This window comes from Pectobacterium sp. IFB5596, assembly GCF_021432585.1.
Lineage (GTDB): Bacteria > Pseudomonadota > Gammaproteobacteria > Enterobacterales > Enterobacteriaceae > Pectobacterium > Pectobacterium punjabense.
The window spans coordinates 57260-114930 of the sequence record NZ_LXFY01000005.1 but is presented as its reverse complement, the minus strand read 5'-3'; the positions used below and the strand labels follow the sequence as shown (position 1 = coordinate 114930).

At 52.7% G+C, this 57671-nt stretch carries 49 protein-coding genes and 1 pseudogene (1 of these 50 cut by a window edge); 30 read left to right on the top strand and 20 right to left on the bottom strand.

Annotation, left to right across the window (positions count from 1 at the left end; genetic code table 11):
• The first annotated feature begins 69 nt into the window (after positions 1–69).
• The 3 genes from A6301_RS06960 to A6301_RS06950 are packed head-to-tail and all read left to right on the top strand — an operon-like array spanning position 70 to position 2025.
• Entirely contained in the window at positions 70–951 is an 882-nt protein-coding gene (locus A6301_RS06960) for an SUMF1/EgtB/PvdO family nonheme iron enzyme (protein WP_107168921.1), read from the top strand.
• Positions 941–1474 (top strand): CpmJ protein, encoded by a 534-nt coding sequence (locus A6301_RS06955; RefSeq protein ID WP_234257417.1) that lies wholly within the window; start codon positions 941–943, stop codon positions 1472–1474. The genes A6301_RS06960 and A6301_RS06955 overlap by 11 nt, the downstream gene beginning before the upstream one ends.
• Before the next feature lie 8 nt (positions 1475–1482).
• Complete coding sequence (locus tag A6301_RS06950; RefSeq protein ID WP_234257416.1) at positions 1483–2025, top strand: carbapenem biosynthesis protein CpmH; 543 nt, start codon at positions 1483–1485, stop codon at positions 2023–2025.
• Between the two features lie 67 nt (positions 2026–2092).
• Here the strand turns inward: A6301_RS06950 and kduI are convergent, their stop codons facing one another.
• The 4 genes from kduI to A6301_RS06930 form a co-directional block, all read right to left on the bottom strand.
• The gene (gene kduI / locus A6301_RS06945) at positions 2093–2929 is read right to left on the bottom strand and encodes a 5-dehydro-4-deoxy-D-glucuronate isomerase (protein ID WP_234257415.1); all 837 of its coding nucleotides are present in this window, start codon (positions 2927–2929) and stop codon (positions 2093–2095) included.
• A 12-nt stretch (positions 2930–2941) separates the two neighbouring features.
• Entirely contained in the window at positions 2942–3898 is a 957-nt protein-coding gene (kdgT, locus tag A6301_RS06940; protein WP_215482670.1) for a 2-keto-3-deoxygluconate transporter, read from the bottom strand.
• A 457-nt stretch (positions 3899–4355) separates the two neighbouring features.
• Positions 4356–5144 carry an IclR family transcriptional regulator gene (locus A6301_RS06935; RefSeq protein WP_107168916.1) on the bottom strand — a complete coding sequence of 263 codons (789 nt, stop codon included), beginning with the start codon at positions 5142–5144 and terminating at the stop codon, positions 4356–4358.
• 233 nt (positions 5145–5377) lie between these two features.
• Entirely contained in the window at positions 5378–7711 is a 2334-nt protein-coding gene (locus A6301_RS06930) for a Tex family protein (protein WP_234257414.1), read from the bottom strand.
• 317 nt (positions 7712–8028) lie between these two features.
• On the opposite strand from A6301_RS06930, the gene A6301_RS06925 reads away from it, so the two are divergent.
• Positions 8029–9312, top strand: coding sequence for a citrate synthase (locus tag A6301_RS06925; RefSeq protein ID WP_234257413.1), 1284 nt, complete (start codon positions 8029–8031; stop codon positions 9310–9312).
• Positions 9313–9425: 113 nt separating this feature from the next.
• Here the strand turns inward: A6301_RS06925 and A6301_RS06920 are convergent, their stop codons facing one another.
• Entirely contained in the window at positions 9426–11093 is a 1668-nt protein-coding gene (locus A6301_RS06920) for a methyl-accepting chemotaxis protein (RefSeq protein ID WP_234257412.1), read from the bottom strand.
• Between the two features lie 332 nt (positions 11094–11425).
• Positions 11426–13141, bottom strand: coding sequence for a lysophospholipid acyltransferase family protein (locus tag A6301_RS06915; RefSeq protein ID WP_234257411.1), 1716 nt, complete (start codon positions 13139–13141; stop codon positions 11426–11428).
• A gap of 351 nt (positions 13142–13492) precedes the next feature.
• On the opposite strand from A6301_RS06915, the gene A6301_RS06910 reads away from it, so the two are divergent.
• The 3 genes from A6301_RS06910 to greB are packed head-to-tail and all read left to right on the top strand — an operon-like array spanning position 13493 to position 15592.
• Entirely contained in the window at positions 13493–13831 is a 339-nt protein-coding gene (locus tag A6301_RS06910; RefSeq protein WP_107168911.1) for a helix-turn-helix transcriptional regulator, read from the top strand.
• The gene (locus A6301_RS06905) at positions 13821–15116 is read left to right on the top strand and encodes a type II toxin-antitoxin system HipA family toxin (protein WP_234257431.1); all 1296 of its coding nucleotides are present in this window, start codon (positions 13821–13823) and stop codon (positions 15114–15116) included. Before A6301_RS06910 ends, A6301_RS06905 begins: the two co-directional genes overlap by 11 nt.
• Positions 15113–15592, top strand: coding sequence for a transcription elongation factor GreB (gene greB, locus A6301_RS06900; protein WP_107168910.1), 480 nt, complete (start codon positions 15113–15115; stop codon positions 15590–15592). Before A6301_RS06905 ends, greB begins: the two co-directional genes overlap by 4 nt.
• A 68-nt stretch (positions 15593–15660) precedes the next feature.
• Here the strand turns inward: greB and A6301_RS06895 are convergent, their stop codons facing one another.
• Positions 15661–16548: a CoA ester lyase gene (locus A6301_RS06895; protein WP_234257410.1), complete on the bottom strand. Its 888-nt coding sequence runs from the start codon at positions 16546–16548 to the stop codon at positions 15661–15663.
• A 250-nt stretch (positions 16549–16798) separates the two neighbouring features.
• Here A6301_RS06895 and A6301_RS06890 point away from each other — a divergent pair, with 250 nt between their 5' ends.
• The 10 genes and pseudogenes from A6301_RS06890 (at position 16799) to envZ (ending at position 29942) form a co-directional block, all read left to right on the top strand.
• Positions 16799–18700: an IucA/IucC family siderophore biosynthesis protein gene (locus A6301_RS06890; protein WP_234257409.1), complete on the top strand. Its 1902-nt coding sequence runs from the start codon at positions 16799–16801 to the stop codon at positions 18698–18700.
• 82 nt (positions 18701–18782) lie between these two features.
• Positions 18783–20978 carry a TonB-dependent siderophore receptor gene (locus tag A6301_RS06885; protein WP_234257408.1) on the top strand — a complete coding sequence of 732 codons (2196 nt, stop codon included), beginning with the start codon at positions 18783–18785 and terminating at the stop codon, positions 20976–20978.
• A gap of 39 nt (positions 20979–21017) precedes the next feature.
• A complete protein-coding gene (locus A6301_RS06880) occupies positions 21018–22421 on the top strand; it encodes a Y4yA family PLP-dependent enzyme (protein ID WP_234257407.1) in 1404 nt (467 codons plus the stop codon).
• A gap of 13 nt (positions 22422–22434) precedes the next feature.
• Complete coding sequence (locus tag A6301_RS06875) at positions 22435–23451, top strand: PLP-dependent cysteine synthase family protein (protein WP_107168905.1); 1017 nt, start codon at positions 22435–22437, stop codon at positions 23449–23451.
• Positions 23452–23461: 10 nt separating this feature from the next.
• Positions 23462–24620, top strand: a pseudogene (locus tag A6301_RS06870) (NAD/NADP octopine/nopaline dehydrogenase family protein).
• A 37-nt stretch (positions 24621–24657) separates the two neighbouring features.
• On the top strand, positions 24658–25908 hold the full coding sequence (locus A6301_RS06865; protein WP_234257406.1) for an MFS transporter: 1251 nt from the start codon (positions 24658–24660) through the stop codon (positions 25906–25908).
• Complete coding sequence (locus A6301_RS06860; protein WP_234257405.1) at positions 25901–27061, top strand: ABC transporter substrate-binding protein; 1161 nt, start codon at positions 25901–25903, stop codon at positions 27059–27061. Before A6301_RS06865 ends, A6301_RS06860 begins: the two co-directional genes overlap by 8 nt.
• Positions 27062–27123: 62 nt before the next feature.
• Positions 27124–27534, top strand: a complete 411-nt coding sequence (locus tag A6301_RS06855; protein ID WP_107168901.1) for a ParB N-terminal domain-containing protein — start codon at positions 27124–27126, stop codon at positions 27532–27534.
• Positions 27535–27864: 330 nt separating this feature from the next.
• Positions 27865–28584, top strand: a complete 720-nt coding sequence (gene ompR / locus A6301_RS06850; protein WP_005969424.1) for a two-component system response regulator OmpR — start codon at positions 27865–27867, stop codon at positions 28582–28584.
• Entirely contained in the window at positions 28581–29942 is a 1362-nt protein-coding gene (gene envZ / locus A6301_RS06845; RefSeq protein WP_107168900.1) for a two-component system sensor histidine kinase EnvZ, read from the top strand. The genes ompR and envZ overlap by 4 nt, the downstream gene beginning before the upstream one ends.
• 196 nt (positions 29943–30138) lie before the next feature.
• Here the strand turns inward: envZ and pckA are convergent, their stop codons facing one another.
• The 5 genes from pckA to A6301_RS06820 form a co-directional block, all read right to left on the bottom strand.
• On the bottom strand, positions 30139–31758 hold the full coding sequence (gene pckA, locus A6301_RS06840) for a phosphoenolpyruvate carboxykinase (ATP) (protein WP_215482658.1): 1620 nt from the start codon (positions 31756–31758) through the stop codon (positions 30139–30141).
• Between the two features lie 197 nt (positions 31759–31955).
• Entirely contained in the window at positions 31956–32825 is an 870-nt protein-coding gene (gene hslO, locus A6301_RS06835) for an Hsp33 family molecular chaperone HslO (RefSeq protein ID WP_234257404.1), read from the bottom strand.
• 114 nt (positions 32826–32939) lie between these two features.
• Positions 32940–33350, bottom strand: coding sequence for a ribosome-associated heat shock protein Hsp15 (gene hslR / locus A6301_RS06830; protein ID WP_234257403.1), 411 nt, complete (start codon positions 33348–33350; stop codon positions 32940–32942).
• Positions 33351–33362: 12 nt separating this feature from the next.
• Positions 33363–34049, bottom strand: a complete 687-nt coding sequence (gene yrfG / locus A6301_RS06825) for a GMP/IMP nucleotidase (protein WP_234257402.1) — start codon at positions 34047–34049, stop codon at positions 33363–33365.
• Between the two features lie 127 nt (positions 34050–34176).
• Complete coding sequence (locus tag A6301_RS06820; protein WP_234257401.1) at positions 34177–36324, bottom strand: intracellular growth attenuator family protein; 2148 nt, start codon at positions 36322–36324, stop codon at positions 34177–34179.
• Positions 36325–36760: 436 nt separating this feature from the next.
• Here A6301_RS06820 and nudE point away from each other — a divergent pair, with 436 nt between their 5' ends.
• Positions 36761–37318, top strand: a complete 558-nt coding sequence (nudE, locus tag A6301_RS06815; protein ID WP_107168893.1) for an ADP compounds hydrolase NudE — start codon at positions 36761–36763, stop codon at positions 37316–37318.
• Between the two features lie 80 nt (positions 37319–37398).
• On the opposite strand, the gene mrcA is transcribed toward nudE, so the two are convergent.
• Positions 37399–39954, bottom strand: coding sequence for a peptidoglycan glycosyltransferase/peptidoglycan DD-transpeptidase MrcA (gene mrcA, locus A6301_RS06810; RefSeq protein WP_205540410.1), 2556 nt, complete (start codon positions 39952–39954; stop codon positions 37399–37401).
• 111 nt (positions 39955–40065) lie between these two features.
• Between mrcA and pilM the strand changes: the two genes are divergently transcribed.
• The 12 genes from pilM (at position 40066) to trpS (ending at position 50353) form a co-directional block, all read left to right on the top strand.
• Positions 40066–40917 carry a type IV pilus biogenesis protein PilM gene (gene pilM / locus A6301_RS06805; RefSeq protein ID WP_234257400.1) on the top strand — a complete coding sequence of 284 codons (852 nt, stop codon included), beginning with the start codon at positions 40066–40068 and terminating at the stop codon, positions 40915–40917.
• 2 nt (positions 40918–40919) lie between these two features.
• Positions 40920–41489, top strand: a complete 570-nt coding sequence (locus tag A6301_RS06800; protein ID WP_234257399.1) for a PilN domain-containing protein — start codon at positions 40920–40922, stop codon at positions 41487–41489.
• Positions 41482–42069 (top strand): hypothetical protein, encoded by a 588-nt coding sequence (locus A6301_RS06795; protein WP_205540407.1) that lies wholly within the window; start codon positions 41482–41484, stop codon positions 42067–42069. Before A6301_RS06800 ends, A6301_RS06795 begins: the two co-directional genes overlap by 8 nt.
• The gene (locus tag A6301_RS06790) at positions 42066–42443 is read left to right on the top strand and encodes a HofP DNA utilization family protein (protein WP_234257398.1); all 378 of its coding nucleotides are present in this window, start codon (positions 42066–42068) and stop codon (positions 42441–42443) included. Before A6301_RS06795 ends, A6301_RS06790 begins: the two co-directional genes overlap by 4 nt.
• A 62-nt stretch (positions 42444–42505) precedes the next feature.
• Positions 42506–43780 carry a DNA uptake porin HofQ gene (hofQ, locus tag A6301_RS06785; protein WP_234257397.1) on the top strand — a complete coding sequence of 425 codons (1275 nt, stop codon included), beginning with the start codon at positions 42506–42508 and terminating at the stop codon, positions 43778–43780.
• Positions 43781–44131: 351 nt separating this feature from the next.
• Positions 44132–44653, top strand: coding sequence for a shikimate kinase AroK (aroK, locus tag A6301_RS06780; RefSeq protein ID WP_005969451.1), 522 nt, complete (start codon positions 44132–44134; stop codon positions 44651–44653).
• A 51-nt stretch (positions 44654–44704) separates the two neighbouring features.
• A complete protein-coding gene (aroB, locus tag A6301_RS06775; protein WP_107168887.1) occupies positions 44705–45790 on the top strand; it encodes a 3-dehydroquinate synthase in 1086 nt (361 codons plus the stop codon).
• A 166-nt stretch (positions 45791–45956) separates the two neighbouring features.
• Positions 45957–46973, top strand: a complete 1017-nt coding sequence (locus tag A6301_RS06770) for an SPOR domain-containing protein (RefSeq protein WP_234257396.1) — start codon at positions 45957–45959, stop codon at positions 46971–46973.
• 79 nt (positions 46974–47052) lie between these two features.
• Positions 47053–47865, top strand: a complete 813-nt coding sequence (dam, locus tag A6301_RS06765) for an adenine-specific DNA-methyltransferase (protein ID WP_107168885.1) — start codon at positions 47053–47055, stop codon at positions 47863–47865.
• A 112-nt stretch (positions 47866–47977) separates the two neighbouring features.
• The gene (gene rpe, locus A6301_RS06760; protein WP_107168884.1) at positions 47978–48655 is read left to right on the top strand and encodes a ribulose-phosphate 3-epimerase; all 678 of its coding nucleotides are present in this window, start codon (positions 47978–47980) and stop codon (positions 48653–48655) included.
• Positions 48648–49352, top strand: coding sequence for a phosphoglycolate phosphatase (locus tag A6301_RS06755; protein ID WP_205540403.1), 705 nt, complete (start codon positions 48648–48650; stop codon positions 49350–49352). Before rpe ends, A6301_RS06755 begins: the two co-directional genes overlap by 8 nt.
• Positions 49349–50353 (top strand): tryptophan--tRNA ligase, encoded by a 1005-nt coding sequence (gene trpS / locus A6301_RS06750; protein ID WP_205540402.1) that lies wholly within the window; start codon positions 49349–49351, stop codon positions 50351–50353. The genes A6301_RS06755 and trpS overlap by 4 nt, the downstream gene beginning before the upstream one ends.
• Positions 50354–50412: 59 nt before the next feature.
• Here the strand turns inward: trpS and A6301_RS06745 are convergent, their stop codons facing one another.
• From A6301_RS06745 to nirD, 7 genes are all read right to left on the bottom strand, one after another.
• Entirely contained in the window at positions 50413–51864 is a 1452-nt protein-coding gene (locus A6301_RS06745) for a M20 family metallopeptidase (RefSeq protein ID WP_234257395.1), read from the bottom strand.
• A 93-nt stretch (positions 51865–51957) separates the two neighbouring features.
• Complete coding sequence (locus A6301_RS06740) at positions 51958–52827, bottom strand: transporter substrate-binding domain-containing protein (protein ID WP_205540400.1); 870 nt, start codon at positions 52825–52827, stop codon at positions 51958–51960.
• Between the two features lie 372 nt (positions 52828–53199).
• The gene (locus A6301_RS06735) at positions 53200–53964 is read right to left on the bottom strand and encodes an ABC transporter ATP-binding protein (protein WP_095993023.1); all 765 of its coding nucleotides are present in this window, start codon (positions 53962–53964) and stop codon (positions 53200–53202) included.
• Positions 53961–54695, bottom strand: coding sequence for an ABC transporter permease (locus A6301_RS06730; RefSeq protein WP_205540398.1), 735 nt, complete (start codon positions 54693–54695; stop codon positions 53961–53963). Before A6301_RS06730 ends, A6301_RS06735 begins: the two co-directional genes overlap by 4 nt.
• Positions 54695–55411 carry an ABC transporter permease gene (locus A6301_RS06725; protein ID WP_107168878.1) on the bottom strand — a complete coding sequence of 239 codons (717 nt, stop codon included), beginning with the start codon at positions 55409–55411 and terminating at the stop codon, positions 54695–54697. Before A6301_RS06725 ends, A6301_RS06730 begins: the two co-directional genes overlap by 1 nt.
• 538 nt (positions 55412–55949) lie before the next feature.
• Positions 55950–57329: a siroheme synthase CysG gene (cysG, locus tag A6301_RS06720; protein WP_234257394.1), complete on the bottom strand. Its 1380-nt coding sequence runs from the start codon at positions 57327–57329 to the stop codon at positions 55950–55952.
• Positions 57330–57355: 26 nt separating this feature from the next.
• Positions 57356–57671, bottom strand: the 3' portion of a protein-coding gene (gene nirD, locus A6301_RS06715) for a nitrite reductase small subunit NirD (RefSeq protein ID WP_205540397.1). Its footprint extends 53 nt past the window's final position; only the last 316 of its 369 coding nucleotides appear in the window; its start codon lies off the right edge, out of view — the gene reads right to left on this strand; it ends in the stop codon at positions 57356–57358.

Here is a 57671-nt window from a genome sequence, read left to right as displayed (position 1 = left end):
AGAGGCATATACTTCGGCGGCGAATAAATAAATGATGTTCCCTCCTCAGTACGGTCAACACGGATTGTTATGTTAAAGAACGGTTTTATCTTTTCAGGGCTGTGCTTAGTGCTATCGCATGCCGCAGCGCTACCCGTCATGGAAGCTAAGGTGAACGGGATGGCGGAAATTAACGTCGACGGCGGCAATTTTTATGTGGGTTCTGTCTTTGGCCCAGAAGACTATGCGGCCCATGCCAACACGTCGATCACCTCTTTTTCCATGACGCAAACAGAAATCACCTATCAGCAGTACCATGCACTGCAAGATTGGGCGGACGCACACGGTTATCAGCTGAGTGGCGGCTGCAATGGCGCGACGTTTGAAGATTGTTTGCCACCTGAGCAGGATGGTGGGCAACACCCCGTGACCAATGTTTCATGGTGGGATGCGGTGATTTTTGCCAATGCACTCAGCGAGCGGCAGCAACTGCAACCTCGTTACCTCACTATTGACGGTAAGACGCTGAAGCGTGCTCCAGAAGACGATAACGACAAGTTGATGCGTGAGAATCCGCAGGCATCAGGTTACCGCTTGCCGACGTTGGCGGAATGGCAAATAGCGGCCAGAGGCGGTAAGAAGGGACTTGCGGATGCCACTTACGGCGCTCGCTATGCAGGCAGCGAACAGCCGGAGCGCGTGGCGCATTTTCCTTCGGAAAAGCCGTTGTTTGGAACGGTGCCAGTGGCATCGAAGCGCCCCAATTCACTGGGTCTTTACGACATGAGTGGCAATGTCTCTGAGTGGTTGAATGAGCCCTATGCGGTAGAAGGCGGCAAAACGATGTTCTACTTTTGCGGCGGAAGTTATCTGGAACAGGTGCATAGCCTGGCAAGCTGCGATCTGCATACGCCCGGTTTTTTCATGCCGGATATCGGTTTTCGATTGGTAAGGACGCGTGGTGATAAATAAATTCGTTGGTGGGTTGGTGATCTGCGCCATCAGCAGCGCTGCCGCTGCACTGTCTCCCGTGGTGCTGAAAGACGGCATCAACCGATTGGATCTGAATCAGGACGGTGGGCAAGACTATGTTGTCGTGGCGCAGTTTGACAACAATACCTCGCATCCTCATCTCGGGCTGACTTTCTTTATACAACGGCCGGATGGCGGACACAGTATTATGCCAGTTGCCAACAGTAATACATTTACCTGGTTTGATTATCGGCTGTCCGCCGCTGCTGATTTTCTGGTACAGGATAACCAACTGTTCCTGTCTGGAGGTCGCTACTTTCTGGTATCGGCGAGGAAGGAAGGGGAAAACGCCTTTGATCCTGCAAAAGTGATTTTGACGATTTACGGTTTCAACTCGTCGCAGGACGATCCGGGTGTACCGTTGTATGAATGGTCAGAACGCAAGCGTGTGGTAACGCAAAATGCCTACCAATCCGTCGATGAGGCCTACAAGGAAGTCGATGAGGCAATGCTAGCAAAATGAAAACGCCGATGTTAATCGCAGCAGGACTACTTTTGCCTTTCGGGGCGTTGGCACAGCTTAGCGAGCGGGATTATCAGCAGCAGGTACAGGATTTTTTTGATGCAGGATCGCCTTTGTGTCTGGGCGAGAAACAGTGGCCGGTGCATAGCCCTAAAGGTGACGCACCTTGGAACATTGGGCGTTTGCACGCGTTGGTCGATGCGGGTCTGGCCTATGCCACGCCGGAAGGAACCAGCACGGTATACCGTTTATCGCCCATAGGGGATAAAAACTGGCGTCAGTACGGTGACTTGTGTTACGGCAGGATGCAGGTGGAGCGCATTGAGAAAGTCGATCGCGTGACTCAGGAACTGGCGGTGGTGTATTTCACTTATCGTTTAACGCCACTGGAGAACTGGGCGCATAACCGGGCGCTACGTTTTGCCTTTAGCGAGCTGGATAATCTTGTTGGTGGCGTAGGAACCACGCGCTATTCGGCCACCCTTCGTGAAGCGTTAGGCGGAGCGGCGAAATTGCAGGATTACCCTGTGCCAGTAGAACTGGATTATTGATGCTAAAAAACAGGGTGAACGTGGTTCACCCTGTTTTTTTACTCTTGTGGCATCACGCCGGAAGGGATTAGCGTAAATCCAACATCGCGATATGATCCATATCGTCAAACGTCAGATTTTCGCCGATCATGCCCCAGATAAAGGCGTAGTTTTTGGTGCCGACACCGGTGTGAATCGACCAACTGGGGGAGATCACCGCCTGTTCGTTATGCATCACCAGATGACGCGTTTCATGCGGTTCACCCATCATATGGAAAATAATGGTGTCTTCCGCCATATCAAAATAGAAGTAAACCTCCATTCTGCGTTCATGGGTATGCGTTGGCATTGAATTCCAGTTGCTGCCTTCTGCCAGACGCGTTAATCCCATGCTCAGTTGACAGGTTTCTACCACTTCCGGCACCAGATATTTGCAAATCGTCCGTTTGTTGCAGGTCGTGACGTCTCCCAGCGGCGCTTTGATCGCGTCATCCTGTGTAATGATGCGTGTCGGAAAAATGGCATGCGCGGGGGCGCTGTTATAATACAGTTTTGCCGGTTTAGTCTTGTCGAGGCTACTAAAGGCTAAGGCCTTGGCTCCCTTGCCGACATAGAGCGCTTCCTCATTGCCAACCTGATAGCTTGTACCGTCGATAACGATTTTTGCCGGGCCGCCGATATTGATCAGCCCTAGTTCGCGCCGCTCAAGAAAATAGTTCACGCCAAATTGTTTGCCGATGCCGTCATCAAACGTTATCTCGCCATCCACTGGCATGATCCCGCCCACAACAATACGGTCGATGTGGCTGTAAGTCATGGTGTAGTGGTTTGGCGTAAATATCTTCTCAATGAGAAATTTCTTTCTCAGCTCGGTGGTATCAAGCGTTTTCGCATGCTCACTGTGTACACTTTGTCTTACGTCCATTTTGCTACCTTCTTATGCGTGTTTAGGTGAAAAGCGTTTTGCCCATAATGCCGTAATGATGGGCACCAATACTGACGTCACGATGACGCTGGTGGCGACTAACGCTGTTGCCTGTTGCGCGACCGGCGCGAACTCTGGTGCCATATTCGCGATCAGAAGGGGAGTGGCGACGGCGGCACCTGCGCTGCTGGATGCGGCCACGCCAGCGGTTCCATTACCGCCGCCGATAAATTTATCGGCGATAATCAATGGAATGCCGGTAACGATAATTACCAATACGCCGAGGAAGATCCCTGCGAAGCCCGTTTGGAGGATTACCGCTAAATTAATGGTGTTACCCAACGCAAAGGCGAAGAAAGGAATCAGAGTTTGTACTGAATTGCCGAATAGTTTTCTCAAGTCCGGGTCCAGGTTACCCAGCGTAAAGCCAATCAGGAAAGGCAGGACGGCACCGACAAATAGCTGAGGTTCAAAGGTCGCGATACCGCTGGCACCCAGAATAACCATAGTCATTAACGGGCCGGATTCCAGAGACATCAGCACAAACGCGCCCGCTTCTTCTTTCGAACCATATTGGTTCATCAATGCGGCATACAAACCACCGTTTGTCATGTCCATTGCCGCGACCAGTGCCAACACGGAGATCCCGGCCAGCAAGCCATTTTGGATGCCGTCCCCCGGCAGGAACGTGCCTGCGATCATCGCGACAACCCAGGCGGTGGCGAGTTTGGTTATCACCAGAACGCCTGACTTTTTCAACATCGTTCCCGTCGCTTTAAGTTCAATGGACGCGCCCATGCAGAAAAACCAGACTGCCAGAATCGGGATCGTGCCGGTAATCAGGCCGTTACTGAAAGACCCTAAATATTTCCCCGCACCGGGCGTAAAGGTATTACAGAGTGCGCCCAAAAAGAGCGGCACCAGCATTAATCCCCCTGGGATTTTATCAATGGCTTGTTTGATTTTCATAAAAGACCTCATTTAAAAATAAAAAGATATTCAGCCCGCTTTCAGTGAAAGCAGATGGAGTATTGGTATAAAATCATAAATAGGGTGAAATAAAACCCAAGGGGTTATTACCCGATTTCATTAATTAGTGAAGATGGTTGTCCTTATTATAAAATTGATAATGAATACTCTTCGTTATTTTGATATTGATGCTCTTGGCTATTATTTAGGGTATAGGTTGCCTTCCCGTAATGCGTAATTCACGCTTGCGGGTTTTTATGTCATGACGATTACTGAATGACGTTCAATACGTCACTCATTAAAATTAATTATACCCGTCATACTTAAAGTTGCATGTGCGTTGGCCGCGTTCAGTCACCCGAATCACTTACCTGAGTAAGCTCATCGGGATTCCTTCTCTTGCCGCCTTCCTGAAACTCGAATTATTTAGGGTATATGGCTGTTTTTGAGAAATAAATTATCTGATATCAATATTCCGGCTGTTAATATGAGCGGTAATTGCTTTGCTGGTTTTAATCAGGCTTGCCAGATGCTTCTCTTTTTTTCCATTCGCATATTGCGATTGCATGCCGTTAACGCCAATAGCCGCAATGACTTCGCCATCCTGATTAAAAATCGGCGCGGCCATACAGCAAATTTCTTCTATATCTTCACCGTCATCTATGGCCCAGCCCTGTTCTTTGACGATTTTCAGGTGCTGTAGGAAATCAGATTTATTGGTGATCGTCCGGGGCGTTAAATATTCAAAGGTGCAATTGGCAATTAGTGATTCAATTCTTTCCTGTGGTAGCCAGGCCACGAGTACTTTTCCCAGAGACATGCGGTTAAAAATAATTTTCTTACCTTCCCAAGATGTTTTTACAATAGCCTTGGGTGATTCCACTTTACTCAGGAAGAAACCATTGTCGCCGTCCAGAATACCAAGATGGCAGGTCAATTCCGTCTCTTTGACCAGCTCATGCATAAAGTTAATTGTATCTTTACGCAGGTCAATATTCTTTATTACCAGACCACCCAGCTCAAATAGTCTCAACCCCAGAACATAACGTCCGTCGGCGCGCTGACGTAATAGCTGTGTGACCACCAGCACTTCCAGTAGATGATGTACGCTGCTTTTGGGGATAGACAAATCCGTACAAATCTCAGTGAAGCTGGCTTCGTCGCGTTTGGCGATGTAGTCAAGAACCATCACTAAACGGACGGCTGCTGGCGCTTTACTGTGTTCGAGCTGTTGGAATATATTCATAGTTGTTCTATATATAAAACTTTGGTTTCCTATATAGAACAATAATAACGCAACGGTAATTTATTTACCTAGATACAGATCACAAATTAATCTCAAATAGGTTGAATATTTCAATATAAATGAAACGTAGTTTTATTAGGGAAACAAAATAGCGGTATTTTGGCGGGAAAGAGAAAAATCCCTGACCCTATTTTCACAAGGTCAGGGATTTTTAAATAGTAGAAGAACGGGGATTAACGCTTTTTAAAGGCGGCGGCCAGTGCATCACCCATCGCGCTATTACCTGTAGCAGGTGCACTTGCTGGACGGGGGCGTGATTTACCTGCTGGCTGACGCGGTGAGGTCGTGTTATCAGTGCGGGCATTGCCACCGCCACGGCGCGATGACGTCTCACCCGGCTGCTCATCAAGCCGCATCGTCAGTGCGATGCGCTTACGTTGCAGATCCACCTCCATCACTTTCACTTTCACGATATCGCCTGCTTTCACCACTTTGTGTGGATCGTCGACGAAATGGTCGGCCAGCGATGAAATATGTACCAAGCCGTCCTGATGGACGCCGATATCCACAAACGCGCCAAAGTTGGTGACGTTGGTGACTGCGCCTTCCAGAATCATGCCCGGTAGCAGATCGTTTAAGGTTTCTACACCGTCGGCGAAGCTGGCGGTTTTAAACTCAGGGCGCGGATCGCGACCTGGTTTTTCCAGCTCTTTAATGATGTCAGTCACCGTCGGCACGCCGAAACGTTCATCGGTGAAATCCGACGGTTTCAGGTTACGTAGCGCGTTTGGATTCCCCATTAGCGCCTGCAACACCTGCTCGGTTGCGGCCAGAATGCGTTCTACGACAGGATAGGCTTCCGGGTGAACGGTGGAGGCATCCAGTGGGTTATTGCCGTGATTGATACGCAGGAAGCCCGCGCATTGCTCAAAGGCTTTTGGCCCCAGACGGCTGACTTTCAGCAACTGCTCGCGGTTGTGGAATCGGCCATTCTCATCACGCCAGGTCACAATATTTTGCGCCATCATACGTGTCAGCCCTGCGACACGTGTCAGCAGTGCAACGGAGGCGGTATTGAGATCAACGCCGACGGCGTTTACGCAGTCTTCGACCACCGCATCCAGTTTTTTCGCGAGTTGGCTCTGGCTTACGTCATGCTGATACTGGCCTACACCGATGGATTTCGGGTCGATCTTCACCAGTTCTGCCAGCGGGTCCTGCAAACGACGAGCGATAGACACGGCACCGCGCAGCGACACATCCAGATCGGGGAATTCCAGCGCGGCCAGCTCGGACGCGGAGTACACCGACGCACCGGCTTCACTGACGATCACTTTCTGCGCGTTGATCTCTGGGAACTGTTTCTGCGTATCGAGGAAGAAACGCTCGGTTTCACGCGAGGCGGTGCCGTTGCCAATCGCTACCAGCTCAACCTGATGTTTACGGCACAGCGCGGCGATTATTGGAGCCGCTTTAGCCGCCTGACCGGTGTGCGGATAAATCGTATCGGTCGCGACCAGCTTGCCAGTGGCATCCACCACCGCGACTTTTACGCCAGTACGCAAGCCGGGATCGAGACCCATCGTGGCACGCATACCCGCCGGAGCGGCCATCAGCAGGTCGTGCATGTTGCGGGCGAAGACGTTGATGGCTTCGTCTTCCGCTTTCTCACGCACGCTGCCCATGAGCTCGGTCTCAAGATGTAGCAGCACTTTGATGCGCCACGTCCAGCTAATGACGGCGCGACGCCAGCTGTCTGCCGCTGCATTGCCTAGCCGCAGGTTCAGGTGGTCGATAATAATCTGTTCGCAGTAGCTCTCACGCGGCGCTTCTTCGTGCTGCGGATCGGCGTTCAGCGCCAGTTGCAGCACGCCTTCGTTACGGCCACGGAACATCGCCAGTGCGCGGTGTGAAGGCACCTGAGCGATCGGTTCGTGATGATCGAAATAGTCGCGGAACTTCGCGCCGTCTTCCTCTTTCCCTTCCACGACGCGGGAAACCAGATGGGCGTTTTTCCACAGATAGTGACGCACTTTCGCCAGTAGCGTCGCGTCTTCGGCAAAGCGCTCCATCAGGATGTAACGCGCGCCGTCCAATGCGGCTTTCACGTCCGCTACGCCTTTCTCGGCATCGACATAAGCCTGTGCCGTCAGCTCCGGCTCCTGGCTTGGGTCTTGCCATAGGCTATCGGCCAACGGTTCCAGACCGGCTTCAATCGCGATTTGTCCACGGGTGCGGCGCTTAGGTTTATACGGCAGGTAGAGATCTTCCAGCTCGGTTTTACTCAGCGTGCCGTTAATGGCGGTGGCGAGCTGCGCGGTTAACTTTCCCTGCTCATCGATGGATTTCAGAATAGTCTGGCGCCGGTCTTCCAGTTCACGCAGGTAACCGAGGCGTGTTTCGAGCTGGCGCAGTTGAGTGTCATCCAGTCCGCCGGTCACTTCTTTACGGTAACGGGCGATAAAAGGGACGGTATTTCCTTCGTCCAGCAGGCGGACTGCGGCGTCTACCTGCTCCGTGCGCGCCTGCAATTCGTTGGCGATAATGTGGCTTAATGAATCATTCATGGGTCTGATATCAGTCGTCATCAAATGAGTGGAATAAACAAGTGAGGACAGTTATACGGATTGAGCGTGCAAAATGCCAGCCGCTGCCATCTGGAAAGCGTGGGCGATCTCGCGCTGTTCAGCGCAACAATCTTTACCTAAATCAATATTCCGTCAGATTCTTGCAACCCACTCACGATTTTAGCGTATGAAATACGTTGGCTTGTTTCTTTGTAAATTGAGTGTTGTTTTGATCAGGGCGTGTAGCACGGGATGACCTATCCAAAGCCCGTGAGAGCTGAAGGAACAACATCATTATTCGGGCAGGAGAAAGGTTCATGACAGTCAGAACGTCCACGTTGACGGCAGAAGGGCAGGCGAGTATTGCGCTGGAAATGCGTTCCGGCGTACTGGGGAAAGAGGCGGTGGACATTCGCCCTCTCGGTGAACACGGGCTATGCAGTTATGATCCTGGCTTTGCCAATACGGCAGGATGCAAGTCGGCGATTACCTATATTGATGCAATGAATAGCGTATTGCTACATCGGGGCTTCCCTGTCGAACAGCTTGCCGAGCAGTGCGATTTTACGGAAGTCTGTTACATCCTGCTGCATGGCGACGCGCCTTCTGCGGAGGCCTATGCGGAATTTGCCAACAACATTACCCGGCATACGCTGGTTCATGAGCAAATTACCCGGATGTTCAGCGGTTTTCGCCGTGACTCTCATCCGATGGCGCTGATGTGTGCGGTGGTAGGGGCGTTGGCCGCGTTCTATCACGATGTACTCGATATTCATAACGAGGAGCACCGCGAGCTAGCGGCAGTGCGACTGCTGTCAAAAATGCCGACACTGGCGGCGATGTGCTACAAATACTCCATCGAGCAGCCTTCTGTTTATCCGCGAAATTCCCTCTCCTATACCGGCAACTTCCTGCACATGTTGTTTTCAGTGCCGGCGGAAAAATATGAAGTCAATCCGGTGTTGGAACGGGCGATGAACCGCATCCTGATTCTGCATGCTGACCACGGTCAATGCCCGTCTACGATGGCGGTTAGAGCGTCTGGCTCTTCCGGTGCGAATCCGTTTGCCTGCATTGCCGCCGGGCTGGCATCGATGTGGGGTCCGCTGCACGGCGGGGCGAATGAAGCCTGTATGCGCATGCTGGAAGAGATTAAAACGGTCGATCGCGTGCCTGAATTTGTACGGCGAGCGAAAGACCGCTGTGATTCATTCCGCCTGATGGGGTTCGGTAACTCGGTCTACCAGCATTTCGATCCGCGTGCGGCGATTCTGCGTAAAACCTGCTACGAAGTATTAGGTGAGTTAGGTACGGAAGACAGCCTGTTACAGGTGGCGATGGAGCTGGAACATATCGCTATGACCGATGCCTATTTTCTAGAGAATAAGCTCTATCCAAGCGTCGATTTCTATACGTCGGTCATTTTGAAAGCGATGGGTTTGCCGCCATCAATGTTTACGGTCATTTCTACCGTTGGCAGGACGATCGGTTGGATTGCGCATTGGGATGAAATGCACAAACAGAAGGACATCAGCATTTATCGCCCGCGGCAAATTTACACTGGGCAGCCGCGCCGGGACTATGTTTCTCAGAAAAAATAGTGTTTCTCAGAAGAAATAGCGTTTCTCAGAAGAAATAATGCTTCTCAAAGGAAGGGCTAGTACGATTGCCCCCAGATGCCGATGTTGTGGCATCTGGGGGCAGGAGAAAGACGCTAGAATTTTTCCCAGTTATCCTGCGTGTTACCGACTGGGGCTAGCGCTAAGCGAGCCGGTTGTGCTGTCTTTGCCACCGGTGTTGGACGGGCTGCTGACATGCCTCGCAGGTGGAAATGGTTCATGAGAGTCACCAGATGGGCAGACTGTTCGCGCAGGCTGGTTGCTGCATTGGCAGACTCTTCCACCAGCGTTGCGTTCTGCTGTGTGACCTGATCGAGTTGGTTAACCGCATCATGAATTTGCGCAATGCCGGATTCCTGCTCTTGCGTGGTTGTCCCAATCTCGCTGATTAACGTTGCGGCATTGCGTGCCTGATTGACCAGCTCATCAATGGTGCTACCCGTTTCTTCGACCAGACGGTTGCCTGCTTCGACTTTTTCGACGCTGGTATTGATCAGTACCGCAATCTCCTTAGCGGCAGAGGCGGAGCGCTGTGCCAGCGAACGGACTTCTCCGGCGACGACGGCAAAGCCGCGGCCCTGTTCGCCAGCGCGGGCGGCTTCAACGGCCGCATTCAACGCCAGAATATTGGTCTGGAAGGCGATACCGTCAATCACGCTGATAATATCGCGAATTTTATGCGAACTGGCGGAGATCTCTTTCATCGTCACAACGATATCGCTAATGGCCTCACCACCCTTCGTCGCCGTTTCGCTGGTTTGGCTGGCGAGGCGGGTGGCGTTACGCACGGTATCCGCATTCTGACGAATCGCCTGGCTCATTTGCTCCATCGAGGCGGCGGTTTGCTGCAAACTGGCAGCCTGCTCTTCTGTACGTTGGCTGAGGTTTTCACTGCCAGCAGCGATCTGGCTTGAGCCAGAAGCAATCGCTTCACTGCTTTGTCGTACCTGTTCGACGATATTTCCCAAGCTATTACTCATATGATGCATGGTGGCTAACAGGCTGCTGTGGTCACCCGGTTTTATATCGATGTCGACGGCCAGATCGCCCTCGGCTACATGCCGGGCAACGTGGGTTGCGTACAGCGGCTCGCCGCCCAGCTGTTTTTTCAATGTACGGGTAATCAGCCATGCCACGACAGCGGCCATCGCGGTGGCAGCAAGGGAGAGAATCAGCATGATAACGCTGCCGGATTGCGCATCATTCTGCGCACGGCTGACAATCTCATTGGTATCCTGCTGTTGTGAGGCTGTCATCGCATCCAGCACTTTGAATAGCGCATTTTGCGCGGTTTGCATCTCGTTAAGAATAATGGTGCTACCCCGCTGGCGCTGTTGTGGGTCGGTGGATTGCACCAGCTCCATGGCTTTTAAAAAAGCGGCAAGGTACGGTGGACGCGTGTCCTGAAACTGTTTCAACAGTGCGCTGGTGCCTTCGGTATCTAACTGTTGGCCGAGTTTTTTCAGATTGGCGGTGTTGCGGGCGATTTGTTCGTCAACAAACTGTTTTTCCTGCCGAATTTTCTCGGGGGCGGTGCTCAGTGCAATATTGCGGATAAGACGGGCATTGGCATCAAAACCGGCTTTAACCTCTTGAATGAGTAGCATGTTGGCTAACGTGGTGCCGGAAAGCCGGTTGATGTCGTTACCCAGCCCAACCAGCTGGAGTCGTCCGAAGAATGCGACCAGCAAACTGATGATGATAACCAGAGTAAATCCCATACCCAGCATGTTACCGAGTTTGATTCTGTTCAGCATATTCATAAACATCCTTAATTTTTTGACATGCTACGAAGGCACAAAGGAGGGGGCTTGCTATCGTAATTGATGCAAGTAATGACAGGGTTTTATTGCCATGTTTTTCATTTTCGGGATACATCGTCGACTCCCGTATTTAAAAACCTATAGATAAGAATATCTTTAATATCGGCAGTAAAAGCGTTCGGTTGATCACGTAAATTACGGCGAGAGGGATTTCGTATGAAATGTGTGATCTGAGAGACAAAATACGGGTTATTTTGATGTTGCCGAGTGGGGAATGCGGGAGGAACGGAGAAGTGGTGCGTTAGCCCTTCAGAGGCGAACGCACCGGTTAATCAAGAGGCTTTATCGCTGATAAAAGGGGCGATATAGCGCTGATAGCGTGATGTTTTCAGCTGTTGCAGGTCGACAAGCACCAGGCCGTCAATGCAGTTATTGAAGTCGGGATCGATGCCAAAGTCGATAAACCGCACGCCTCCCGGTTCACACAGCTCCGAATACTGCTTGTAGAGCGTTGGAATGGCGCACCCCATATTGCTGAGCATGCTTTTCAACCGTGTGAGATCCTGCTGATAGTCTGTTCCTTCAAACTGCTTCAGCACGTCAGGCAGCGATGCCGGATAAGGTCGGCGCGAGGTTGCCAGCGGCTGGTCAGGCGTGAAGTGCAGGCGGTAGAACGCAACCAGCAAATCGCGTGCATGAGGCGGCAACGTGCCAGAAAGTGACACCGGACCAAATAGATAGCGGTGTTCTGGATAGCGTGCCAGATAAGCACCAATACCCAGCCAGAGATAATCCAGTCCGCGTTTACCCCAATATTTGGGTTGAATAAAACTGCGCCCCAGTTCAATGCCTGACGCCAGTATTGGGTCCATTTCGTCGCCGTACTGGAACAGGCTGTGGCTATAGAGGCCGCTTTTCCCTTTTTCAGCGATCAGGTTTGCCGTTGAGACAAAGCGATAAGCACCGACAATCTCTAGCTCGCGATCGTCCCATAGGATCAGGTGCATATAGTCATCGTCATAGCTGTCCAGATCGCGGCGCTGGCCTGAGCCTTCGCCCACGGCGCGGAAAGCGATTTCACGCAGGCGTCCGAGTTCACGCAACAGCGGTACGTAATCCTCTTCACCGCGCCGATACAGATAGACCACTTTGCCATCCGGCGTGGTGCCCAGCGTTTCACACGCTGACAGCGCACGTTTCAGCAGCACACGATCTTCGGCCAGCGCGATGGGCTTCTCACCTGCAAAGCAGCCGGGTTTTCCTTGTCCCAATCGATAAACGTGTCGCCGGAAGCGGGCTGCCAGATCGTTGGCGTTCCATTCGCCCTGGCTCCAGGACGTATAGGGAATTCTGGCACCGATACGCAGCTTGAGTGTTTGTCCGCGTTGGCCGAACATTTCTCTGACCAGCAGGAGGGTGGACAGCGGGCGATAAACCATGGAAGAGAGATAGAACAGCGCACTGTTACGTCCTCCGATATGAATCGGAACCACGGGCGCACGGGCTTTGCTCGCCATGCGGATAAAGCCATTATGCCAGTGGCCGTCACGAATCCCTTTCAGGCTGGCGCGTGAAACCTCACCTGCCGGGAACACGATGATCGCGCCGTCACTTTCCAGATGCTGCTGGATGGCGCTGATTTGCTGGCGTTTGGTGCGGTTATTGAAGTTATCGACGGAAAAAAACAGATTTTTAAGTGGGGCGACATAAGAGAGGAGCTGGCTGGCGACGATGCGAACATCGGGCCTGACGCTGGCGACGGTGCGCAGTAGCGCCAGACCGTCCAGCGAACCAATCGGGTGGTTGGCAACCAGCACCACCGGCCCCTGACTGGGGATATTTTCTAAATCCCCTTCGACCATTTCACAATTGAAATTGAAGTAGTCAAGAATCTGTTCGACCAGATCCAATCCTTTCAAATGCGGGTAACGCCGGGCAAATTGCTGCATTTCATTTTCAAATAGCAGAGAACGCAAAACCGTTTTCTGCCAGGGTGGCGTATGGCGATGCGGGGCAAGATCTTGCAGAATGGCGTCTAAGCTAAACATAAATCGTTCTCCGTAGCTCTCCGTGGCTAAAAGTACGGGATAGAAATGACATATTTATGTCTGTTGATAGATTATTAGCCAAAATTGTAAATCTGTGTAATGAACGCGTGATTTTTGCGTGCTATTACCAACCCAGCCTGCCGATTAGCTGTGGAAAAAGCGCGCTAGGACAGGTTTTTGCCGCTGTTATTCAATGCAGGGGGAGGTGTGTTTCATTAATAAGGCATAGTTTAAAAATATGACCTATTAATAGAACAGTAGTCTTGTGTTTCCTTCATTATAGACGCATCATGTTCTATAAATAGGTGTTAGGTATATGTTATGCCCCATTAATGGAACAGGAATATAGCGATGGCGAAACCTTCTGCTCGAACATACTCTCGCTACAGCCGTGATGCCGCTCGTTTACTGGGGTTGATGCTTCGCAGCGCGAGGATTGAACGTAATATGACGGTAGAAGAATTAGCTGAACGAGCGGGCGTATCACGAGGTTTGGTCTATCGCGCGGAGGAAGGAGATATGGGATGCTCAATTGGTGCGGTTTTTGAGTTGGCGACCCTTGTTGGTGTGCCTCTTTTTACCGCAGATCAATCCGCAATGGCTCTTCATATTGCAAACACGGAGAAAACACTCTCTCTTCTACCGCGTGCTGTACATAATTCCAAAAAGATCGTGAATGATGACTTCTGATAACGCTGTCGGCAAAGCCTACGTGTGGATCTGGTTGCCTGATGCGACGAAGCCCGTTGTGGCTGGTTTATTGAGCCGGGACGGCGACCGACTTATTTTCAATTATGGTCGTCACTATCTGGAGCGAAAAGACGCGATCCCTATCTATGAACCTGAACTGCCGTTAATGCGTGGTGCTATCCCGCCAGCAGCGGGCCTATGGCAGGCGAGTGCATTACGCGATGCCGCACCTGACGCGTGGGGGCGACGGGTTATCCTTAATCGACTCATGGGGGCCAGAGGCAGGGGAGCGGATAGCGGTATGCTGGATGAACTGACATACCTGCTTGAGTCAGGCTCAGACAGAATTGGCGGGCTTGATTTTCAAGCATCGCCAACAGAGTATGTCCCGCGTTCAGCCCAAAATGCTTCTCTTGAAGAGTTGATGCTGGCTGCAACCATGGTGGAAAAGGGGGCTTTGCTGACGCCTGAGCTTGATCAAGCACTTTTCCATGGGAGTTCGTTAGGTGGCGCTCGGCCGAAAGCGATGATTGAAGATGAGAACCATAAGTTTATCGCAAAATTTTCATCCTCAACGGATACCTACAACGTCGTTAAGGCCGAATACATTGCGATGCGACTGGCTGCGAGTGTTGGTTTAAATGTGGCTCCGGTGCACTTTCGGCAGACGGCGGGGAAGGACGTGATTCTGATAGAACGTTTTGACCGTACGAAAGTAGAAGATGGCTGGAAACGTAGGCTGATGGTCTCTGCACTGACGCTTTTCGGCCTTGATGAAATGATGGCGAGATATGCGAGCTACGAAGAATTCTCGGATATCATTCGGCAACGCTTCGACGAACCGAAAGCGACGCTGCGCGAGCTGTTTGGCCGTCTAACCTTTAATATCATTTGCGGAAACACCGACGATCATGCCCGAAATCACGCGGCATTCTGGGATGGTCGCGCTCTAAAGCTGACACCAGCCTATGATATCTGTCCGCAGAATCGGGCGGGTAATGAGGCGACGCAGGCAATGTTGATCACTGGCGAAAACAGGATGAGTAATCTCTCCCTCTGTCTGGAGGCCGCTCCTAAATTTCTTCTGGGTGAAGCTGAAGCTATTGAGATCATCATGCATCAGATAGAAACGGTGCGTGCATGCTGGGAAGACATCTGTGATGAAGTCGTATTAAGTGAAGTGGACCGCAAGCTGTTTTGGGGCCGTATGTTTCTCAACCCTTTTATTTTTGAAGGTACGCCGGACGTTGTACGCACTAAAGCGCTAGCGGGGTTACTGACTTGAAAACCAATCTGATTACCCGCGAGGGATATGACAAACTGCGGGCTGAGCATGAACATCTCTGGAATGTAAAGCGTCCGGAAATTACCAAAATCGTTTCCTGGGCAGCAAGCTTGGGGGATCGCTCAGAAAATGCGGACTATACCTACAATAAGCGTTTGTTACGCCAGATCGATCGCCGTGTGCGCTACCTGAGAAAATGTCTGACGGAATTGAAAATTGTCGATTACTCACCGCAGCAGGACGGCAGTGTATTTTTTGGTGCCTGGGTCGAGATCGAAAATGAGCAGGGTGATGTGAAGCGCTTGCGGATTGTCGGCCCGGACGAGATCTACGGTGATAATAAAGACTATATCTCGATTGACTCCCCGATGGCGCGTGCGATGCTGAAAAAAGCGGTTGATGAGGAGTTCACCGTGAATACGCCAGAGGGGCCGCGCGAATGGTTCGTTAATTCGATTGATTACGTTAAGTCATAAGCGTAGCCCAGCTTACGCCGGGCGGATTTATCGCTGACCTGAAAAGTGCGACGTCGCCTGAAGCTGGTTTAGTCATCTGCATTTTGCGATCGCAATAGTTGCCTGGCCTGCTCAATGACGGGTAAGTCAACCATCTCGCCGTTTATCTGAAAAGCGTAGCTATGTTCGGCCGCTTTCAACACCTGTTTTGCCCAGTCTATTTTGCTGCGATCTGTCGCGAAAGCCTGCTGAACGGCATCGATCTGCGAGGGATGGATACACAGTTTGGCTGAGAACCCGAGCGAGCGTGCGTGCAATGCGTCAGTTAACACCCGCTCGTGATGCGTGAAGTCGGGATTGACGCAATCTATTGGCGGCGGCAAGTCGGCCAATCTGGAAGCTAATACAATACGGCTTCTGGCATACAGCAAAGCATATAGGGATTGATCGCAATGGATATCGAGTGAAAAATCCAGTGAACCGAATGCGACCCTTTCTATGCCTGCGGCGCAAATTTCCTCTACGTTATGCAACCCCCGTGCTGTTTCAATAATCGCAATAATATTCACATTTTCTAGTTTATTTTTATTGCGATTTATCATTTCCCTCGCGTCATTCAGCATTTCTGCGGACTCTATTTTAGGTAAGACAATTTCCCAATTGACTACTTTATTTCTTAATTTTTCGTTACGTCTTAATCCCTCTTTGTTATTGAGCTTATTCAGGAACTTGATGTCTTCACTAAACGCTATTGAGCCAAATTTATTTAAACGTATATATTTTTTGCAATTTACATCAGAGACGGCAGTATCTTTTTCATACCACTGAATAATATTTTCTCGGGCTTGGTTCTTTTCATCAGGATGAACAGCATCTTCTAAATCAAATATCACGGCATCGGCACCGCAGTTAACAGCATGCTGAAAGCGACGGGGTGCATTACCGGGTACGAAGAGATAGGTCTTAGCGTATTCCATGCTGCTCTCCTTCTGTTAATTAATTGATTTAAGATAATTTTATTAAAATGTAACTAATTAATTGCGAATAAGAATGATACCTATTTACATTGACGTTAATGGTATGCTAGCTTTCCGTTCATTATTTTTCAATCTATCTATCACGACATTTTTATTATGTTTCGGGATGTGTTAACCCGAGTCCTAATGACACCTTTTTATACGTTACTGCAATTAATTATTACTTGTTTTATCGGTATGAGGAGTGGTTATGAATATCAAGGTAGACGCAGTTAAGCACAAGGATATACATCAGATTCCAGGTGATTTTCTCTCTGATTATTCAAATAAAAATGCGTTGAGGCGATTGATTCGTTGCTTTTTTGCTGAAGGAATTCTGAATAGAAATGACCTTATTTTAAATGGGGTTAATTCCAGGTCAGCAACGCTTGTTTTACGAGATGGAAAAGGGGAGGTGAAATTTGATGATATTTATCTAGCCCCGGCAAATACCTATATTAATAATGGAAATATTTCTCTCATTCATTCAGATGGGACATCTTTTCCCGTCAACGGTCACGAGCGGTTGATTGATGTACTCCGCGATAGTTTTGATTTCCATCCTGAAGAAAGCGGCATTAATGGCTTGAAAAGAGATGTGGCTAACAGCATCCGTAATGATACGAATGCCCGGCGCTATCGGTGTCAATGGCGTGCTGAGGTGGCTGAGGCCATGCGACAGGATGGGCAAGAATATTTCACGCAATGGCTGCGTCGGCAGCGAAGTATTCGCGATGCCGCCATGTTTCTCGATCAGTGGGGATCGCTGGAAGGGCATCCCTACTACCCGACCTGGAAATCTCGTCCGGGCCTGAGTGACGAAGACGTCCAACTGCTGTCACCCGAATTCAATGCCCGTGTACCATTGCGTATTACCGCACTACGCCGTGATATGGCGTATGTGGAATGTATGCCACATGTCGATGATTTTCATCAGTGGTTTGCTCAAGCGTTCCCGGCGCTCTGGCAGGACTGGAAGCAGCGCCTGAATCAACAGGGGCTGGATGAGGCGCAATGGCTCCCGCTGCCCATCCACAGTTGGCATTTGGAAAACTGGGTGAAATCCCACTACGCGGACGAGATCGCCGAAGGGATTCTGCTTACCGACGGCCCCGATCTCATCACGCTTCCGGGCATGTCGTTTCGTACGGTTTTGCCTGTTGAACCGCCTTCTTCCCCCTTCATCAAACTGCCTGTCGCCATCTGGATGACCAGCGAAATGCGTAGCCTACAGGCGAAATCGATCCACATGGGGCCGCGCATCAGCGCCATTATCGAGGCGATTCTGGTGCAGGAAGGGGGATTCGAACAGCGATTGGAATTTTTCCGCGAAGAAGCCGCTTTCCACTACAAGCACGCGGTTCATCAGGATGACGCGCCGGGCAAACACCTCTCTGTCGTTTTCCGCGATGCGCACGCCTATGAACGCGCTGACGGCGCGCTGCCCGTGACCGTCGCCACACTGTTTACGGCGCTGCCTCACCGCGACCAGCCGCTGTTCACCGAGCTGGTTACGCTTTCCGGGCTCGGCGCAGAGGCCTGGTTCCGCCAATACGTGCGCGCCGTTACTCGTCCTGTTATCGCTATCTATCTGCTGTACGGCATCGGGCTGGAAGCGCATCAGCAGAACAGCCAGATCCTCTTTTCATCTGAAGGTGTCGCGCAAGGGCTATTAATCCGTGATTTCGGCGACGGGCGCACCTACGCACCGCTGCTGCGTCAGCGCGGCCATCATCTGCAACCCTACGTCTGGCCCGGCATTCTGCCCACGGTGTTTGAAGACGATATCGAACCCGTGCGGATGTTTGTCGTTGATGCCTGCTTTGTCAGCCACCTGCACGAACTGGCGCTGGCGCTCAGCGCGGAATACGGCTTTGCCGATGCCCGGCTGTGGCAGGTGATGAAGGAAGAAACTGCCGCGGCGTTTGACGCGGTGAAGTCGCGCGTTGATGGCGATCTGTGGCAGACCGAACGCGACATGTTTTTGACCCAGCCCTGGTATACGCGTTCGCTGCTGCGCATGCACATTCAGGAATACCGCGACTACCGAATTCAGCATGGTCTGAGCAATCCCTTCCTCACGGAAGGGGAAGAAACCCGCATCGGATCGTGATGTATGGCGATGCTCCTGCCCCACAGGCTGAAAAACGGGAGCATCTTTTTCACTCCTCATTTTGAGATGGATAACTTTGTTGATGAACGCTAGGAAGAACTTCACTCCACCTACCGGGAAGACTCGTTTTCCTATTCCCTCCGCGTTGGCCATCGCCGTAACGGCTGTGCTAAGCGGCATCGCGATACCCGTGCAGTCGGCAACGGGCGAGCGCGATGATTCCACTATCGTGGTCGAAGCCAAAGACGCTGAGGCTGCGCAGGGGCTGGTGGCGGGCGGCATGTCGGCGCGTGCGTCCAGCACCGGGCTGCTGGGCAAAAAGGACGTGATGGATACGCCATTTAATGTCAGCAACATGACCTCATCGTTTATTGAAAACAAGCAGGCGCAGACGCTGGGGCAGGTAGTCGCGCATGACGCCTCGGTGCGAGTCAGTAGTTCGCAGGGCGGTCTGCTGGATTCTTATTACATCCGCGGTTTCCCGCTCAACGAAGGTAATCTGAGCGATATCGCCATGAATGGTGTCTACGGCGTCGCGCCCAACTACCAACTGATGACCGACTACATCGAGCGGGTGGAAGTGCTGAAAGGGCCGTCGGCGCTGCTGTACGGGCTGTCACCTAACAGCAGCGTGGGCGGCGTGATTAACGCCGTCACCAAACGCCCGACTACCGTCGGCAATCTGACCCGCCTCACCACTAGCTGGCAGTCTGATTCTCAACTCACGCAGCATGCGGATATCTCCCGCGTTTATGCGCTGGACAACAACAACCTGCTCGGCGTGCGTTTTAACGGCAATTACGGTTACGGCGACACCGTGTGGGACGGCAGCGACAAGCGCACGCAGGTCGGCGCGCTCGGGCTGGATTTCTCATCGGAACGCTTCCGCGCCACGTTGGATCTCATCACGCAGCACCTGAAAACCCGTGCACCGTCCAGGCCCTATTCGTTTGCAGCGGGTGTGACCGTGCCTGACGCGCCGGATGGTAATACCAATATTTCCCAGCCGTGGGGGTTCTGGCATTCCAAAGACCAGTCGGTGCTGCTGCATACCGAATACGATTTGGCGGATAACGTCACTTGGTTTACCGATTTAGGTGGTTCCAGCGCACACGTGAGCCGACTCTCGGAGCAGGTGCCGCAGGTCACGAATAATAACGGCGATGTGAGTTCTGCTGTAGGGAATTATCGCTTTACTACCAGCCGCTACACGCTGGCGACTGGCGTTCGGGCAGATGTGGAAACGGGCTCGGTGACGCACAAACTGTCGGCACAGACCAGCTACTATCGCGATCGTCAGGCGACCGGTATTGGCAACGGAACAGCGATTAACTCGAATATTTATAATCCGGTTTCTTCACCCGTACAGAATGTCGCTGCGCCGCCAAGTGTGTATAAACGCTCTTCCACCGCGCTGTCAGGTATCGCATTGGCGGATACGCTCGGCTTCTGGAACGATGCGCTGCAAGTCACGGGTGGGCTGCGCTATCAGCAGATCAAGTCGGATAACTTTGTTCCCGGCAATAGCGCACCTTCATCGTCCTACGACAAAAATGCGATCACGCCGATGGTGGGTGTGGTAGTGAAGCCTTGGCAGCACGTCTCGCTCTATGCCAACTACATTGAGGGGCTGAGCAAAGGGGATATTGCGCCAGCAAATGCAAGTAATCCAGGTCAGGTGCTGTCGCCGTATAAGAGCAAACAGTACGAAGCTGGGGTGAAAGTAGACGCGCTGGGGACGATCTCCACGCTGAGCGTTTTCCAGATCACCAAACCGAGCGGCGCGTTAGCTAACGGACCGGGCAGTGAGTTTATTGAGGCTAACGAGCAGCGCAATCGGGGTATCGAACTGGATGTGGTCGGTTCACCGCTGGAGGATCTACGTCTGACGGGCGGCGTGATGCTGCTGGATGCTGAACTGACCAAAAGCGTGACGCCGGGTGCGCAGGGCAAGCGTGCACCGGGTACGTCGCGTTTTCAGGCGAACGCCGGCGTGGAATATGACCTGCCGTTCCTGCGCGATCTGACATTGAACGCCAACGTCACCCATAACGGGAAGCAGAACGTCAACACCATCAATACCCAGTCTATTCCTTCCTGGACCACCGTTGATTTCGGCGCCCGTTACAAGACGCGCATCTATAACGCACCGACCACGTTCCGAGCAGATGTCCTTAACGCTTTTGACCACAACTACTGGTCTGGCGTGACGTCGTTCAGCACGGTATCGCAAGGAACGCCGCGGACGCTGATGCTGTCCGTGGCGGTTGATTTCTAAGGGCATGCGTTTTCAGGAACCGAACGTTAGGAGATAGCAATGAGCAACCTGTTTAGCTTTGCCGCAGCGTCTTCCCACTCTGTTATGCAGGCACACTGGCCTGAAAGACTGACGCCTTATCTGGATAGTGAGATTGAGCAGTTCCTTTTCGACTCGACCCAGAGGTTGTCATGGCTGGTTGAACAGTATGGGTCTCCGCTGAATATTGTCTGGCCGCACACCGTGGCTAACAATATCGCGGCATTGCGAACCGTGTTGCAGCGTCACGACGTGGACTGCCGCCTGTACTACGGCGCGAAGGTGAACAAATCGCCGGGGCTGGTACAGGCGGCGGTTAATGCGGGTGTTGGCGTGGATGTTTCCAGCCTACAGGAACTGAACGATGCGCTGCGGGCAGGCGGCGATGGCGCACGACTGTGTGCCACCGGCCCGGCAAAAACGCGTGAGTTCCTGACGGCGCTGGTTCATCACCGTGCGCTTATCGTGCTGGATTCACCGGAAGAGTTCGACGAGGTGCTCGCGCTGGCGGATTTGCTGCGCGTGACGAAGCCGGTGCGCGTACTACTGCGCTATCGCCCATCGTTCGCACAGGCTAGCCGTTTTGGCATGTTGGCCGATGAGGTCGAACGTTGTCTGGAGGCGTTGAGCGTCAGGCAGGATGCGCTGCGTTTAGAAGGCTTCCATTTCCATCTCGGCGGCTATGAGCCCGATACCCGCGTGGCGGCATTCGCCGAGCTATTGCCATTACTGGAGCGGGCGCAGTCCCGGGGGTTGCAGCCGGTCATTATTGATATCGGCGGCGGATTGCCGATTCAATATCTTTCGGCTTCACGCTATCAGGATTATTTAGCGCAGCAGAATGCGGCGGATTACCGCCACGGTCAGGTGCCGACCTCGTTTTACCCGTACGGCGGCGAGCGTTCGGCAGCCGACTATCTTGAAGCATTCCTGCCCGGCTCAATCGGACAGAACCGCGTAGCGGACGTGCTCAAGCAGCACGGCCTGATTCTGGCGATTGAGCCGGGACGCAGCCTGGCTGACCAAAGTGCGATTACCGTGTTTCGCGTCACGCGCACGCGCCGCCAGCCGGATGGCAACCACGTCGTGTTTGTGGAAGGCAGCAGCTTTAGCGCGTGTGAAACCTGGTTTAACTCTGAGTTTTTGATTGATCCTCTGCATGTTTTTTCCGTCAAAAAAGACACGCCTCTGGTGCCGGGCAAATCCTGGATCGCCGGACACAGCTGTCTGGACGACGATGTCATTACGAACCGATTGATTCATTTTCGAACCGTGCCGCAGCCAGGCGATTTACTGATTTACGCGAATACGGCGGGATACCAAATGGACCTGCTGGAGAACGCGTTTCATCGGCATCCGCTGCCTGCGCGCCTGTGCGCTTTCAAAGGTAAGAAAGGTGAGCTGATTTTTTCCAGTGATAACTGAATGGAGCAGAACCATGATCCTGAGTAAAGTAACTGATTTGATTGGTAATACGCCCGTTATACACATTCCCGTTCCCTATGGGGACACGCGTTTGTTTTTAAAAGTGGAGAAGAACAACCCCGGTGGCAGCATGAAGGATCGCATGGCGAGAAATATGATTGTTGCCGGACTGAAGTCAGGGAAAATCCGCCCCGGTGGCACCATTGTCGAGTCGTCATCGGGTAATACCGGTATCGGACTGGCATTGGCGTCGATCGAATACGGTCTGCGCTTTATTGCCGTGGTCGATCATCATGCGGCACCGGACAAAATTGCCATCATGCGCGCGCTGGGGGCGGAAATTCGCTATGTCTCCGGTGATTATGGCGAAGATGAGGTGGCGGTAGTGGAACGTCAGCGTATGGCGGCGCAGCTGGCACAGGACATTCCCGGTGCGGTGTTTATGAATCAGTCGGACAATGCGGCGAATGCGGGCGGCTATGCCGATCTTGTCCGCGAGCTGTTCAGTCAGATTGGCAAGATCGACGCGTTTGTCGGTTGCGTGGGCACGGGGGGATCGATGACCGGTATTTCTCACGGCCTGAAGGTGCACAACCCGGATATTATGACCATTGCCGTTGAACCGGTGGGTTCCATCGTCTTCGGCCACCCCGGCAAACCCTACTATCAGTCCGGCACTGGTACGCCAGCGGGGGATACGGTGGGACTGGTGCTGGATTACAGCTGTATCGATTGCGGTGAGCAGGTTTCGGATTCGCAAGCATTTGAAACAGCACGCTATATCGCACGCCACTACGGTCTGCTGGTTGGCGGCTCGACCGGCGGGGTGATCTATAAAGCGTTGGAACTGATCTATCAGGATCGTATCGGTGGCAACGTTGTGTTGGCGATCGCCGACGGCGGTGAAAAATACCTGCATACGGTGTTTAACGAAGAGTGGCTGGCGGCACGTAATCTGACGGATAACAGCGTGTGGCACGATCTGGATCGCTGGCTGGGCAACGCGATTTCTCTGGAGCAGGCAAGTTAAGGAGCCAAGGATGAGCGAATCGCTAAGTGCACAGCCGCTTAACGTGGTGATTTGCGGGGCTGGCAAGACCGGCCATCTCGCCACGGTGCTGTTTAAGCAGTTACCGGACGTCGAGGTGACGCTGTTGGGCAGCCATCCCCGTCTGCTGGCAGCCTACCAACAGCACGGTAAACGGCTACACGCGCTGCTGCCGGATGGCGAGGTACTGACGGCTACGCCAGACTGCGTGACCTGCGATCCGGCGGAAGCCTGCCGTGATGCCGATGTGGTTATCATCACCGTTCCCGCTAACTTCCGCGCTGATATTCTGGCGCGGATCGTTCCCCATTTACCTGCCAACAAACCGGTTTACGTTGGCGCAATTCCCGGTTTTTTGTGGTTTTGACTGGCTGGCCGAACGCGAGCTGGCCGCTTGCCCAAATGCAGTGATTTGGGGAATGAAGGATGTGGCGCACATTGCGTTTGATTTGCTGCCGGGTCAGTCGATCAAGATGGGGGGTGAAAAATCCACGCTGTATGTTGCCACCCATCGGCGTGAAACCGCTGCGAGCCAGCAGGCGCTGATGGCGCTGCTGCAACGGCTCTATGCTGCGCCCGTTGTGCTCTTGCCGGATTATTTGGAGATCACGCTGACGCCGGGTAACCCAATTATGCACAGTGCGGTGATTTATGGTCTTATCGGCCCCTACGGACAGTGGCATGCCCGGCCTTTCCCGCAGCCGCTGTGCTGGTGGAATGATTGCCCGGAACTCGGAGCCTATTATCTGGAACGTATGGACGAGGAGAACCAGCGGCTGTGTGCGGCGCTGGAGGCGCGGCTTAGCGTGCAGTTGGGTTCGGTACTGCCGCTCAAGCAGGAGATTATCGATGCTTATGGCGAGCAGATTGCCGATGCGCACACGATGCTTTCCGTACTGCGCACCAATCAGGCTTATCACGGCATCGGTCTGCCGTTGCGAAAACATGATGCTGCTGGGTACGTGTTTGATACGCAGCATCGGGTGTTTCAGGAGGATATCGCCTACGGCCTGAGTCTGTTGGTGACCCTTGCAGAGAACTTGGCGGTTAGCGCCCCGTACATTGAGGAAGTCTACCGGTGGTGCAGCGATTACATGGGAACATCGACGCAGGATCGTCCCGACTATTTCCCGCTACAGTGGCTGAAATGAGACGGGGTGACGCTGTGAAAGCAGAAGGAGCTGGCGCATGCGCTTGAGCGGACAGGTCGCGTTCATCATCCACTTTATGTTTGTCGTACAGCTAGTGGCGATGGGGGCGATGGAGATGAGCGGGCCGTTTTGGCCGCTGCATCTGGAAAGTATGTCATCGGGTGCGGAACTGAGTCTCGCGGGGATTGCCGTATACGTCGGGCCGATGCTGGGCATTATGCTGACCAGCGCTTTCTGGGGACGGATGGGCGATCGGCTGGGCAATAAAGCCATGATGATCCGCGCGCTGTTCGGGCTGGCGTTGACCCAACTTGGGCTGGCGTGGGCCAATGATATCTGGACGATCGTCGCGCTGCGTTTTATTCAGGGTGCCTGTGCGGGCTATATTGCACCCGCGCAGGCGTACGGCGTTGCGGTGGTCAGTCCGTTACAGCGCACGCGGCTGTTTGCCTGGCTTCAGGTCTCCACCAACGTGGGATCGCTAGTGGGAGCGATTGTCGGTGGGCTGATTCTCGATTATCTGAACTTCTTCTGGATCAACCTGAGTGCCGCGATCCTCTGCGCGCTGTGTGGCATCACTGTGGCGCTGTTCCTGCCGCATGTCGTCCCGGCGGTGCCAACGACACCGTCTGCGGACGTGCAGGCGAAAACCATTTCCCGCAGGCGGCTCTGGGCGCTGTCGCCGATCCCCGGTCTGCTGCTGATTTCTGGCCTGCTGCTGGCTAGCCGCATGATTCCGCAAACGCCGTTTTCCCTCTACATGGACGGCTTCTTTCAGGTGGATAAGTGGGTTATCGGGCTGTGTTATGGCTTGCAGGCGACCGGCGTGATTGTCTCCGCGTCGCTGTGGGCGCGCTATTTTGAAAATCTCTCGCTGTCGCAGACGCTGAGCCGTCTGTGCGTGGTCATGCTGGCCTGCGCTATCGTGACATTGACGGCCGCTACGATCCTGAATATTGCGATTTTCATCCCGCTTTATTTCCTGTGGGGCGTGCTGTTGGGGGCAACGACGCCCGTTCTGATGGCGCTGATTTCCCGCGCGGCTGGTGCCGGGCAGCAGGGTTACATACTCGGCGTGGCGCAAAGCGTCAGCCAGTTTGCCTCGATTCTGGGCATTGCTTTGGGCGGATTGGTTCTCTATTCCCCCGGATTACGTTCGCTGTTCTTCTGCGTTGGTGCCGCGTATCTGGTGACTTTTCTCGTCTCGCTGATGCTACTACGACGCCTGCGGATACAGGTGGAAAAACATGACTCTCTCTCGACGAAGGGAAATATCGAAAATGTGTAATTGTTGGATGCGGCAACATTGCCGTCGGTTATTGCTGAGTGCGCTGTTGATGGTCGGTCTGTCGCCGCTGGTGGGGCTGGCTGAGCAAACTGCGCAAACCTCAACTGTCATCAAAGATGTGTTGGGGCGTGAGGTGAGAGTCAACACACCGGTGCAGCGCGTGATGTTGGGCGAGGGGCGTCAGCTTTATCTGGTCGCGATGCTCGACAGGGAAGATCCGGCAAAAAGAATTGTCGCCTGGCGGCGCGATCTGATTCAGTCCGATCCGGCAACGTGGCACCAGTATCGTGACCGCTTCCCTCAACTGGCAAAAATACCGACGTTTGACGGCACGGAAAAGGGCACGTTTGATGTGGAACAGGCGGTATCGCTCAAGCCAGACGTGATCATTATGAACATTGAGGCGCAGCGGGCGATTGTCGATGCGGGCTACGATCGGATATTGGACAGCGTTGGCATTCCTATTGTGTATGTCGACTTCCGCTATCACCCGCTGGAAAACACGGCGCCGACCTTGCGCCTGTTCGGCAAGCTGTTCCATCAGGAAGCGCGTGCCGACGCGTTTCTCGCATTCCGTGAGGCGCAGCTAAAACGCGTTTCCGATGTGCTAGCGGCGAAAAAACCGCGTTCCCCGCGCGTGTTTATTGAGCGACTGGGGGGGTACACCGATGAGTGCTGCCTGACGTTTGGTCGGGATAATTTTGGTAAATTTGTGCAGTTGGCGGGCGGCGACAATGTGGCAGCGAAAAATGCGCCGAATACCTTCATGCAGATGCATTCTGAACAGGTGATTGTGGAAAACCCGGAAGTCGTGGTGATCACCAGCGGCAACTTTGAAGCCTTCGTTCCTGGCGGGCGCTGGATTGGGTTAGGGCCGGGACAGGATATGACGGAAGGGCGCAAGCGGCTTGAATGGTTCATGGGGCGTCCGGCCTATACCAACAGCATTGCTAAACAGAAGCGCGCATTCCATGCCATCTGGCACCAGTTTTACAACGGCCCCTATGATTTCATTGCGATTCAGCAACTGGCAGAGTGGTTTCACCCAGATTTATTCCGCGATCTCAATGCAGACGACACCTTCCGCCAGCTTCATGAGCAGTTTTTACCGGTTGACTACCAGCCGGGCTACTTCGTCAGTCTTACGCCGTAAATGAGAGTCAGCTCCGGCGTTACGTCGGCGCTGCGCGTAACCGTTATGTTAGGAGGTGGAGAATGTTTGACAGTATGACCTACCACATTGCCCTTACGCCCGTGCAGTTCTTGTTGCCCTCGGAAAATGTCGATATGTCGAACGTGGAATGTCTGATGGAGGATATTTGCCGCTGTGGTTGCTGGACGACGCCTGTGCCGATAGAGAAAGAGACGGGGATTATCATGGACGGCAATCATCGGCTGCGTGCGGCCACCGAATTGGGGTTAAAGCATATCCCCTGTGCGCTGCTCGATTATGACGATCCTCGCGTGGCTGTTTACCATTGGAAAACCGGCCAGCCTTTTTGCAAAAATCTGATTATGCAGACGGTTGTGACGGAAAAGAGCCTATTTCCTTATAAAACCACGCGTCACCTTTTCCAGCCAGCGCTGCCGTCAGTGCGTGTTGTACTGGATGAGCTGATGCGCTAATCACGGTTAGGTGTTAACCGCTACGCCGCCGCCCTGAATCCGGGCGGTAACGCCTTCTCGCCTTTCTTTTCTCCAGCTTTTGCCGCCACAGTGCCTTTTTATTGGCTACGGCGTTACTATAATCTTCGTAAACGACAATCTTCGCTAACCACAACCTGCGTAAATCGCCGATGATTTCATGACTGACAGCACAGGAAATGATTGATTACACGAATTTTAATATGCTTTGTAACAATTTTGCCTAGAATGTATACCAGAAACGACTGTCAGTAATTCGTGTGTTTCTGAACAATAGCAGCGTCGGCGCTATTACGCCTTTGGAGAAAGAGAATGCAAGAAAACTATAAAATTCTGGTTGTAGATGACGACATGCGGTTGCGTGCGCTGTTAGAACGTTATTTGACCGAACAGGGTTTTCAGGTACGTAGCGTAGCCAATGCTGAACAGATGGACCGTTTACTGACTCGAGAATCCTTCCACCTCATGGTGCTGGATCTGATGCTGCCGGGCGAAGATGGGTTGTCCATCTGCCGTCGTTTACGCAGCCAGAGCAACCCGATGCCGATCATTATGGTGACGGCGAAGGGGGAAGAAGTGGACCGTATCGTCGGGCTAGAAATCGGCGCGGACGATTATATTCCTAAACCTTTTAACCCGCGTGAACTGCTGGCTCGCATCCGTGCGGTGCTGCGCCGTCAGGCAAATGAACTGCCGGGCGCGCCGTCGCAGGAAGAAGCGATTATCGCGTTTGGCAAATTCAAGCTGAATCTGGGCACGCGCGAAATGTTCCGTGATGACGAACCGATGCCGTTAACCAGCGGTGAATTTGCCGTGCTTAAAGCGCTGGTAAGCCACCCGCGTGAGCCGCTGTCTCGCGATAAGCTGATGAATCTGGCACGTGGCCGTGAATACAGTGCGATGGAGCGTTCCATCGACGTACAAATTTCTCGCCTGCGCCGCATGGTGGAAGAAGATCCGGCGCACCCGCGTTATATCCAGACCGTGTGGGGTCTTGGCTACGTATTCGTCCCGGACGGCAGTAAGGCATGATGCAATGGCGCTTTTCTCCGCGCAGCTCATTTGCACGGACGTTGCTACTGATTGTCACGTTGTTGTTTGTCAGTTTGGTCACCACCTATCTGGTGGTGCTCAACTTTGCCATTTTGCCGAGTTTGCAGCAGTTCAATAAAGTGCTGGCATACGAAGTAAGAATGCTGATGACGGACAGTCTGCAACTGGAAGATGGCTCCACGCTTGAGGTGCCGCCTGCGTTCCGACGTGAGATTTATCGCGAATTGGGTATATCGCTGTACACCAATGCGGCGGCGGAGGAAAGCGGCCTGCGTTGGGCTCAGCACTATAAGTTTCTGAGCGATCAGATGGCGCAACAGTTGGGCGGTCCGACAGATGTACGGGTCGAGGTCAGCAAAAATACGCCAGTGGTGTGGCTGAAAACCTGGCTGTCACCCGATATCTGGGTGCGTGTTCCTCTCACTGAAATTCATCAGGGCGATTTCTCGCCGCTTTTCCGCTATACGCTGGCGATTATGCTGCTGGTGATTGGTGGCGCATGGCTCTTTATTCGGGTGCAAAACCGGCCTCTGGTTGAGCTGGAACATGCGGCTTTGCAGGTCGGTAAAGGCATTATTCCACCGCCGCTACGTGAGTACGGCGCTTCTGAAGTGCGTTCCGTGACGCGCGCTTTTAACCAGATGGCCTCCGGCGTGAAACTGCTGGCCGACGATCGCACGCTGCTGATGGCGGGCGTCAGTCATGACCTGCGTACGCCGCTGACGCGCATTCGTCTGGCGACCGAAATGATGGGCAAGGAAGATGACTATCTGGCGGAGTCGATCAATAAGGACATTGAGGAGTGTAACGCGATTATTGAGCAGTTCCTCGACTACCTGCGCACTGGTCAGGAAATGCAGACGGAAGTGGCCGACCTGAACGCGATTATGGGCGAGGTGGTAGCATCGGAGAGCGGCTATGAACGCCAGATTGACAGTGAGTTTGTTACCGGTGAACTGTTGGTACGCATTAGCTCGCTTTCGATAAAACGTGCGGCGCTGAATCTAGTGGTGAATGCGGCGCGTTATGGTAACGGTTGGATCAAAGTCAGTACCGGACGTGAACTACAGCGCGTGTGGTTTCAGGTAGAAGATGATGGGGAAGGCATCGCGGCCGATCAATTACAGCACTTGTTCCAACCATTTGTTCGCGGTGACAGCGCACGAACTACCAGTGGAACAGGGTTGGGCTTGGCGATCGTGCAACGTATTATCGATGCGCACAATGGCGTGCTGGATGTCGGCACGAGCGAACGCGGCGGACTCTGCGTCCGCGCGTATCTGCCGTTGTTATCGGAAGCCTCTGTAGTGGATAACGGTGCCGCAAAAGAGTCATAAGCCTAATGCCGATCGTTTAAGAACCGAGATACACGGAGCTACCACGGGGCGAGGTGTCCCTGCGGGAACCTCATCCCCGTGTTTCTCCTAAAATGAGGCTTAGGCTACCAGCGTTAGTCATAAGCCTCTTTTTAAGTTCTACAATAGCAAAAGGCGCGGATTCCGCGCCTTTTCTCTGTGTGTTTCTTGCTAACGCTTACCGCTTCGGCCCTGCTTTCACCAGCGCGGCACCTGCTGGCGCATCGGTGTATTTATCGAAGTTGGTGATAAAGCGCTGTGCCAGATCGTCCGCTTTTTCCTGCCATTGTTCGACGCTCGCGTAAGTATCACGCGGGTCGAGAATGTCAGGATTGACGCCGGGCAGCGAGGTCGGAATCGCCAAGTCGAACACTGGCAGCGTCTGCATTTCAGCATCATCAATACTGCCGTTCAGAATGGCGTCAATAATCCCGCGCGTATCCTTGATTGAGATACGCTTGCCGCTGCCGTTCCAGCCGGTGTTCACCAGATAGGCCTGCGCCCCTGCCGCCTTCATCCGTTTCACCAGCACTTCCGCGTACTGCGTTGGGTGCAGCATCAGGAAGGCTGCGCCAAAGCAGGCAGAGAAGGTTGGTGTCGGTTCCGTCACGCCGCGCTCGGTTCCCGCCAGTTTAGCCGTAAAGCCAGACAGGAAATGATACTGCGTTTGATCGGACGTCAGGCGAGAAACCGGTGGCAGCACGCCGAAGGCGTCCGCCGTCAGGAAGATCACTTTGGTCGCGTGACCCGCTTTCGAGACCGGTTTAACGATATTCTGAATGTGGTAGATCGGGTAAGAGACGCGGGTGTTCTCGGTTTTGGAACCGTCGTTGAAGTCCACGGTGCCGTCTGCCAGCACCGTAACGTTTTCCAGCAGCGCATCGCGTTTGATGGCACCGTAGATATCCGGCTCCGCTTCTTTGGACAGCTTAATGGTTTTGGCGTAGCAGCCGCCTTCAAAGTTAAAGACGCCGTCGTCGTCCCAGCCGTGCTCGTCATCACCAATCAACTGGCGTTTCGGGTCGGTGGACAACGTGGTTTTTCCCGTACCGGACAGGCCGAAGAAGACCGCGACATCGCCTTTTTCACCGACGTTCGCCGAGCAGTGCATGGAAGCGATGCCTTTCAGCGGCAGTAGGTAGTTCATGATGGAGAACATCCCTTTCTTCATTTCGCCACCGTACCAGGTGCCGCCAATCAGCTGGATGCGCTCCGTCAGGTTGAACGCGACGAAGTTCTCAGAGTTCAGCCCCTGTTCCTGCCAATTTGGGTTGGAGCATTTTGCGCCGTTCATCACGATGAAGTCTGGTTCAAAACCTGCTAATTCTTCATCGCTCGGACGGATAAACATGTTTTTGACGAAATGTGCCTGCCAGGCCACTTCGGTTACGAAACGCACACTGAGGCGACTGTCTGGATTGGCGCCGCAGAAAGCATCAATGATGAACAACCGCTTGCCGGACAGTTGCGTGGTGACCAGCTGTTTCAGATGAGTCCAGGTTTCCTGGCTCAACGGGTGGTTATCGTTCTTGCCTTTGCCTTGATCGGACCACCACACGGTGTCGCGGGTCACGTCATCGCGCACGATGTATTTGTCTTTCGGGGAACGGCCGGTAAAGATGCCAGTATCGACGGCTACCGCACCGAGTTGGGTTTCGATGCCGCGTTCATAGCCTTGTAGGGTTGGAGAGCGTTCTTCTTTAAAAAGGAGTTCATAGCTGGGATTGTAGACAATATCGCGGACATCATGGATTCCATAAGCAGCCAGAGCTTGCGGGGTAATACCGTTGATCTGCATGTTGCTACTCCTCAAGTTATAGTCGTACTACTAAACATTGTAGGGAGTGAGCTTATTTTAACCGCGATAGCAATCATAAAATTAAATAAATTCATTAATAACTTTGCTTATTTAGGGTGTTTGAAAAATAACCATAGCGGTTTGCAGGCGGGAAAATAAGCAAAATAAAACGGGTACTTTTGTACCCGTTAAAAAGATTAATGCAACAGATTTCCTGATGAATCCTGCCGGATCGCGCGGATATCCAGAGAATTAAACAGGTAGTGTGTACCGCAATAATCACAGTTCATATCGATTTCACCGTCCTGTTCGATCATCTCATTCACTTCCTGATCGGACAGCGTCATTAATGCATCTGCGCAACGATCGCGCGAGCAGTGACAGCGGAATTCGACATCCTGCGGTTCATACACGGTAACCTCTTCCTGATGGTAAAGGCGGTACAGCACCTCGTTGGCAGGCAGGGTAAACAGTTCTTCGGCTTTGACCGTTGTGGTGAGCTGTGCCAGATGATCAAAATCATTGCGATCGGCGTCCTGCGCAGGCAGTACCTGTAGCAACATGCCTGCGGCGGCCTGATTGCCCTCGTGCTGTCCGGTACGGATAAACAGCCGTGTTGGCAACTGTTCGGACTGCTGGAAATAGCTTTCCAGACATTCGGCAACGGTTTCACCTTCTAAACCAACAACGCCTTGATAACGCTCTCCGTCGGTTGGTGTAATCGTAATGACCAGATAGCCATTGCCAACCATCTCTTTCAGCGAGCTCCCCGGTGCGATATCCCCTTGCAGACGGGCAACGCCGCGCATCTGCTGTTGGTGGTTACCGTTAATCACCGCCAGTTTCAGCGGGCCATCGCCCTGAAGCTGAACGGTAATATCACCGCTGAATTTCAGTGTTGCCGTCAGCAGACTGGTGGCAACCAGCATTTCACCCAGCAGTGTTTGCACCGCGGACGGGTAGTCGTGGTTAGTCAAAATACGTTGATACGTTTCGTTAACGGTCACTAATTCGCCACGGACGGCATGATTTTCAAACAGATAGCGATGTAGTTGGTCGTGAGCCATGATGTTTTCTCGTCGTTGTACGGAGATGAGTAGTGCGCGATGAGTGGTACGGCAATCGCTGGGTCTTCTCTCTATTGTCAGCAGTTTGATGACCAAAAAATGAAGAGCGGAGCGTTATTCCTGATCGCTGTATTTAAATTTAATCAGATCGCGTCGCTCTTTTTTATCAGGGCGGCGATCGGGATGTGGCATCGTCAGCGCATTCATTTTCCGCGCCTGCGCTACCTTTTCTCGTTTCTCAATGCTTGCTGCCGTTTCCTGATACAGCGACTGCGCCTCTGTCGCACTTCTGCGCTGGCCGCTGACGGCTGAAACGATCACGGTGCGTTCATCATTGCCCTGACGCAGTTTAATCTCGGCATTCAGCTCGACCTGCTTGCTCGGCTTACCGCGTTGACCGTTATAGTGCACTTTGCCGCCGTCGATCATCTCGCGGGCTATTGCCCGTGTTTTATAGAAACGGGCGGCCCAGAGCCATTTGTCCAGACGAACGGCGTTGTCGGCATGCTCGGTAGCTTTCACCATAAACCCTCCTGATTACCCTGCGTTAACGGAGTGACGCAGGGCTGGTAGCAGCGCAAGATAGTCGTTCATTGACGGATGTTGCAGGAATGCCTTCTCCTGCTGACCAGAATCTGGATTACGTACGCCCAGACAATAATGGATGCCGAAGGTTTTCGCGGCATCCAGAATCGGTTCGCTGTCATCCACGAACAGAGTTCTGGCAGGATTGAAACCGGTTTGCTGCTGTACGGCCTGCCACAAGCGCTGATTCTCTTTCGGATACCCATAAGTATGGGTGGAAAGCAATAAATCAAGGTGCCGATCCAGCCCAGTATGCTCGATTTTTACCGCCAGACTGTGCGGATGAGCGTTGGTCAGCAGAATCGTCTCTTTGCCGCACTCGCGCAGCGCCGCTAAAAACGGCGTGGTGTCGTCGCGCAATCGGGCTCGCATGCCGATATCTGTCGTCATTTGGTAGATATCCAGATCGAGACGTTCTGACCAGTAATCGAAGCAATACCAATTCAGCGTGTGTTGAACGGCCCGGTACTCCTGTTCGATAAGCTGATGCGCCTGTTCAAGGCTGATCTGACGTTTTTCACTGAGCGATTGCGGCACCAGTTGAAGCCAGAAATAGCTGTCAAACGCCAGATCGAGCAGCGTGCCATCCATATCCAGTATCACGGTGTCGATGTTATGCCAGTTAACGTGGGGGTTCATAACGACTCCAGATGTCGCGTCGTACCATTGGGGTGATGAAACAGGAGACGCGCAATGCAATTGTGACAAGAGTGAGGGGAAACCTAGTCCGTTAGGTTAGCATAATCACAAGGAGGGCACGATGCCGTTAGTGTGGAAGCCGAGGGTGATTATCCGAGGATGAATTCGCCATCATATTGAAGCGTGAGGCGTAATAGCGCTGGATATCGGTGACACGCTTCTGGCTTTTACGCATTTTAATGCCGGTCAGAATCGCATTAATGATGAACATCGTGGAAAAGAGCAGCAGCAGCAGGCAACTGCCGAGATAGCGCCAGACGGTAATGACGTCGGGTTCACTGTGCAGGCTAATGTGCTGTGTCCCGTTGGCATCAGTATTGAGCTGCGTGATGACGCCGGTGGCATTAAACGGCGTATGCAGCAGCATCGCCGAAAGCCGCTGGAGTTCCTGCCACTGATCCGATGGACGATATTCATTGAGCGGCATCGGAGGGAGCGGGTGGTTAACGAACTGCCGGCCTTCATCGCTACGGATCAGGAATCCACCGGGCGGTGGGCTGTTCAGCGACTCTGCTGCATTATTGATTTCCTGATAGAAGAATTGATCGGTGGAACTGTTGACCAATGATTCCAGTGTTTCTGCACTGACAGCGGGCAACACCACATTCATGCCTTTCAACTTGCCGGAATCGGCATCTTTTACCAACGTATTCCAGTTTTTAACGTCGCTTAAATTCACCAGTGCATTTTTCAAGCGGGAACAGTCATTTTCCTGTTTACATAAATCCTGCGTTCTTAGGACGACATCAGCGAAGTTCTTCATCAGAATCAGCCCTGATTTCTGGATCGTGGACGCTAATTGAGAATTGGCCTGACCGTCTTTATCCGCTTGCGGATGGAGCTGGCTGTTGACGGATTTAAGCAAGGCGGACGTTTTTTCAATGGTCTCGGACTCCGGCAGCGGTAGCGGCGCAGCTTTGTTCCAGTAAATAGCGGAACAGTCGAAAGGGCTGAAAGCATAGGGTGATGGTGCAGAGACGGGGTGAATGCCTGCGGGTACATAACACATACCGTTACCGCGAACCGCCAGCGTATCGCCAATGCGGAGCTGCGCTTTTTCCAGATCGCTGACTTGCGTTACCTCAATGCGCTGTGCGCCTTGAAGCCAGGCCAGACTGAGTTTTAACGGTAGTTCGAGCTGCACGTTGGTGACGAGCAACATCAGGCTGAGCAGTGAACCCGCAGCTAGCAGCAGATTCCTGCCCCAGCGCTGTAGCGGGAAATATTTCACTTCATCGTGCAGCGAAAGGTGCTCGCCTTGACGGATGACTTGTCGGTTGAGATAGATATCTACGTCCGTTTTCCGCCCCAGATCCTGTGTGATATAAGGCTGCCAGTGAGGAGGGTAGATCAGATCGATGTTACCGAGTGAGATATTGCCGAGTGGTCCCTGATTAGATTCGCCAAACAGACCCAGGCCTTGTGGCGTGCCGTGAAGGCAATGCACGTCCCGCAATTCCTGAGAGGACGGTGACCGAAAAAGCTGCCATAAGCTCCAGCTTGCCAGCAATGTCGCAATGCCAATCAGCCAGGGGAGTAGGGCGATAGGGCTATTCAGGCTGATGAACAGGAGAAAAAAAGACAGACAGAGCACGGCCGTTTCTTTCAGCCCTCTGGAGTGGTGTATGACGTGTTCTTCACGTGTTTCTTTGCGGATGGTGACCAGCTCCGCATGTTCACTGCCCTCCTGGCGGATAGAGGCATTTGGCACGGGAACTTCAGCCGGTAACGGGGCTAATGGACGATCGTCGAGGCATTCTGTTAGCGAATGACCGTTTAGGGAGATGACCAGCGGGATCGAGCGTGTCTTAATCAGTTCAACGGTATTGTTTTCGGTAATGAACTGCTCCCAACTGGGCGGCAGATGAATCTCTTGGGTATCAATATAGTAGCGCCATTTATTCTGAGCATCGGTGCTCAGGCCGTAGCGTGTAATGGTATGGGTGATAGGGTACACCCGATTACTTTGCAGAGATCGTGGCAGTTTTGGCTGCGCATTGGGGGTATCAAGCGGTGTGGTTTGTTGACTATTTTCCTGAGCCAGATAACGCTCAATAGCGATCCGTTCATCTTCAGTTAACCGACGGGGAAGCGATTGCGCAACAGGTAAGGGCGGAGCGGACAGAAAACGGCGTCGCATACGGTAGCCGACAAGACCTCCGATAACGATCAGACAGGCAAGCAATATCGCCAATAGGGTAAATATTGTGCTCATGTCATCTCCATTCCAAAACGCGATGCTCCTTGTTCCTGTCGGAGTTTAACAAAATTATACAATCGATGATAACCCGTATGGCATTGTTTTCTTAGATTAATAACGTAATTGTGAATAGAATTAATCGCATAAGGTGATGATAGTAACAAGCAAAAAATGCCTATTGAATGAGGATAATCCTATTTTTTTTAAGTTATTGACTTTTGGCGGTCGTTTCTCATACAGGATGTGTCCTGCATGTTGCTCACACGTAAATTCATCGTCACGATAGTTGCAGCGAAGGTGACTGTTAACGCACAATGTGAACAGAATCAAAAAAGAATATTTACGATCTCTTCTTATTCAACAGCATGTCGTGTTCAGGTTGCGATAAACGCAGTCCCTCATGTGCGTTGGGCGAAGGCGCCGTTCTGGTCGTAACTCTCTGGGGGCATCAATGAGTCATAACCTGAAAAAACCTAAAATCCTCAAGGTGGAAACGGTAGCGCGTTCGCGCTTGTTCAATGTGGAATCCGTCGATCTTGAATTTAGCAACGGGGTACGCCGGGTTTATGAACGGATGCGATCAAGCGGTCGGCAGGCGGTAATGGTTGTCCCGATCATTGATGATGAACTGTTGTTGATCCGCGAATACGCCGTCGGCATTGAGGAGTACGAGCTGGGCTTCCCTAAGGGACTGATCGATCCCGGTGAAACGGTTTTTGAAGCGGCTAATCGTGAACTGATGGAGGAAGTCGGTTTCGGTGCGGAAAAGATGGAGCTGCTAGCGACGTTAACCATGGCACCCTCCTATTTTTCCAGTCAGATGAATATCGTGGTAGCGCGCGGGCTGTACCCGCAGAGTTTGGAAGGCGATGAGCCGGAGCCTCTGCCGCAAGTCCGCTGGCCGATGGACAACATGATGTCGCTGCTGCAAGAGCCCGATTTCCGCGAAGCACGTAATGTTAGTGCGCTATTTCTGGCTCACGACTGGTTGCGCCGTACGCCCCGCTAATTTCCTGACTTATCATCGCCAAAAAAAGAAGGCACCCTTTCTGGTGCCTTCTTTGTAAGTGTAACGCTATCGAACGTTGGCTAGAACAATTCTTCGCTTTGCCCGTTATCCATCAGCGTGGTGCCGACTTCATGCACTTCATATTCTTTCGGCTGTGTACCGTCAATGAAGTATTCGGAACGGCTGTTCCCACCCCCGTTAGACAGCTTACCGCTGCTGCGGTCAATGACCACGCTGACGATGCCAGGCGGCGGCGTCAGCGGTTGCTCAGGTACGCCATCCAGCGCGGCTTTCATGAAATCATCCCATGCAGGCTGCGCTGATTTCGCACCGCCTTCATAACCGGAAATCTGGTCTTTGATGACGCCGGATGCGCTGCTTGCTCCGAGATCGCGGCGGTGATCGTCGAAACCTATCCAGACTGAGGTCACCAGATTCGGGCCATAGCCGGAGAACCAGGCATCTTTGGAACTGTTCGTGGTACCGGTTTTACCGCCGATATCACGACGTTTCAAATCACGACCTGCACGCCAGCCCGTTCCCATCCAACCTGGTTCACCAAAGACGTTACTGTTCAGCGCGTCTTTAATCAGGAAAGACAGCGGCGTGTTGATCACGTGCGGTGCATAAGGTTGCGCTGCGCTTTGCTGTGCGGCCTCTGGCGTAACAGGCTCCAGTTCTGGCTGCGGCAGGCCTAGCGGTGGTGCTTCGTTTGACGTGGCGACATCTTCAACGTTAGTGGTCGCTAATACCGGAGAACGTGGCGTTTCACCGTAAACCAGCGGTAGGTTACAGGTATCACAGACCACTTTAGGCGTCGCGGTAAACACCGTACCACCCGCCTCGCTCTCTATCTTACTAATCAGATAGGGATCGACCAGATAGCCACCGTTTGCCATGACGGCATAACCACGTACAACCTGTAGCGGCGTAAACGAGGCCGCACCCAGCGCCAGCGATTCGGTATGAACGATATTCTGTGCCGGGAAGCCGAAGCGTTGCAGGTAATCCGCGGCATAGTCGACGCCCATCGCACGCATGGCGCGTACCATGACCACGTTTTTGGATTGACCGAGTCCCTGACGCAAACGGATTGGGCCGTCATAAGTTGCCGGGGAGTTTTTCGGCCGCCAGTCAGATCCTGCGCCCGCATCCCAACGGGTGATCGGTACGTCGTTCAGAATCGTTGCCAGCGTTAAGCCTTTGTCCATCGCTGCGGTGTACAGGAATGGTTTGATGTTGGAACCAATCTGACGCAGTGCCTGTGTCGCACGGTTGAATTTGCTTTGGTTAAAGTCAAAACCGCCAACCAGCGCTTCTATCGCGCCATTTTTCGGGTTGAGCGAGACGATAGCAGAGTTGACGTCCGGCACCTGTGCCAGCCACCAGTCATCGTTCACTTTACGCACCCAAATCTGTTGGCCTGCCTGCACTACATCCGTGACGCGTTTCGGCGTTGGCCCTTGTTGCGTATCAGAACGATAGGCGCGCGCCCAGCGCATGCCCGCCATCGGTAAGGCAATATTGCTGCCGTCAGACAGGATCGCAATCGCATTATCTGACGTCGTGCTGGTGACGATGGCCGGATAGAGCGGGCCGTAGACCGGCAACGCTTTCAATGCCGTAATCATCTTCGCCTGATCCCAAACGCCTTCACCCACTTTCCACAACACTTTACTTGGGCCGCGATAACCGTGGCGCATGTCATAGGCGAGAATGTTATTACGCAATGCATCCTGCGCGGCAGTTTGCAATTTCTTGGTGACCGTCGTGTAGACCTTATAACCGTCGTTATACGCATCTTCACCATAGCGTTTGACCATCTCCTGCCGTGCCATTTCCGCGACATACGGTGCGGAGAACGAAATTTCAGGCGCGTGATAATTCGCGACCAACTTTTCGTTGCGTGCCGCATCGTATTGCGACGGCGTGATGTAGTTTTCATCCTTCATGCGCGCCAGTACCACGTTGCGGCGGGCAACGGCGCGGTCATAGGAATAGAGCGGGTTGAACGTCGATGGGGCCTTCGGCAAGCCGGCGATCATCGCCATTTCGCTCAGCGTCAACTGGTCAACAGGGCGACCGAAGTAAACCTGTGCCGCCGCACCAACACCATAGGCGCGATAGCCGAGGTAAATCTTGTTCAGGTAGAGCTCAAGGATTTCATCCTTAGTCAGCAATTGCTCAATACGAATAGCCAGAAACACTTCCTTTATCTTACGAGTCAGGGTGCGTTCCGGGCTCAGGAAGAAGTTCCTGGCGAGCTGTTGCGTAATGGTACTCGCCCCTTGAGAGGCGTGGCCAGAGGTGAGCGCGATAGATGCGGCGCGGATAATCCCGACGGGATCGACACCGTGGTGATCATAGAAGCGACTGTCTTCGGTCGCGATAAAAGCATGTACCAGCTCAGGAGGAATCTGGTCCAGCTTGAGCGGGATACGCCGTTTCTCACCAAATTGAGCGATCAGTTCGCCATCGGCGCTGTAGACCTGCATTGGCGTTTGTAGCCGAACGTCTTTCAGCGTGGCGACATCGGGCAGTTGGGGTTCGATATAGCGGTACAAACCATATATCGAGGCAGCTCCCAGCAGAATGCAAGAGACTGCAAGGATGAATAGATACTTTACGAACTTCACCTGGGATTTTCCATTCAGTAGCGTTTGGACAGTTTATAAACAATCGGGCGCTAGTATAAAGATAACCCAGCACTGTGGATACGTTTATTGGATAAGGAAATCGGGTTAAACATGGCTTATCACATCTGGCGGGTTGGGTTAGATATACAGAACGGCTTCATGCGCGCTCTGGCAGTTCAGCGTCGCCGCTACGGTTGGCAGCTTCGTCACTGGTGGCAATATCCACTACCAGACGATACGTTGCGCTCGGGTAGTCTACACCATACTGAGGTGCTTTGTGAGACCTTACAAACATGGCGTCGTTTACTGCCTGAACCTATTTCATTGCGGGTGGGGTTTCCTGCTCAGTCGATTTTGCAGCAGCGTTTACCGCTGCCTGACCCGCGTTTACAGGAGCCAGAACGTAGCCTTTATATTGAAACTATGGCGGATCGCAAGCTGCCGATTAGCCGCGAATCGCTGGCGATAGACTATCGGGAAGATCCGCAGGAGCAGGGTTCACTGCTGGTGACGGCCGCACGCCGACAGGAAATCGACAAATGGCTGACATGTCTGAAGAGCGCGGGGCTGCATCCTCATGTCCTTGATGTTTCAACGTGTGCGCTTCGAACGATGGCACAGTTGGCTGGACTTGAAGCTAACCGTCTGTTCCTGCATCGCCTGTTGGATGGTTGGCTGTGGGTATCCCCGTTGAACCACGCGTTTTACTCGGGCGTGATACACCTTGATGAGCTGAATGACGAAGCCGATATCGTATCGGTTGTAAGCACTCGCTATCAGCATGATGTCGATAGCGTAGCCTATTATTCCAGCGTCTCGTCCGATTTACCCAGACAGAGTACCGACGTATTACTGCCGTGGTCGCCGTTAACGGTGTTTAGCCACCTACAGCCACCGTTGCCGAGTTTCCCCTCGGCTTTTGCGGTCGCGAGTGGCTTGGCATTGCGTCCTGAGGATGTCTGACCATGCTGCTGATTAATCTTTTACCCTGGCGTACGACTCAGATGCGTCAGCGGGCACGCCGCTGGTTAGGGCTATTATGGCTACAGACGGGGTTGATGCTATGCCTTATTGCGGCAAGTTATCTGCTTTTCCAGCATCGTCAACAACGTGCGCAGGATGGGCTCGATACGGTTCTGATGCAGCAGCAGCAGTTGTCCACGTTGTATCAGCAAACTCACCTCGCGCGGGAAACGCTGCGTCGCTTTCAGGCGCAAGAACGCACAGAGGCAGTAATCCTGCATGACAATCGTCGCAACCTTCATTTGTTAGAGCAGCTTGCTGGCATGATGCCCGCGCGTCTGTGGCTGACGGAAATCGCTGACCGTGGGTCGCATTTGCTACTGACAGGTGTGAGCGAAAACTATCACGACATCATTACGCTACAGCACGCGTTATTGCGCCATGTTTCAGTCGAACGCATACAACTGCTGCGTACGTCCCGAGAGCGCGACATGGGGGACGGGCTACGTTTTTCCTTGCGGGTTGACTGGCGCGGCGCAACGGATTCCCTGTTGGGGGATGACCATGATTAATCAAAAAATCATGCTTAATGCTGTGTTGAACCGACCAGGACTAATTAATAAACCGCTCTGGCAGCAACTTGCCCTTCAATGGGCGTTTGTTGCCGCAGTTGGGCTGCTATCAGGCTGGTTCTTCATCGGTGACGTACGGATAACCGTTATTGGCACGGAGGCGCAAATCGTTCAGGTGCGGCTGAATATACAGGAGACGCAACAAAAACTAGACGCGATGCCGTTATTGTCAGTTTTGCACACGCAGCTAGCGGGAAAAACCACGCGATCCGCTCCCTTTCAGCCCGATGTGTTGGCACAACTTCTCGTCGAGCCTCTGTCGCAAGCGGGGGCTTCGCTGCTGTCTTGGCAACCCGCTTCCCGTGGTGTAGAAGCTCCTCATCAGGAACGCTGGCAACTGGTATTTAGTGCGGATTACACGGGGGTATTGCAGGTGCTTCGTGAGTTGACGGCGCTGCCTTATGTATTGCGAATTGCGCAGTTGACGGTAAAGCCAGATGCCGGGTTAACCAATCTATCCTCTGAAGCGCCACGGCTACGGGTTGAATTATCACTGATCGAACCAGAGGTGGTGCCATGAGTCAGATAATAGGTCGTATCGCATGGATGCTGTTATTCGTGCTGCATAGCGTGCAGGCAGAAAAAAACGCAGCACGTATCGACCCTTTTCATCCGTCGATCGCTGCACGTTGCCTGCCTTCAGCGACCTCGCCTGCGTGGCGGCTAAAGGGCGTGGTTGGTTCTGGTGACCGCTGGATTGGCTGGCTAGACCAGCCAGAAGTAGGGTGGGTTCGGCTAACACATGGCGAGGTCATTCCTCCGGGAAATTGGTCGGTCAGCCAACTGGATAAATCAGGAGCCAAACTGGTTCCGACAGTGAGGGGGGCAGGTTGTGACGGTCAGCAGGAGAGCCTGTTGCTGGCTTCGCCATTTATTAATAAGTCAAAGGAATAGGTGAAGCTTGCCTATCGGCTCGTGTTTTTTAACAACCGCTTATCTCGATAACAAGGACGGTTATGAACATCAGAATGTTATGTCGCGTGGCGACGTTGAGTTGGTTACTGCTCCTCGTAATGCCGTATCAGGTCAGTGCCGAACCTTCGGTATCGATGGCTTTTGAGGATTCGCCAATATCCCGGGTGTTGCAGGCGCTAGCCGATCACCAGCAGCTCAATGTGGTGATTGCGCCGGGGGTGACGGGAAACCTTAGCCTGAGGTTGGCAGAAGTACCCTGGCAGCAAGCGCTGGAGATTGTTTTGCGTATGGGGAAACTCAGCGTAGAGCGCAACGGTAACGTGCTACTGGTTTTCCCCACCGAGCATCTTGCGTCCCAGCAGAAGGAAAAGGATGAACGCATGGCGGAGTTGGCGCAGAAACTGCCGCTACATAATCTTTCTATCGCCTTGCAGTATGCCGATGTGGATGAGGTCGCAGCCAGCGTTCAGGCCCAGCGTGGAGCCCTGATTTCTACACGTGGTAGCGTAACCATGGATAAACGAACGAATACCTTATTGATTCGCGATACGGAAGACGCGCTGGCACAGCTCGAACCGTGGGTAAAAGAGCTCGATTTGCCGTTAGCGCAGGTGCAACTGGCGGCGCACATTGTCACCATTAGCAGTGAACACTTGCAAGCGTTGGGCGTTAACTGGGGGTTGGGGGAAGGTGATGCAACGAACAAGGCACTCAGGTTGAACAATTTTAATGTTGGCTTGCCAGTAGATACGCCAGCGGTCAATGCGGGGTTCCATTTGGCGCGACTGAATGGTCGTCTGTTGGATCTGGAGTTAATGGCGCTGGAGCAGGAAAGCCAGGTCGAAATTATCGCTAGTCCCCGCCTGTTCACAGCACACCAGCAGACCGCCAGTATTAAACAGGGAACGGAAATTCCGTATCAGGTCTCCAGCGGTGCTAGCGGATCGACGTCTATCGAGTTCAAAGAAGCGGTACTCGGTATGGAAGTGACGCCCGACATTCTGCGTGCCGGACGGATTACGCTGAACCTGAAAATTAGTCAAAACATGCCGGGACAGACGATTAAGCAGGGCGATAATGGTGAAGCGTTAGCGATCGATAAACAAGAAATCCAAACGCAGGTGACCGTCACCGACGGAGAAACCATCGTATTAGGTGGCATTTTCCAGCAGCAAAAAAAGAACAGTGACAGACAGGTGCCACTATTAGGCGAGGTTCCTGTATTTGGTCATCTGTTCAGAAACCATACTCAGCAGCATACGCGACGAGAATTGGTTATTTTCATCACGCCGACGCTGATACCCGCCTCATCGTGAGCAAACCCAGGCTCGCTCTGATGTTATTCGGTGATTTTTTTCGGATAAGGAGCAATATTTTTGTCACGTTCAATGCTTATGAGTTTGACGCTGCGGCGGATTTAGCTTACAAGGGTTAGCGAATTGAGCACTGAAGTGTTGTTCCACCGAAAATGTCGATAAAACATACTGCATTGGCCCTCTGTGGTCGGTGTGACATTTTATTCGGTTGCCAAACTACCCTGAGTCTTGAGATAATTTTTTGTCTGATTCTCGCACTATCGCTCATGAGGTTTCAGTTTAGGTCCCGCCGCTGGGTTGATTGGCGGGGCGGGTTATCATTAACGAATTGTCTTAGTAATACCAAAAAACATGGCAGAGAAACGCAATATCTTTCTGGTTGGGCCTATGGGTGCCGGCAAAAGCACTATTGGCCGTCAGTTAGCTCAGCAACTCAATATGGAGTTTTTCGACTCCGATCAAGAAATTGAGCGACGCACTGGGGCTGATGTGGGCTGGGTATTCGATGTGGAAGGCGAAGAAGGCTTCCGCGATCGTGAAGAGAAAGTCATTAATGAATTGACGGAAAAACAAGGCATCGTACTGGCGACAGGCGGTGGCTCAGTCAAATCACGTGAGACGCGTAATCGTCTTTCTGCGCGCGGCGTTGTCGTTTATTTGGAAACGACAATCGAGAAGCAACTGGCCCGTACGCAGCGTGATAAGAAACGTCCGTTACTTCAGGTTGAAACCCCTCCACGTGAAGTATTGGAAGCATTGGCGAAAGAGCGGAACCCGCTTTATGAAGAAATCGCCGATGTTACCATTCGGACTGACGAGCAAAGTGCCAAGGTTGTTGCTAACCAGATTATCAATATGCTGGAAAGCAACTAAGAGCATACCTTATCCGCATTGAGCGGACCCTGAACGGGTTGTTTAACGAGCATGGAAAGAATTACCGTAACACTAGGGGAACGTAGTTATCCCATTACGATAGCCGCCGGATTATTTGATGATTCGGCATCTTTTATGCCGTTGAAAGCGGGGGAACAGGCCATGCTGGTGACTAACCAGACGTTGGCCCCTCTGTATCTTGACCGCGTTCGTGGTGTGCTGGAAAACAATGGCGTGCATGTCGATCAGGTGATCTTACCTGATGGCGAGCAGTACAAATCGTTGGCTGTACTGGATCAGGTTTTTACCGCGCTACTGGCAAAGCCACATGGTCGAGATACGACGATTGTCGCTTTGGGGGGCGGTGTCATCGGCGATTTAGCCGGTTTTGCCGCAGCCAGTTATCAGCGCGGCGTCCGGTTCATTCAGGTGCCGACAACGCTGTTATCACAGGTAGATTCTTCCGTCGGTGGTAAAACCGCCGTCAATCACCCATTGGGTAAAAACATGATCGGGGCGTTTTATCAGCCCGTATCGGTTGTGATCGATCTGGACTGCCTGAAATCCTTACCCGCGCGGGAGTTGTCATCCGGGCTGGCGGAGGTCATTAAGTACGGCATTATTCTGGATCGCGATTTCTTCCTTTGGCTTGAAGAAAATATTGAGGCAGTGCGTGCGCTACAGCATGACGCGCTGGCTTATTGCATTCGACGCTGCTGTGAAATCAAAGCGGCAGTGGTCGCCGCTGATGAACGTGAAAGTGGCATGCGCGCATTGCTCAATTTGGGCCATACTTACGGGCATGCTATTGAAGCTGAAATGGGCTACGGTAATTGGCTTCATGGCGAAGCGGTTGCGGCAGGCATGGTGATGGCTGCGCATACTGCACGTCGCCTCGGGCAGTTCTCCTCTGCGGACGTCGAGCGCATCAAGTCTCTGTTGGTTCGTGCTGGCCTTCCAGTGAACGGTCCGACGCAAATGACGCCTGAAGCCTATCTTCCTCACATGATGCGTGACAAGAAAGTGCTGGCAGGTGAGCTACGCCTGGTGTTGCCAACAGCGATTGGCCAATCAGAAGTCCGTGGTGGCGTTGCGCATGACATGGTGTTGGCCTCAATCGCGGATTGCCAAGCCTGACGCCTAATGCTAGCCAGTTATGAAAGACTGGCAGTTATGAAAGATAAGTATTAACGACAGACACGCCCTGATGGGTTATGGTTAATAAAATACAATGCGTTACGATTCAATGATTCGCCTTGACGATCGTATGGCGGATTCGAGTTTTTTAGTGGGGAGATGTTAAATGGATGAGTTCAAGCCGGAAGATGAGCTGAAGCCTGATACCAGTGACCGTCGACCTACTCGTCAGCAAAAAAGCAGCAATTTCGCGGTACCTAAAGTCGCGCTTTCCAGACAGCACCTGATGATTGGTATCGGGATTGTCGTGCTGGTGCTATTGATTGTGGGTATCGGCTCTGCATTGCAGGCTCCTTCCCAGCCACAAACGCCACAGACACAAAACCAAGCGGGGGGAGAGCGGAATATCGATCTCTCTTCATCGTCATCGATGACACAGAACTCGCAACTTTCTTCACAGGGTGAGAACCCTACGGCGGTTCCCGGTGATGTTGGTCATGGGCAAACATCCGCGCAGGTATCTTCCCAAGCGCCGATGTCACCCCAAACATTAAGTGCCCCACCGATTGCTGGTACGCCGACAGATGCGAAAGTTCAACCACCAGTGGCTGGACAGCAGCGTATTGAATTGCCCGGAAATATCACCGATGCATTGTCGCAACAGCAAGGGCGCGTGAGCGAATTCTCTCAGGGTGCATCAGGACATTCGACGCTGCCGACGGCGCCTGCAACGGTAGCCCCAACGGGGAAAACGCCAGCGGCGTCCTCAGCTAAAAATACGCACAGCACGACGTCTACACATGCTAGCAATGCTAAGCCTGCCGTGAACAGTGCGCCAAAAACGCCAGTAGCGAGTAAACCTGCTACTAATGCAAAAGCGGCTCCGACGACTGTCGGGCAAAACGTTTCCGTACAGAATGCGCCAGCCAGCCACTTTACTTTGCAATTGAGCAGCGCTTCACGCTCGGACACGCTGAAAGCCTACGCGAAACAACACAATCTCGCCCAGTCATGGGTGTATGAAACGAAACGAGACGGAAAATCCTGGTATGTGTTAGTGACCGGAGTCTATGCCTCTTCTGCGGAGGCGAAACAGGCGATTGCCGCGCTACCCGCAGAAGTACAAGCGAAAAAACCATGGGTTAAGCCGATCCGTCAGGTGAAGCAGGACTTGAATAAGTAACACCAATTTTAGCCCTGATGTGCTGTCTGACACAGAGTACAATCCGCGGCTCTGAAACGTATGAGTAACTAACGACGGCATGAAGAAGAACCGCGCTTTTTTAAAATGGGCTGGTGGTAAATATCCGCTGGTAGAAGAAATTCGTCGCTATTTACCCGCAGGAGACTGTCTTATTGAGCCTTTTGTTGGCGCGGGTTCCGTGTTTCTGAATACGGAATATGAGCGCTATATACTGGCTGATATTAATAGCGATCTGATCAACCTGTACAATATCGTCAAAGCGAATGCCGAGGAGTTTGTTCTCGACGCCCGTAAACTGTTTACGGATGAAGTGAACACGTCTGAGGCGTTTTATCTGCTGCGTGACGAATTTAACCTTTGCAGTGATGCTTATCGGCGTGCCCTGTTATTTCTCTATTTGAATCGCCACTGCTATAACGGCCTGTGCCGTTACAATATGCGCGGTGAATTCAATGTTCCTTTTGGGCGTTATAAGAAGCCCTATTTTCCTGAAGAAGAGATTCGCTGGTTTGCCCTGAAATCGCAAAATGCCACCTTCGTTTGTGAGCATTATCAGGACACGCTGGAAAAAGCAGAGAAGGGATCGGTTATTTATTGCGATCCGCCCTATGCACCGCTGTCTGCTACCGCGAATTTTACGGCTTACCACACTAATAATTTCAGTCGTGCCGATCAGCAAAGTTTGGCGCAATTGGCTCGGCGTTTGTCAGTAGAAAGCCAGATTCCCGTGCTGATTTCCAATCATGACACCTTGCTGACTCGCGAGTGGTATCAGGAAGCCGTGCTTTATGTTGTTAAAGCGCGCAGAACAATTAGCCGTAATATTTTAGGGCGTAGTAAAGTAAACGAGTTATTAGCCCTATATCGGTAATACCGCTTGGGCAAACAGAGCGCGGTGAATTGGTTAATGCCGTCTGAGAGGCGTCATTAGCCGAGAGTGAGGTTACCCGCAGGCATTCAGACTTTACCGTTTGGAGAAATGAATGAAACCGTTTTTAATCGCGCCGTCTATTTTGTCGGCTGATTTTGCCCGTCTTGGTGAAGATACCGCTAATGTGTTAGCTGCCGGGGCTGATGTGGTCCATTTTGATGTCATGGATAACCACTATGTGCCAAATTTGACGATTGGCCCGCTGGTACTGAAATCCCTGCGCGATTACGGCATTACCGCGCCGATTGACGTTCACCTGATGGTGAAACCGGTCGATCGTATCATTCCCGATTTTGCCAATGCGGGAGCCAGTTTCATTACTTTTCATCCTGAAGCTACCGATCATCTCGATCGTTCACTCCAACTGATCAAGGATCACGGCTGTAAAGCCGGGCTGGTGTTTAACCCTGCAACCCCGCTAAGTTATCTCGATTATGTCATGGACAAATTGGATATTATTCTGCTGATGTCGGTTAACCCTGGATTCGGCGGCCAATCTTTTATTCCTGGTACGTTGGATAAGCTTCGTCAGGTTCGTCGCTTGATCGACGACAGCGGTTACGACATTCGACTGGAAGTTGATGGCGGGGTAAAAGTGGAGAATATCGGCGCGATTGCGGAAGCTGGCGCGGATATGTTTGTAGCGGGATCGGCTATTTTTGGTCATCCGGATTACCGTACCGTGATTGATCAAATGCGTAATGAAATTTCAAGGACGAAACATGACTGAATTAACGGCGATTCGCGGGTTGGCTTTTGATTTGGACGGTACGCTGATTCACAGCGCACCGGGTCTGGCGGCGGCTATCGATCGGGCATTAGTGGCACAGTCATTGCCTGCTGCGGGTGAAGCCCGTGTTGCAACCTGGATCGGCAACGGCGCTGACGTTATGGTTGAACGTGCGCTACGTTGGGCGGGTGTTGAGCCGACGGGCGCGCGCTTGCAGGAAACGCGTGAGCGGTTCGATGTCTATTATGCGCAGACGGTGGATAGCGGCAGCACGCTGTTCCCACAGGTAAAAGAGACGCTGGCGCAGTTGGCACAGCAAGGGGTTCCGATGGCGGTGGTGACCAATAAGCCCACGCCGTTTGTTGCGCCACTGTTGTCAGGATTAGGGATCGGTGACTATTTTTCACTGATCATCGGTGGCGATGATGTCATCGTAAAAAAACCGCACCCCGCGCCGCTCTATCTGGTGCTGGGTAAACTGGGATTACGCGCTAGCGAACTGTTGTTCATCGGTGATTCCCGCAATGATATTCAGGCCGCGCAGGCGGCGGGTTGCCGCAGTGTCGGTATGACGTATGGTTATAACTATGGTGAAGCGATCGAGCTGAGTCAGCCGGATATCGTTCTGGATCGCTTCGCCGATATTTTGCCTCTGATCGGGCAGTCTTCTTCACACAATCAGGAACCCTTAGTATGAGCAAGCCCATTGTATTTAGCGGTGCGCAACCGTCTGGTGAATTGACCATTGGTAACTACATGGGGGCGTTACGTCAGTGGGTCAACATGCAGGACGATTATGACTGCATCTACTGCATTGTGGATTTGCATGCCATCACGGTACGTCAGGACCCGCAGGCGCTGAGAAAAGCGACGTTGGACACGCTGGCGCTGTATTTGGCTTGTGGCATCGACCCGAAAAAGAGCACCATTTTTGTTCAGTCTCATGTTCCTGAACATAGCCAACTGAGCTGGATACTGAACTGTTACGCCTATTTCGGCGAGCTGAGCCGCATGACGCAGTTCAAGGATAAATCCGCGCGTTATGAAGAGAATATCAACGCTGGCCTGTTTGATTATCCGGTGCTGATGGCCGCGGATATTCTGCTGTATCAAACGAATCAGGTACCGGTAGGTGAAGATCAGAAGCAGCATCTGGAACTGAGCCGCGATGTTGGTCAGCGCTTCAATAGCCTGTATGGCGACATTTTTAAAGTGCCGGAGCCATTTATTCCGAAATCGGGCGCACGCGTGATGTCTCTGTTGGAACCTACCAAGAAGATGTCCAAGTCCGACGATAACCGTAACAACGTTATCGGGTTGCTGGAAGATCCGAAAGCGGTGGTGAAGAAGATCAAACGTGCGATGACAGATTCCGATGAGCCGCCAGTCATTCGCTATGATGTGAAGAATAAAGCCGGGGTATCGAACCTGTTAGATATTCTGTCTGGCGTGACGGGAAAAAGCATCCCAGAGCTGGAGCAGGAATTTGATGGCCAGATGTATGGTCATCTGAAAGGCGCGGTGGCGGAGGCCGTGTCTGGTATGCTGTCAGAACTGCAAGAACGTTATCACCGTTTCCGCAACGATGAGGCTTTCCTGCAACAGGTGATGCGTGAAGGCGCTGAAAAAGCCAGCGCTCGTGCACAGGAAACGCTGAAGAAAGTCTACGACGCTGTCGGTTTTGTGTCCCGCCCGTAAGTCTTAATCACCGTCAGGAGGTTCTCTCCTGACGGTTTCCTGATACGTCTTATTTATTCCTACGGGATAGGCGCAAACACGTCGTCTGGAATCGGGTTCTCAAACGGTGTGTGCTGCAATCTTTCCTGGTGGTCGGCTTTTGCCTGTGCAATCAGTTCAGGCGTGACCAGCAGATCGATAGCCAGTGATGCCATCGCCTTTGCCGCATATTCCATGCCTTTATGCGCTGCGCCAGTTTTCCCCTGTGCAACCAACTGCCACGAATGCGCCGGTGTACCAATGGCGTAGGTGGCGCTGCGAATCTGCACGGTCGGCACAACCCAACTCACTGTTCCCACATCGGTGGAACCGATGAAGGCGTCATTCGGGCTATACAGCGGATAAATCCCATCATGTAGCGTTAAACCCGGCTGAGGTTTGACGCCGAAACGTGCGTAGGATTCGGCGATGTCTTCGGCGCTCAACGCCGTCTGGAACATTGCCGCGACCTTACGATCTTCGTCATCAAACGGTATTGGACCGAGTGCCAGCAGATGTTCGTGCATACGTGCTTCCAGCGGCGGATTTGCCAGCAGGTTGGCATCACCGCTAATCACCTCGCTGCGGACTTCGGTTTCTGTCATTAGCGCCGCGCCTTCGGCAATTTTCTTCACGCGTTTGACCAACTGATGCAGTTCTGGCAACTGACGTGCTCGTACGAGGTAACGCACGGTCGCGTTAGCCTGTACGACGTTTGGTGCCTGACCGCCGCTGTCGGTAATCGCGTAGTGAACGCGCGCGGAGGACGGCATATGCTCGCGCATATAGTTCACGCCAACATTCATTAATTCAACGGCATCCAGCGCGCTGCGCCCCAAGTGTGGGCTGCTGGCAGCATGAGCGGCGCGGCCTTTGAAGTAAAAATTCAGCTCGTTACAGGCCAGCGAGACCGGGCTGTTGACGCCAGTGAAGGTCGCAGGGTGCCAGCAGAGGGCAATATCGACGTCATCAAACACGCCTTCCTTGACCATAAAACCTTTGGACGATCCGCCTTCTTCCGCAGGGCAGCCGTAAAAGCGTATGGTTCCGGCCAGTGCGTGTTTTTGCAGATAATCCTTCACTGCCGTCGCAGCCTGTAGCGCCGCGGTGCCGAGCAGGTTATGCCCGCAGCCGTGGCCGTTGCCACCGTTTTCCAACGGCTTTGGCTCAGCGACATTCGCCTGCTGGCTTAGGCCCGGCAGCGCATCGTATTCACCCAGGATGGCGATAATCGGCAGACCTTCGCCGAATTCTCCCAGTAGCGCAGTCGGCATGTTGGCAATGCCTTTCGTCAGACGGAAGCCTTCTGCCTTCAGGACGGCTTCATGCTGTGCGGCTGAACGATGCTCTTCATAGTTTAGTTCTGGCGTATCCCAGATGCCGTCACTCAGCGTACAGAATTGCTGCCGCTTGGCCGCAATCAGGCCGCAGATCGCTTCCACGGTCTGATGATTGACGGCAGGAAGCGTTCCTTCATTGTGTGTTGCATTCATGCGTGGTGTGCTCGTTTGATTGCTCTGATGCATTTGCGAGGAGCGTGTCACAACCCGTTTGCTATGACACGCGATTCAACTAGAGGGTCATACTTAGAGTGGCGTGGTGTCCATACCGAACCATTTTTCACTCAGTTTTCTGATGGTGCCATCTTGCTTGGCCTGATCGATCGCTTTGTCGAACATGGCTTTCAGCTCAGGATCGCTTTTGCGCAGGCCAACAGAGGAGCCGCTACCCAGAATGCCGCCGATGAACTGTGGCCCTGGCATCACGATGTTCTCATTGCCTGGTTTGTCCGTCGTGCTTTTCAGATAAGGTGCGGAAGCAATGACCAGATCGACACGGCCAGCTTTCAGATCCAGATCGTGTTCCTGCGTGGTTTTATACTCGCGTACTTTCATAAAGCCTTTCATATATTTATCTAAAAAGGCGCTGGCGATAGAAGCAGATTGCACGCCAATAGTTTTGCCTTCCAGCAGCGGTTTCAGTTTCTCGACTTCTGCCAATGCTGTAGCTTCATCGGCAGGTTCAATGGAGAAACGCACGCCTGCATCTGGGAAATCTTTGGCGAGTGAGCTGGATTTCAGTACGGCGAAAGTTTGCCCTGACTGCGTGTACGGCTGGCTGAAATCGATCACTTCACGGCGTTTCGCCGTAGCAGACATACCTGCAATGATCGCGTCATATTTCCCCGCGTTTAGCGCAGGAATGGCGCTGGCGAAGGGCTGAACCATGATCTCGCATTTTACCTGCATGTTGTTGCACAGTACTTTATACAGTTCGATCTCCATGCCATCCAGCGTCCCGTCTGGCTTGGTGAAGTTATACGGGTGGTAAGCGCCTTCGGTCGCGATGCGGACGGTTGTCCATTTTTTCTCTTCTGCGGAGGCGGTGAATGAAGCAGCCAACGTGCCTGCCATACACAGCGAGCAGGCGAGTAGAGTGAGTTTTGATTTGATCATTGGTGTTCTCCCGGCGTTTTATATCGTTATATACCCGTCATACTTCAAGTTGCATGTGCGTTGGCCGCGCTACTCGACACACTTACGTGTGCCTCGCCCCGTTGGGGCCGCTGCAAGCAGCGTTCAAATCTGCCTCAGGCAGATTTGTCAGTCACCCGAATCACTTACCTGAGTAAGCTCATCGGGATGAAATGAGAGACATCCTGTCTCTCACCGGAGGCCAGCCGTTGGCTGGTCAAATTCGTTCCCGACGAATTTGTCCTTCTCTTGCCGCCTTCCTGAAACTCGAATTATTTAGGGTATGTTTTGTTTATTCCCTCTGAATTTCGTGGCAGAGGTAGATGTCTGAACACGAAATCTGCGGGGCTGTGTTTACCAACTGGCAATAAATTGCCGGAAGCGAGCCGACTGGCTGGCGGTGAAAACCTGCTCCGGCGTTCCCTGTTCTTCAATTTCCCCCTGATGGAGGAAGACGATACGGTTAGAAACTTCGCGGGCAAAATCCATTTCGTGAGTCACGACCAGCATGGTCATCCCTTCGTCCGCCAGCGTGCGCATGACGCGCAGCACTTCGCCAACCAGCTCGGGATCGAGTGCGGAGGTTGGCTCATCGAATAGCATCACTTTTGGTTCCATCGCGAGCGCACGGGCAATCGCCGCACGCTGCTGCTGTCCACCGGACAAATGTGCAGGATAGTAGTGACGCTTATCCGCCAGACCGACTTTCTCTAATAATTGCTCGGCGTGTTCCACGCACTCTGCCTGTGGACGCTTTAAGACGTGTACGGGCGCTTCGATGATGTTTTCCAACACGGTCTTGTGTGACCAGAGGTTAAAATTCTGGAATACCATGCCCAACTGAGTACGAATTCTGTCGATCTGCTTGAGGTTCGACGGGCGGTTCTGCCCTTTGCGGTTCGGCTTCATTTCAATCGCTTCTCCGCCGACGATAATCTCACCCTGATCGGGAAGCTCAAGCAGGTTGCTACAGCGCAGCAGTGTCGATTTACCTGAACCGGACGATCCCAGAATGGAGATGACTTCTCCCTGATTGGCTTCAATCGAAATCCCTTTCAGGACGTCCAGAGAACCGAAGCTTTTATGAATGTTGCGCAGGCTAATGGCGGGTGTCGTCATTGCAGATCTCCCAATTTCTTAATTTTTTTCGCTGCCGGTTGCGCGCCCGGCGCACGGAGATGAGGGGTAAGCGTAAATTCTGTCCACATCAGTAAACGTGTCAGAATAAGGTTAATAAACAGATAAATAGCGCCGGCGACCAAGAAGACTTCGAGCGCTCGGTAGGTTTCCGCAATAAGGCGTGCGGCGATACCGGTGATTTCCATTAGTGTGATGATGGAAGCCAATGAGGTCGATTTGACCATCGAAATCAGCTCATTGCCGTAAGCCGGCAGTGCCTGACGGATTGCCAGCGGGAAAACGATACGCTTGAAAATCATGAACGACGGCATGCCGCAGGCGCGTGCCGATTCGATCTGGCCTGTGGGAACGGACTGCAATCCACCACGGATAATTTCACTGGCATAGGCTCCGGTACACAGGCTGAGCGACAGCAGTGCGCACCAGTGTGGCTCCCGCAGGAACGGCCAAAGCATGCTTTCTCTCACCCAGGGGAATTGCCCCAGCCCGTAGTAAATCAGGAACAGCTGAACCAGCAGCGGTGTGCCGCGGAAAAACAGCACATAGGTTCGTGCAATGGAGCGCAGCACGGCAAAGGATGATAACTGCATCAGTGCTAAGCCCAGCGCCAGAAAGAAGCCCAGAAAAACCGAGCTGACCGCCAGCTGTAGGGTCAACGGAATACCGGGAATAATCTCCAGAAACGTGTCGTACAGAAAAGGAAAATCCATCAGCGTTTCACACCCCGGGAATAATGAGATTCAGCACGGCGCATAATCCAGCCGGAACAGATTGAGATAAGCAGGTACAGCAGCGCGGCTGCCATGAAGAAATCAAACGGTTTACCGGTAGAACCGGCGCCAGTTTGCGACTGCGTCATCAGCTCTGCGACGCCGGTAACGGAAACCAGCGCAGAGGTTTTCAGCACCAACTGCCACACGTTGCCGAGTGGGGGGATCGCGTGGCGCAGCAGGAGCGGTATGATGATGCGGCGCAGGCGTAATAGCGTTGGCATACCACAGGCTTTGGCGGCCTCAATTTCCCCTTTGGACACGGCGTAGAAGGCACCGCGGTAGACTTCCGTTTGCTGCGCACCAGAGGAAATGCCGACGGCGAAGACGCCAGCGAGGAAGCCAGGAAAACCGAAGAACTCATTGCTGCCAAACAGTTTGGCGAGCAGGGTTAGCGCAGAGCTGCCGCCGAAATACAGCAGGTAGATGATGAGTAGATCGGGGACGCCACGGATAAGCGTCGTGTAGCCATCGGCCAGATAGCGCACGGGGCGATTGCCGCAAATTTTGGACCAGGCGCCGATCGTACCGATCACCGCCCCCAGCAGGAAGCCGCAGATCGCCAGTGCGAGCGTCATTCCTGCCCCAATCAGTAATAATTTTCCCCAGCCGTGTTCACCAAAACTGATGAGTTGCCAGAAAGTAATGTCTTCCACAAGTGACTCCAAACTGCCTGTTTTTGGCAAATTTCATTCTTAGCAAATAGTGTTCTTAGCACGTTTTGTTGGTAGTAAAAGAGTGCTCCGTTACACAGAACTGTGTTTGTGGTGAGAGGGCTACACACTCTGTTCAGGAACAAGAGCAGTAATGCGTAATGGTATTAACTCGATGATGTACTCCTTCTATGGAGTACGAATTCGATGAAACACGATGGTTTGACGATGAAATCGGCTCGATAAGAACGATTCAGAAGTCGTGCCGCGAATCTATTAGAAAGCTAAGCAATACTTGGGCCACGTTTCCACGCAAATGATAATTGATTATTTATTCACATAGCCTGCTTATTAATGAGTTTTGTTTTAGTCAAAATAAGACAGATGTGGCCTGTGGTAAAGCATTAAAGTGACATTTTGTAAGGGAGTATGTTCAAAATAGTGCATTATTATGCTATTTGGTGGGGCGTTGCATTATGATGTTGCAATAACCGCTATCCGGCAGGACGGATAGCGGGTGAGTCGGTAAATGAGAAGAGGATTATGCTGTCCGGTCTGAAAACCAGCTCAATTTTTCCCGTAGCCCGACAACGTTACCGATGATGATCAAACTCGGGCTGCTGGCTTGTTGGGCTAACTCGCTCAATTGGGAGAGCTGCCCACTCAGAACGCGCTGTTTGGTTGAGGTGCCGTTTTCGATAATGGCGACAGGCACGGTTTCCGATAACCGCTGTTCGATGAGCTTACTTTGAATGTGCTCAGCCTGCTGAAGCCCCATGTAAAACACCAGCGTTTGTTTTTCCGCTGCGAGACTGGACCAGTCCAGATCGGTGTCGTGCTTGACGTGTCCGGTAATCAATCTGACGCCCTGCGAGTGATCGCGATGGGTGAGAGGGATACCGCTGTAGGCTGAGCAGCCTGACGCAGCAGTAATACCGGGAACGACAGAGAACGGTACGCCCGCCTGTTGCAGGTGCTCCAGCTCTTCGGCTCCACGGCCGAAGATAAAGGGATCGCCGCCTTTCAGCCTGACGACCCGATGACCGGCGCGTGCCTTTTCTTCCAACAACTGATTGATTTGATCCTGAGGGACGCTGTGGTAGCCAGAGGCTTTGCCGACGAAAATTCGCTCGGCGTCGCGGCGTGACAGATTGAGAATCTCTTTCGAGACCAGACGATCGTAAACGACGATGTCAGCCTGCTGTAGATGCTGTAGACCTTTCAACGTTAGTAACCCGGCATCACCCGGTCCCGCGCCAACCAATGTTACTTCACCTCGGTCATCGAGCGGCGCGGAGAAAAGCAGTTCCGTCAGTTGTTGAACGCTCTGGCTATTTTCATTTGCCAGCGCTTGCGCCAGCCGATCGTGTACAAAGAGCTTTTCCCAGAAGCGGCGGCGTGCGCTCATATTGCGGAATCGGCTTTTGACCCGACTACGCAATTCACCTGCGTATGTCGCCAGCTTACCGAGATTTTGCGGCAGAATACTTTCCAGTTTTTCCCGCAGTAGCCGAGCCAATACCGGCGCCGCGCCGCCAGAAGACACCGCGACCATCAGCGGTGAACGGTCAATGATCGACGGCATAATGAAGCTGGCACGTTCTGGTGAATCCACCACGTTACAGAAAATCCGGCGCTCGCTGGCGCTGGCATAGACATGGTTATTGACGTCCTGATCGTCGGTAGCGGCAATCACCAGCCACACCGCGTCCAGTAACGTCGGATCGAAGGTGCCGTGTACCAGCGTTAATTGAGCATCCTGCTCCCACGCCCGAAATTGATCGTTAAAATCGAGCGCATTGACGGTAATCACTGCGCCAGCATCCAGCAATAGCCGGGCTTTACGCTCGGCTATTTCCCCCCCTCCTACCAATAGACAAGGTTTATCGTGCAACTGACAGAATATTGGCAGGTAATCCATGTAACGCCTCTTGAAAGCTCAGGTTATTAGGGTAATGGTTGGCTATTATCAACCGCGATGTCACGGTCTGCGATGGATATTTGCACATTACCGTTTGTTACCTGAGCATCATAAGCTGCAACAGAATAGGCTCCATCCTCCAGACAGAATCCATCATAAAGGCGGAAATGCTGTTTTTTCAATGGGCTTGCGACCCAAAGATCGTCCTGATGCTCTCCCACTATCCCGCGACTTAATACACTCGCCTGTGCGAACGGATCGATATTGCTGATGGCGTAAACCTGCTCATCGTTACGTGGGCGGAACACGGCAATCTGTTGCTGCTCGACGAGTGCACACACG

Coding starts and splice junctions, on each gene's coding strand:
- A6301_RS06960 (WP_107168921.1), top strand. CDS start 70: ATGTTAAAGAACGGTTTTATCTTTTCAGGGCTGTGCTTAGTGCTATCG.
- A6301_RS06950 (WP_234257416.1), top strand. CDS start 1,483: ATGTTAATCGCAGCAGGACTACTTTTGCCTTTCGGGGCGTTGGCACAG.
- kduI (WP_234257415.1), bottom strand. CDS start 2,929: ATGGACGTAAGACAAAGTGTACACAGTGAGCATGCGAAAACGCTTGAT.
- kdgT (WP_215482670.1), bottom strand. CDS start 3,898: ATGAAAATCAAACAAGCCATTGATAAAATCCCAGGGGGATTAATGCTG.
- A6301_RS06935 (WP_107168916.1), bottom strand. CDS start 5,144: ATGAATATATTCCAACAGCTCGAACACAGTAAAGCGCCAGCAGCCGTC.
- A6301_RS06930 (WP_234257414.1), bottom strand. CDS start 7,711: ATGAATGATTCATTAAGCCACATTATCGCCAACGAATTGCAGGCGCGC.
- A6301_RS06925 (WP_234257413.1), top strand. CDS start 8,029: ATGACAGTCAGAACGTCCACGTTGACGGCAGAAGGGCAGGCGAGTATT.
- A6301_RS06920 (WP_234257412.1), bottom strand. CDS start 11,093: ATGAATATGCTGAACAGAATCAAACTCGGTAACATGCTGGGTATGGGA.
- A6301_RS06915 (WP_234257411.1), bottom strand. CDS start 13,141: ATGTTTAGCTTAGACGCCATTCTGCAAGATCTTGCCCCGCATCGCCAT.
- A6301_RS06910 (WP_107168911.1), top strand. CDS start 13,493: ATGGCGAAACCTTCTGCTCGAACATACTCTCGCTACAGCCGTGATGCC.
- A6301_RS06905 (WP_234257431.1), top strand. CDS start 13,821: ATGACTTCTGATAACGCTGTCGGCAAAGCCTACGTGTGGATCTGGTTG.
- A6301_RS06895 (WP_234257410.1), bottom strand. CDS start 16,548: ATGGAATACGCTAAGACCTATCTCTTCGTACCCGGTAATGCACCCCGT.
- A6301_RS06890 (WP_234257409.1), top strand. CDS start 16,799: ATGAATATCAAGGTAGACGCAGTTAAGCACAAGGATATACATCAGATT.
- A6301_RS06885 (WP_234257408.1), top strand. CDS start 18,783: ATGAACGCTAGGAAGAACTTCACTCCACCTACCGGGAAGACTCGTTTT.
- A6301_RS06880 (WP_234257407.1), top strand. CDS start 21,018: ATGAGCAACCTGTTTAGCTTTGCCGCAGCGTCTTCCCACTCTGTTATG.
- A6301_RS06875 (WP_107168905.1), top strand. CDS start 22,435: ATGATCCTGAGTAAAGTAACTGATTTGATTGGTAATACGCCCGTTATA.
- A6301_RS06865 (WP_234257406.1), top strand. CDS start 24,658: ATGCGCTTGAGCGGACAGGTCGCGTTCATCATCCACTTTATGTTTGTC.
- A6301_RS06860 (WP_234257405.1), top strand. CDS start 25,901: ATGTGTAATTGTTGGATGCGGCAACATTGCCGTCGGTTATTGCTGAGT.
- A6301_RS06855 (WP_107168901.1), top strand. CDS start 27,124: ATGTTTGACAGTATGACCTACCACATTGCCCTTACGCCCGTGCAGTTC.
- ompR (WP_005969424.1), top strand. CDS start 27,865: ATGCAAGAAAACTATAAAATTCTGGTTGTAGATGACGACATGCGGTTG.
- envZ (WP_107168900.1), top strand. CDS start 28,581: ATGATGCAATGGCGCTTTTCTCCGCGCAGCTCATTTGCACGGACGTTG.
- pckA (WP_215482658.1), bottom strand. CDS start 31,758: ATGCAGATCAACGGTATTACCCCGCAAGCTCTGGCTGCTTATGGAATC.
- hslO (WP_234257404.1), bottom strand. CDS start 32,825: ATGGCTCACGACCAACTACATCGCTATCTGTTTGAAAATCATGCCGTC.
- hslR (WP_234257403.1), bottom strand. CDS start 33,350: ATGGTGAAAGCTACCGAGCATGCCGACAACGCCGTTCGTCTGGACAAA.
- yrfG (WP_234257402.1), bottom strand. CDS start 34,049: ATGAACCCCCACGTTAACTGGCATAACATCGACACCGTGATACTGGAT.
- A6301_RS06820 (WP_234257401.1), bottom strand. CDS start 36,324: ATGAGCACAATATTTACCCTATTGGCGATATTGCTTGCCTGTCTGATC.
- nudE (WP_107168893.1), top strand. CDS start 36,761: ATGAGTCATAACCTGAAAAAACCTAAAATCCTCAAGGTGGAAACGGTA.
- pilM (WP_234257400.1), top strand. CDS start 40,066: ATGGCTTATCACATCTGGCGGGTTGGGTTAGATATACAGAACGGCTTC.
- A6301_RS06800 (WP_234257399.1), top strand. CDS start 40,920: ATGCTGCTGATTAATCTTTTACCCTGGCGTACGACTCAGATGCGTCAG.
- A6301_RS06795 (WP_205540407.1), top strand. CDS start 41,482: ATGATTAATCAAAAAATCATGCTTAATGCTGTGTTGAACCGACCAGGA.
- A6301_RS06790 (WP_234257398.1), top strand. CDS start 42,066: ATGAGTCAGATAATAGGTCGTATCGCATGGATGCTGTTATTCGTGCTG.
- hofQ (WP_234257397.1), top strand. CDS start 42,506: ATGAACATCAGAATGTTATGTCGCGTGGCGACGTTGAGTTGGTTACTG.
- aroK (WP_005969451.1), top strand. CDS start 44,132: ATGGCAGAGAAACGCAATATCTTTCTGGTTGGGCCTATGGGTGCCGGC.
- aroB (WP_107168887.1), top strand. CDS start 44,705: ATGGAAAGAATTACCGTAACACTAGGGGAACGTAGTTATCCCATTACG.
- A6301_RS06770 (WP_234257396.1), top strand. CDS start 45,957: ATGGATGAGTTCAAGCCGGAAGATGAGCTGAAGCCTGATACCAGTGAC.
- dam (WP_107168885.1), top strand. CDS start 47,053: ATGAAGAAGAACCGCGCTTTTTTAAAATGGGCTGGTGGTAAATATCCG.
- rpe (WP_107168884.1), top strand. CDS start 47,978: ATGAAACCGTTTTTAATCGCGCCGTCTATTTTGTCGGCTGATTTTGCC.
- A6301_RS06755 (WP_205540403.1), top strand. CDS start 48,648: ATGACTGAATTAACGGCGATTCGCGGGTTGGCTTTTGATTTGGACGGT.
- trpS (WP_205540402.1), top strand. CDS start 49,349: ATGAGCAAGCCCATTGTATTTAGCGGTGCGCAACCGTCTGGTGAATTG.
- A6301_RS06745 (WP_234257395.1), bottom strand. CDS start 51,864: ATGAATGCAACACACAATGAAGGAACGCTTCCTGCCGTCAATCATCAG.
- A6301_RS06740 (WP_205540400.1), bottom strand. CDS start 52,827: ATGATCAAATCAAAACTCACTCTACTCGCCTGCTCGCTGTGTATGGCA.
- A6301_RS06735 (WP_095993023.1), bottom strand. CDS start 53,964: ATGACGACACCCGCCATTAGCCTGCGCAACATTCATAAAAGCTTCGGT.
- A6301_RS06730 (WP_205540398.1), bottom strand. CDS start 54,695: ATGGATTTTCCTTTTCTGTACGACACGTTTCTGGAGATTATTCCCGGT.
- cysG (WP_234257394.1), bottom strand. CDS start 57,329: ATGGATTACCTGCCAATATTCTGTCAGTTGCACGATAAACCTTGTCTA.